This is a genomic window from Nonomuraea sp. NPDC005730 (assembly GCF_040630865.1).
Taxonomy (GTDB): Bacteria; Actinomycetota; Actinomycetes; order Streptosporangiales; family Streptosporangiaceae; genus Nonomuraea.
In genome coordinates, this window is sequence record NZ_JBEXYK010000021.1 from 57672 (window position 1) to 113138 (window position 55467).

Here is a 55467-nt window from a genome sequence, read left to right on the forward strand (position 1 = left end):
CTCGGAGAGTGCCGCATGCGAACGGGTCCGTTGCGGCGGCCGCGCCGGGCGTTCTTAGCTGAATATCCAGGTTCGGAAACCGGGATCGACCTCCAGGGGTATTCATGCAGACGCCCATCGCCCCCATCGGCGCGCACGGCATGCTCGTGTTCCTGTTGCAGATCGGAGTGCTGCTCGCCCTCGCCCTGGGGCTCGGGGCGCTGGCGGCCCGGTTACGGCTGCCCGCCGTGGTGGGCGAGCTGTTCGCCGGAGTCGTGCTCGGGCCGTCGATCCTGGCGCACGTCGCGCCGGACCTCCAGCGCTGGCTCTTCCCCGCCGACCCCGGCCAGTTCCACCTCCTGGACGCCGTCGGGCAGGTCGGCGTGCTGCTGCTGGTCGGGTTGACCGGCATCCACATGGACCTCAACCTGGTGCGCCGGCGGGCGGCCACCGCGGCCGGGATCAGCGCGGGCGGTCTGATCATCCCGCTCGGGCTCGGCATCGCCACCGGGTTCCTGCTGCCCCGGATGATCGTGCCCGACGGCACCGACGAGACGGTGTTCGCGCTGTTCATGGGCGTGGCGATGTGCGTGAGCGCGATCCCCGTGCTGGCCAAGACGTTGATGGACATGCGGCTGCTGCACCGCAACATCGGCCAGCTCACGCTCACCGCCGGGATGATCGACGACGCGTTCGGCTGGTTCATGCTCTCGATCGTCAGCGCCATGGCCGTCAACGCGGTCAGCACCGGCACCGTGCTCACCTCGCTGCTCTACCTGGTGGCCATCGTCGTGGTGGCCCTGACCGTCGGGCGTCCGCTGGTGCGCGGCGCGATGCGGCTGGCGGCGCGGTCGCCCGAGGCGGGCCCGACGGTCGGCGTGGCGATCGTGCTCCTCGTCCTGGCCTCGGCCGGGACGCACGCGCTCGGCCTGGAGTCGGTCTTCGGCGCGTTCGTGATGGGCATGCTCATCGGCGGCGCGGGACGGGTGGACCCGGCCCGGCTGGCGCCGCTGCGCACGGTGACGCTGTACGGCTTCGCCCCCGTCTTCTTCGCCACCGCCGGACTGCGGATGGACCTGACCGCGCTGACCCGCCCGCCGGTGCTGCTGGCCGGGCTCGCGGTGCTGGCCGTCGCGATCGTCGGCAAGTTCGTCGGCGCGTACGCCGGCGCCCGGCTGAGCAGGCTGAACCGCTGGGAGGCCCTGGCCCTGGGCGCCGGGCTCAACGCGCGCGGCGTGATCGAGGTCGTGGTCGCCATGGTCGGCCTGCGGCTGGGCATCCTCAGCGTCGAGGCGTACACGCTGGTGGTGCTGGTCGCGATCGTCACCTCGCTGATGACGCCGCCCATCCTGCGCGCGGCGATGGCCAGGGTGGAGCAGACCGCCGACGAGGAGATCCGCGAGACGGCCCACCGGGCCTGGACCACCACGGGGAGCTGACAGGGACGACGCTTCGCGCGACACATTTAGAGTTGCCCCATGTCCGAAATGCCGTCACGGGTGGAACTGCACCCGCTCACCCTGTCCGACCAGGACGAGTTCTGCTCGCTCGTCCGGGCCAGCGCCGAACTGCACGGGCCGTGGATGCAACTGCCCTCGACCGCCGAGGAGTTCCGGACCTGGATGCGCCGCTTCGACGACGGCCTCAACCTGGGCTTCCTGATCCGCGTCAGGGAGACCGGCGCCGCCGCGGGCACGGTCAACATCAACTCGATCATCCGGGGCCGCTACCAGGGCGCCTCCCTCGGCTACGCGGCCTTCGCCCCGTCCGCCGGGCGCGGCTACATGACCGACGGGCTCACCCTCGCCCTGCGGCACGCGTTCGGCGACCTGCGGCTCCACCGCCTGGAGGCCAACATCCAGCCGGCGAACGAGGCGTCCCTGGCCCTGGCCCGGCGTCTGGGCTTCCGTTACGAGGGGCTGTCGCCCGACTACCTCTACATCGACGGCGCCTGGCGCGACCACGAGCGCTGGTCCATCACCGCGCCGAGCCCGTGGCAGCCCGATCCGTCCCTGCCGGAGGTGTGATCGGCGGCCGGGGCGTCAGGGCGACGGCACCACCCGCGTGGCCGTCACGAGGTCGTGCAGGGCGGCCCGGTCGCGGCGGGTCAGCACCAGCACGATGGAGGCCCCGGCCAGGGCGTACGCCGCGACCAGAAGGGGCATGGCGACGGCCGATTCCGGGTCGCGGACCAGCCGGGAGACCGCCATGTGAGCGCACTGCCACGGAAGCAGCTTCACCAGGGCGCGCGCCACGATCCGCGCCGCGCCGGGCGGCCCCCCGCCGTCCAGCGCCACGACGAGCCCGGCCCGCCGCTTGCCCCACGTGGCCTGCCGCCGCCCCGCCTCCCCCACGACCAGGTACGCCCCGACGGGCAGCACGCTCAGCGCGGTGATCAGCAGGTCGGTGCCGAGGGTGCCGAGCCCGGCGAACCCCACACCCGCGCGACTCAGCGGGACGAACACCCCGGCCAGCAGGATCAGCCAGGCGGCGATCACGAGATAGTCCCAGCCGGCCGCCACCAGCCTCGGACGTAACGCCGTCCGGCCACCTCGCGTCCGCTCCCGCTCGTTCAGCACGGCCTGATCCTCGCACGGCGGCGACCAGGCGGCGGACGAGGGGGGCACCCGCGGCGGCCGGCCTGTTCCGGCGCGCGATCGCGCAGAGCGTGCCGGGCCTGTTCCTCACGCCCGAGCGGGCCGCCCGCGTCACCGCGGCCGTCGTCGAGCGGCTGGGCGGTGCGTCGCCGGCCGAGAGCGCGCCGGAGGAGCTGCTCGCGGCGGGGAGCGCGGTGGCCGCCGAGGACTTCACGGCCTTCCCCGGACGATGGGGACGGCTGGCGTTCGCGTCGGTCCCGTTCATGCCGGTCGTGGACGGCGAGGTCCTGCCCTCCCTGCCGTGGCCGGCCCTGGCCGGGGGCGCCGCCCGGGACGTCGACCTGGTCGTGGGGTTCACCAGGGACGAGTTCGACCTCTTCCTCTCGATGGACGCGGCCACGGGCGACCCCGGCCGGCCCGGCCACGAACCGGAGAAGGCCGTCACCCACGTGTTCGACGTGCACTCCTCGGACGTGGCCGACCCCGAGGCGTCGTCCAGGGCGCTGTGGTCCGCCGCCGGCATCGGCGTCATCGACTGAACGGCGCCCCGGCCCGGCGCCTCGGGGGTTCCCGCCGCGTCCTGGGTCAGCCGGAGGCGTACGTGATGGAGCCGGTCCAGCGGTTGGCCGCGTCCCGGTAGACCTGGAACAGCCCGGTGTCGAAGTACGGGGAGACGCCGGTGTCGTACCGTCCGTCGGCGTCGGTGTCGGCGACGCTGATCGTCAGGCCGGTCAGGTAGCCGGCCCGGGTCTCGGCGTCGTACCCGGTCACCCACGCCGACCCCGGCGAGACCGTGAACGGCGAGTCCACGCCGACGGGCCGGTCCGCGCGCAGGCCGGAGGGCTTCACCGCGAACGTCGGCCCGGTCGAGCGTTCGAGGCTCTGGCCGGTGTACGGGCCGGTGCCGTCGGGGTGGAGCCCGGAGGGGTGGCCGAAGACGTCGGCCGCGGGCGGGAGCGGCTGGTTGGCCGCGATCCCGAGGCCGCCGACGTTGTCGCCGAGGCGGCCGACGGTGGTCAGTGTGTCCGGGGCGGACCGGACGACGCCGCTGTAGACGGTGGCGAAGGCGTAGTCCCGGTCGAAGTCGTGCAGGTCCTCGAAGTCGTAGTGGGTGATGCCCTGCTTGCCGACGTACAGGCCGTAGGGGGTGGCGCCGTCGGAGTAGGCCGGGACGAAGACCCACTTGCCGAGCGCGCCCATCGGGGCCTCGATGTCGAACACGCAGTGGCCCGCGGTGGCGACCAGGTTGCGGTAGTTCGACTGCACCGAGGTGCCGGTGCACCAGTGGGGCAGGCCGTCGCTGCCGATGAAGAACACCTTGCCGGACGTCACGACCTCGTCGCCGGGCGGCGGGTTCTCGGCCCCGATGGGCGGGATGCCGACCGCGGGCCCGTCCGGGACGACGCCGGTGGACAGGCGTTCGCCCCCCGCCGTGGCCAGCACGGTGTACGGCGTGGCGGCCCGCAGGCTGGCGGCGTCGCCGTCGAGCCAGAACCTGGCCACCTCCCGGGCCTTGTCGACGACGGTGGCCAGCGGGACCGTCGCGACGGTGGCGGCCCCCGCGGGACCGGCCACGACGAGGGGCACCAGCAGGCTCAGCGCGGCGGCTGACGCGATCATTGCACGCCTCAAGGACATCTCTCCGTCCGGTAGAGCCGGCCGGAGGACCCGGCCGGCGAACACCAAGATCGTAAGCGCGCCCGGCGGCAGAAGCCCACAAGTTTTAGATCACATGTTCGAAACGGCGCCGAGCCCGGAAACACGTATGGCCCATCACCTGGAGGTGATGGGCCATACGGGAGGGGAGCCGCGCGGGTCAGGAGCGCTTGCGGCCCACCGCGCACAGGTGGTAGTCGCCGTCGATCGGGGACGGGTCGGTGTCGGGGTCGGGGCGCCACTCGCGGGTGTTGACGATGCCCGGCTCCAGGACGTCGAAGCCGTCCAGCATGGAGGCGAACACCGACCGCCTGCGGGCCGTGAACGGCGAGGTCGCGTTGCGGTAGACGGCGCTGACGTCGTCGGCCTTGCTCGGCATGGTGTCGGGGGCGACGTGCGTCAGCACGAGGTGGCTGCCCGGCGGCAGCAGGTCGCGGTAGCGGTGGATGACGCCGACCGGGTCCTCGTCGTCGGTGACGAAGTGCAGCAGCGAGACCACCAGCAGCGCGATCGGCCGGGAGAAGTCCAGCACCTCCGCCGCCCGCTCCATGACGGCCTCCGGCCGCCGCAGGTCACCCTCCTGGACGGTGACGTCGGGCGAGTGGCCGAGCAGGGCGCGGGAGTGGGTGAGCACGACCGAGTCGTTGTCCACGTAGACGATCTTCGCGCCCTCGATCACCTCGTGGACGTGGCCCGCGGTCGGCAGCCCCGACCCGATGTCGAGGAACTGGTCGACGCCCGCCTGCCGCAGGTGACGCACGGCGCGCTGCAGGAAGGCCCGGCTGTTGCGGGCGTCGCCCCTGATCTCGGGGATGATCGACAGCACCTTCTCCGCGGCGGCCCGGTCGGACGCGAAGTTGTCCTTCCCGCCGAGGTAGTAGTCGTACATCCGCGCCACGTTGGGCACCGCGGCGCTGACGCCCGGCGGGACTCGGTCACTCATCATGTGCCAAACCTAGACGATCTAGGGCTGACGTTGGGATGATCTCTGCCATGTTAGGTCTCGACGCCGCGACGGGCATCAGCAGGACCAACCTCTGGGCATGCATGGGGCTCGGGCTCCTCGGCACGGCGGTCATCACGTTCCTGCCGGCCGCCCAGCCGTACCTGCTCACCGACGCGCTGGGGCTGTCCGGCGACGACCTGGGCCGCACGACCGGCTACCTCCAGGTCGCCGCGGAGGCGGCGCTCATCCTGAGCCTGGCCTGGTACGGCGCGCTCGCCGACCGGATCGGCCGGCGGCCGGTCGCCGTGGCGGGGCTGCTGCTGTGCGCCCTCGGCGCGGCGCTCTACCCGTTCGCGGGCAACGTCGCCGTCCTGGTCGCCCTGCGGGTCGTGTTCGCCCTCGGGATCGCCGCCCTGAACGTCACCATGTCCGCGATCACCGCCGACTACGTGCGCGACCGCGCGCGCGGCAAGGCCTACGGCTGGCTCGGCCTGTTCAGCGGCATCGGCGCGGTGATCGCGGTGCTGGTGCTGGTACGCCTGCCGAACATGCTGGAGGACGGCGGCATGGCCCCGGCCACGGCGGCCAGGGTGGGCTTCCTGGTGGTCGCCGGGCTGGTGCTGCTGGGCGCACTGGCCCTGCGCGGCACGCTGGCCCCCGGCCTGGCCACGTCCGTCGAGCCGCCCGCCGGGCGACAGGCCGGGGAGCGGGCCGGGCTGGCGCGGCTGGTCGTCGAGGGCGTGCGGCTGGCCCGCGACCCCGGCGTGGCGCTGTCGTACGCGGCGTCCTTCGTGGCCAGGGCCGACCTGGCGCTGGTGGCGAGCTTCCTGTCGTTGTGGATCGTGGACCACGCCAAGGCCGTGCGCGGCATGTCGGCCACCGAGGCCCTGGCCAAGAGCGGCGCGATCGTGGGCATCGCGTACATGGTGATCGTGGTGGGCGCGCCGCTGTTCGGCTGGCTCGGCGACCGGATGCGGCGGCAGGACGTGGTGATCCTGGCCCAGGCGCTGGCCGGGGCCGCGTACCTGTCGACGCTGCTGGTCAGCGACCCGCTCGGGCCGGGGATGATGCTGGTGGCGGCGGCCGTCGGGCTGGGCGAGATCGGCGTCATCACCACGGCGGGCCCGCTGCTGGCCCAGCAGGTGCCGGCCCGCTACCGGGGCTCCAGCTTCGGCGTCCAGACGCTCTGCGGCGCGATCGGCATCTTCGTCATCTCCGGCGTCGGCGGCTGGCTCTACGACCTGTGGCGGCCGGCGGCCCCGTTCGCGCTGGCGGGCGCGTGCGGCCTGCTGGTCGCCCTGTTCGGCCTGGCCGTCCGCCGCCGGGTGACCCCGGTCCCCGAGTCCGTCCCGGGGGCCGTGCCCGCGGCCTGACGAAGGACGAGGGCGCCCCGAACGAAGCAGGCGCCCTCGTCACTGTCAGGCGACCAGCCGGCGGTCGGCCGCCCGCACCGTCTCCCGGACGACGCGGCAGATGCCGGCGATGTGCCCCGCGTCCACCGTGGGCCCGGTCGGCAGGGACAGGACGCGGGCGGCCAGGCCCTCGGCCCGGGGCAGCGGCAGCGGGAAGTGCCGGGCCGGGTCCGACCGGTACGGTTCCACCTGGTGACAGATGGGCGAGAAGTACCGGCGCGCGTGCACGTTCTCCACGAGCAGCGCTTCCAGCACCACGTCCCGCGAGACGCCGGCGACGGCCTCGTCCACCTCGATGACCAGGTACTGGAAGTTGGCCCGTTCGCCGGGCGCCTGGCCGCGCACCACGACGCCCGGCAGCCCGGCGAGCAGTTCCTCGTAGACCCGCTGGTTGCGCCGGTTGGCCTCGACGATCGTGTCGATGGCCTCCAGCGAGGTCAGCCCCATGGCCGCGTGGAACTCGCTCATCCGGGCCACCGTGCCGGCCCCGGAGATCTGCCCGGCCGCGTCGATGCCCTGGTTGCGCAGCTCCCTGACCCGCGCGGCCAGGTCGTCGTCGTCGGTGACGATCGCGCCGCCCTCGACGCTGTTGACGAACTTGGTGGCGTGGAAGCTGAAGATCTCGGCGTCCCCGGACGTCCCGATCGGCCTGCCCCGGTAGGTGCAGCCGAGCGCGTGCGCCGCGTCGAACAGCAGGACGAGCCCGTGCTCGCCGGCCAGGCGCTCCAGCGCGTCCACGTCGCACGGGTAGCCGAAGACGTGCACGCCGAGGATGCCGCGGGTGCGCGGGCCGATCAGGCGCTCGACGTGGTCGGGGTCGGCGTTGCCGGTGATCTCGTCGGAGTCGCAGAAGACCGGGACGATGCCGATCCACTCCAGCGCGTGGGCGGTGGCCACCCACGTGAAGGAGGGGACGATCACCTCGTCCCCCGGCCGCAGCCCGGCGGCCCTGGCCGCGATCTGGATGCCGGTGGTGGCGTTGCAGGTCGCCACGGCGTGCCGGGCGCCGGTCAGGTCGGCCAGGCGCGCCTCGAACTCGCGCACCAGCGGGCCGTTGTTGGTCAGCCAGAGCCGGTCGAGCACGCCGCCGAGCCGTTCCAGCAGGCGCGCCCGCTCCCCCGCGTTCGGCCGGCCGACGACGAGGGGCTCACCGGAGGCCATCGCCGGCCCCCTCCTCGCGCACGCCGACGAACAGCCCGGGGCTGTTGGGCCGGCCGTCGGCCAGCTTGAACGCGGGCCGGAACTCGGCCCGGCAGCCCGCCTCGGCGAACGCCTCCAGGTACTGGTCGCAGGTGAACAGGCTGGAGTACAGGACCTCGGCGAACTCCTTGAAGCCCGAGGCGTCGGCGACCCTGAACCGCACCTCCAGCCGGCTCTTGCCGCCCTCCCTGCGCGAGTGCGTCATGCGGGAGATGACGAGCCCGTCCTCCACCAGCGTGTGGCCGCCGACGTGCCCGTCGAGGAAGTTCTCCGGGAAGTACCAGGGCTCGACGACGAGGACGCCGCCGGGCGCCAGGTGGGCCGCCATCCGGCCGACGGCCTCCACCAGCTCGTCGTAGGAGCCCAGCTCGCCGACGGCGTTGCCCATGCAGGTCACGGCGTCGAAGGTGCGTCCGAGGTCGAAGCTGCGCATGTCGCCGGCGTGCAGCGGCACGCCGGGCAGCCGCCGTCCGGCGACCTCCCGCATGTCCGGCGACAGCTCGACCCCTTCGACGTGGTCGAAGAGCTTGGCGAAGGTCTCCAGGTGCGCGCCGGTGCCGCAGGCGACGTCGAGCAGCGAGGCCGCGTGCGGCGACCGTTCCCTGATGATCCTGTCGAGCTCCCGGGCCTCGCCCTCGAAGCTCTTGCCGCGGCTGCGGAAGACGCGGTCGTAGTACTCGGCGTGGTCGGATCCGTATTCCATGCAGATCTCCTTCAGGCCACCGCCGGGACGGGCTCGGCCGTCACGACCCTCGGCTGCGGGATGGGGATGATGAACTTGCCGCCGCGGCGCAGGAAGTCCCGCTCCTTGGAGATGATCTCGTCGGCGTAGTTCCAGGCGAGCAGCAGGTAGTAGTCGGGCTGCTGGTCGCGGGCCTGCTCGGGCGAGCGGCACGGGATGCGGGTGCCAGGCAGCAGCCTGCCGTGCTTGAGGCTGGTGGTGTCGCTGCAGAAGCGCACCTCGGCGGGGCCGAGCCGGCAGAACTGCAGCAGGGTGGTGCCCTTGGAGGGCGCGCCGTACCCGGCGACGGTCAGGCCGCGGCCGGCCAGGTCGCGCACGAGGTCGCCGATCTCCTTGATCACCTGGTGGGCGCGCTCGGCGAAGGCCAGGTAGGCGTCGTCGGAGTCGAGGCCGCTCTGCCGCTCCAGCGACAGCAGCCGGTCGACGGAGGGGCGGGTGGGGTGGGCCGAGCCCTCCCTGGCGGCGAAGACGACGATCGAGCCGCCGTGCACGGCCGCCCGCTCGACGTCCACGATGCGCAGGCCGTGCCGCCGGAACAGGTGGCCGAGGGTGGTGACCGAGTAGTACGACAGGTGCTCGTGGTAGATCGTGTCGAACTGGTTCTCCTCCAGCAGGTCCAGCAGGTACGGGACCTCGATCGCGACCAGCCCGTCGGGGGCCAGCACGGCGGTGGCGCCGTCCAGCACGTTGTGCACGTCGTCGATGTGGGCGAAGCACTGGCGGCCGAGCACCAGCTTGGCCTCGCCCTGCTCGGCGTGGATGCGGCGGCCCTGGTCGGCGCCGAAGAACTCGGGCAGCGTGCGCACGCCGCGGGCGTTGGCGATCTCGGCCAGGTTCTCGGCCGGGTCCACGCCGACGACGCGCTGCCCCTGCTCCTGGAAGAGCGCGAGCTGCAGGCCGACGTTGCTGCCCAGCTCGACGACCAGCTCGCCCGGCGCGAGCCCGGCCCGGCGGGTGCACCAGCCGGCGATGCGCCGCATGTGGCCGGTCATCTGGTCGGACTCGGAGGTGACGTACACATAGTGCCGGAACAGCACGTCGGGCCTGATCACGTGCCGGATGGCCATCAGCCGGCAGTTGCGGCACACGATGACGTCCACGGGGTAGGCGGGCTCCTCGGCCGGAAGGTCGGCGGGGTCGAGGAAGCCGTTGGCCAGCGGCACGGACCCGAAGGAGGTGACCTCCAGCCAGTCGTCGCGCCCGCAGACCCGGCACGTGTCAAGACGTCGGACAATGTCCTGCATGGCTTCTCCTCATGATCTTCAGTGGGCGGCCACGGCGAGCTCGCGGTGCTTGAGCGGTTCCCACCAGGACCGGTTGTCCCGGTACCACGCGACGGTCGCGGCCAGCCCGGTCTCGAAGTCGACCGACGGCGCGTAGCCCAGCTCCCGCTCGATCTTGGAGATGTCGAGGGAGTAGCGCAGGTCGTGCCCCGGCCGGTCGGGGACGTGCTCGACCATGTCCCAGCCCGCCCCGCACGCCTCCAGCAGGCGGGCGGTCAGCTCCAGGTTGCTCAGCTCGCTGCCGCCGCCGATGTGGTAGACCTCGCCGGCCCGGCCGCGGTCGAGGACCATGCGGATGGCCCGGCAGTGGTCGGAGACGTGCAGCCAGTCGCGCCGGTTGCCGCCGTCGCCGTACAGGGGCACCCGGCGGCCTTCGAGCAGGTTGGTGACGAACAGCGGGATGACCTTCTCGGGGAACTGGTAGTGGCCGTAGTTGTTGGTGCAGCGGGTGATCACGACGTCCAGGCCGAGCGTGCGGTGGAAGGCCAGCGCGAGCAGGTCCGAGCCGGCCTTGGAGGCCGCGTACGGCACGTTCGGCGCGAGCGGCGTCTCCTCGGTCCACGAGCCCTCGGCGATGGAGCCGTACACCTCGTCGGTGGAGACGTGCACGAAGCGGCCGACGCCGTGCCGCAGGGCCGCCTCCAGCAGGGTCTGGGTGCCCAGCACGTTGGAGCGCACGAAGCCGGTCGCGCTGACGATCGACCGGTCGACGTGCGTCTCGGCGGCGAAGTGCACGATCGCGTCCTGCCCGGCCACCACCTCGTCGGCCACGAGCGGGTCGGCGGTGTCGCCCTGCACGAAGCGCAGCCCCGGGTGGCCGGCCACCGGGTCGAGGTTCTCCAGGTTGCCGGAATAGGTGAGCTTGTCCAGGACGGTGACCCGCGTGCCCGGCGAGTCGCGCAACGTGGCTCTGACGAACTCCGAGCCGATGAAACCGGCGCCGCCGGTGACCAGGATCCGCAACTGTCCGCCTCCTGTCTGAGGGGTCGACGGCTACCGGGCGGCGGCGGTCAGCCGCTCCAGCTCCGCGACGATGTCGGTCGGGCTCGGCGTGGCCAGCCAGTCCTCGTGGATGGCGGCCGCGCCCTTGGTGAACGAGGGGTCATTCAGCACGCGCAGCAGCTCGTCGCGGATCTCGGCCGCGGACTGCGTCTGGTGGTTGATCCGCACGCCGGCGCCGCGCGTGGTGACGTACCGGGAGGTTCGGGTCGAGGTGAGCTGCTTCTGGCACTGGAGCTGCCAGTCGATGCCGTTCTCGACGGGGGTGCCGACGAGCCGGTTGTGCTCGTCGGTGTCGCAGACGACCTGCGGGACGTTCATGGCCGAGGCGGCCGCGAAGGTGCCGATCGAGCCGTGGTGGATGATCGCCGAGCAGGTCGGCAGGAGCTGGTCGAGCGGCACGTAGTCGAACACGCGCACGTTGGCGGGCAGCGGGCGGTCCAGGTCGAGCAGCTGGTTGGCGTCCAGGGTGGCGACGACCTCGGCGTCCAGGCCGTCCACGGCCTCCATCAGCTTGGCGGTGCGGCCCCAGTCGCCCTTGAAGAACGTGCGCATCGACACGCCCAGCGAGATCGCCACCCGCGGCCGGTCCGGCGGTCGCCGCAGCCACTCGGGGACGACGCTCGCCCCGGTATAGGGGACGTACCGGACGGGCAGGCGGTGCACACCGGGGGTGGGCAGGCTCATCCCGGGCGGGAACGGGTCCACCGTCCAGTCGCCGAGCAGCAGGTTGTCGTCGACGGTCACGCCGTACCTGTCGGCCAGCGGGCCGATCACCCCGGTCATGGGGTTCCGCTCGCCGCTGCCGGCGAACTTCTCCGTGGCCCAGGCGGTGTAGTCGGGGGCCAGCAGCGTACGGGCGTGGGCGGCGCCGCAGACCCGGGCCGCCACCGCGCCGCACGGGAACCACGGGTCCCACAGGACGAGGTCGGGCCGCCACTCGCGGGCGAACTCGACGACGGCCCGCACGTCCTGGCGGGGCTCCGGCGGATGGTAGTTGCGCATGGTCAGCAGCGCGAAGTGGTAGAAGACATCCCAGGGCGGGCGTTCCGCCTCGGTGATGCCGAGCGCGGCGACCAGGCGCTCCGACTCCTCGATCGTCGGGATCAGGCCGGCGAACCCGGGGTAGCCGCGGTCGTGCACCGACAGCGGCTCCGGCGCGCCGCAGGAGACCGCGGTCAGCCCGGCCGCGTTCACCGACCGGTGGAAGTCGGGCACCGAGACCCCGGTGTCGACGCCCGGCGGGGCCGCCACCACCACCTGGTGCCCGGCCGCCTGCAAGGCCCAGGCGTAGGGCACGATCGGCAGGAAGTGCGCCGTCGCGGGGAAGACGGTGAACATCACGCGCATGGCGATCACTCCAGAGGCGAGTCGGGGGCGGCCAGGCCGGCGCGCAGGATCTCGCCGAAGTCGGCCACCATCGTCGCGATCGTGCTCTCGGTGAACAGGTTGCTGTTGTAGGCGAAGTTGCCGAAGATCTCGCCGGAGGGGGCGATGTCGAAGGTGAGCAGCGCGCCGTCGGGGATGTCGGTGCCGTTGGGCTGGTCCAGCAGGCGTTCGCGGACCTCGGCGATCTCCAGGTCGCCGACGCGCTCGCCGTCCATGCCGGTGGCGAACTGCCAGACCTGCAGGGCGCACAGCGCCTTGCTCTCCAGCGCGGCGTCGGCCATCAGCTCGGGCGCCTCGGCCACGATCTGCAGGAACGGGATCTCGTTGGCGTAGGAGTCCATGCAGGTGCGCCGGGAGCGCTCGACGACCTGCCGGAAGGTGGCGCAGCCGTCGAGGCCGGTGCGCAGCGGCAGGAAGTTGAAGAACGGCCCCACGGTCTCCTGGAACTCCGGCTGCCCGCGTCCGGAGCTGATCACCGGGACGACCAGGTCGGTGGCCCCGGTGATCCGGCTGAGCAGCACGTTGTAGGCCGCCAGCAGCACCATGAACGGCGAGCTGCGCATCGTCCTGGCGTAGCTGATCACCCGGGCGGAGACGTCCTTGGGCAGGGAGAACCGGTGGACCGGGCAGACCTTGGCCAGCCCGGCCGACCTGGCGTGGTCGGTGGGGACGGCCAGCATGCGCGCGCCGCGCAGCCGCTCGGCCCAGAAGTCGCGGGCGGCCTGGGTCTCGGCGCTGCCGGCCTGCTCCTGCTGCCGTCCGGCGTACTCGTGGTAGGGCCGGGGCTCCGGCAGCGGCGGCACGGCGTGGCCGCGGCGCTCGGCGTAGCGGGTGACGATGTCGCGGATGAGCAGCTGCATGGACCAGCCGTCGCCCGCGGTGTGGTGCACGATCAGCGCGAGCACCGCGTCCTCGTCGTCGAACCGGCCGAGGATGCCGCGCAGGTGCGGCAGCTCCTGAAGGCTGTAGGAGCCGGCCTCGACCTCGGTGAGCAGTTCCTCGGCCCGCAGCGTGCGCTCCTCGGGGGCGGCGGCCGGCAGGTCGACCACGAGCAGCCGGGCCGGCGCGGACGGCTGCCGCACCTGGTACGCCTCCCCCTCCCCCCGGGTGATCGTCATGTTGAGCGCGTCGTGCCGGTCGGCGACGTCGTCCATGGCGAGCTGGAGGGTGTCGACGTCGATGCGGCCGCGCAGGCGCCAGCCGACCACGATGTTGTAGCGGGCGCTGAAGGGCCCCTGGGCGTCGCCCTGGTCGAACAGGCGCAGGAAGTGCTGGGTGTAGGACAGGGGGTACCGGATCGCCGGCGGGGAAATGGTCATGCTGCCGCCTCCGTGCGGGCATCGCGTCGGCCGCTGCGCTGGAGCTCCACGGCCCGGTAGAGGGCGCTGATGTTGCCGCTGCCGAAGCTGCGGGCGCCCAGTCGCTCGATGAGTTCGAAGAAGAAGGTGTCGCGGGGGTGGGTGGAGCGGGCGAAGATCTGGTAGAGCTGCCCGTCGTGGTCCTCGTCGACGAGGATGTCGAGCCGGGCCAGGTCCTCCAGCCGGTACTTCACCGGCCGGACCCGTTCGGCGAGCAGGCTGTAGTAGACGTCGGGGGCGGTCAGGAACTCCACCCCGCGAGCCGCGGTGCCCTCGACCGCGGCCACGATGTCGGCGGCGGCCAGCGCCAGGTGCTGCACGCCCGCGCCGCCGTGGTCGCGCAGGAACTCGTCGATGTGGCCGGGCGTCCTGGTCACGTCCGGCTCGATCAGCGTGAACGTCACCTCGCCGCCGCGGCTGCGGACGACCTTGGTGGTCATGGCCTGCGAGCCGACGGCGATGCGCTCGGCGAAGGTGAGGTCGAAGCCGAGCACCCGCCGGTACCAGCCGACGGTGGCGTCGAGCTCCCCGGCCGGGACGCACACGGCCAGGTGGTCCACCTCCTGCAGCCCGAGTGCGGAGCCGCCCGGCCGCGGCCCGGTGTCGCGGAAGCCGGGCAGCGCGCGTTCCTCCGCTCCGGCCGGGCGCTGCACGAACGTGTGCAGCACGTCGCCGAAGCCGTGGATGGCGGCCGTGACGAAGCCGTCGCGGCCGACGGGGGCCGAGACCGGACGGGCGCCGCGCCGCACCGCCTCGTGGTAGGCGGCCGCGGCGTCGGGCACGCCCAGCGCGATGTCGGACACGCCGTCGCCGTGCCGGTCGAGGTAGCCGGCGCCGGGGTGGTCGGCGGCCAGCGGCTGGGTGAGCACGAACCTGATCCGGTTCGCGCCCAGGGCGGCCGCGCGGGCCCGGTCGTCCTGGGCCGTGGCGTAGGCCGCCAGGCCCAGGGAGCCGGTCAGCCGGGCGGTCTCGCTCTCCAGGTCGCCGACGTAGAAGCCGATGTGGTCCAGGCGCAGGTCGTCGAAGATCGTCGTGGTGGTCATGGGCTATCCGGCGTCCGTCCGGACGGCGATACCGCGCGGGCGCAGGTCCGTCCAGTGGGTGGTGACGTACTCGGTGCAGGCGTCGCGGACGGCGGGGCCGAAGGCGACCTCCCACCCCGCGGGCACGTCGGCGAAGGCGGGCCACAGGCAGTGCCGGCCCTCGTGGTTCACCAGCACGCGGAAGGCCGCGTCCCGGTCGTCGAATGGGTTGCTCATCTCGTCCCTCTCACTGGGTGCGTGCGCCGGCCTCTAGCCACTCGTCCAGGCCGGCCACGCTCGCCGCGTCGAACAGGTCGCCGATGGACAGGTTCACGCCCAGCGCCGCGCGGATCCGGCTGACCAGCCGCATCGCCAGCAGCGACTGGACGTCCAGGTCGAAGATGCTGTCGTCCACGCCGACCCGTTCGACGCCGAACACCTCGGCGAACACGGTGCACAGGACCTCCTGGCGGGGGTTCTGCGGCGCGCGGTAGGCCGAGCCGGGCTCGGTGTCGGGGTCGGGCAGGGCCGCGCGGTCCACCTTGCCGTTGGCGGTCAGGGGCAGCGCGTCCAGCACGACGAACGCCGTGGGCACCATGTAGTCCGGCAGCGACGTGCGCACGTGGGCGCGCAGCGCGGCGGGGTCGGGGGCCGCGGCGGCCGGCACGACGTAGGCGACCAGGCGTTTGTCGCCCTGCCGGGACTGCCCGGCCACGACGGCGACGTGCGCCAGCCCGGGATAGGCGGCCAGCACGGCCTCCACCTCGGCCAGCTCCACCCGGAAGCCCAGGATCTTGACCTGGTCGCCGGCCCGCCCGATGAACTCGATCTGCCCGTCGTCGTTCCGCCGGACCAGGTCACCGGTGCGGTACATGCGCTCGCCGGGCCCGCCGAACGGGTCGGCGACGAAGCGCTCGGCGGTCAGGTCGGGACGGCCGTAGTAGCCCCGGGCCACTCCCCTGCCGGCGATGTACAGCTCGCCCTCCAGGTCGCCGGGGACCGGGCTGAGGCGGTCGTCGAGCACGTAGAGCCGCACGTCCCGCATCGGCCCGCCGACCGGCACGCTCGTGCCCAGCTCGGTCCCGGCGGTCAGGGGCGCGTGGGTGGAGAACAGGGTCACCTCGGTCGCGCCGTACATGGCCCGCACGGTCGTCCCCGGGCAGGCGGCCAGCACCTGGCGGACGGCGGCCGGGACGATCACGTCGCCGCCGGTGAGCACCTCGCGCACGCCGGCCAGGCAGTCCGCCCCTTCCTCGGCCACGACGCGGAACAGCCCGGCGGTCAGGTGCAGCCCGGTGATCCGCTCCTCGCGGATCAGCCGGCGCAGGGTGTCGAGGTCCGGCTCGCCGGGCGGAGCCACGACGATCGTGCCGCCGTGCAGCAGCGGCACCCACAGCTCGTACGTCGAGACGTTGAAGGCGTACGGCGCGACCATCAGGACGCGCTCGTGGGCGCCGGTGTCCCAGCAGGGGTCGAGGGCCAGGCCGAGCACGTCCCAGTGGGTGACCGCGACACCCTTGGGGTGCCCGGTCGAGCCCGAGGTGTAGATGACGTAGGCCAGGTCGTCCGGGCCGGTGGCCACGCCGGGGTCCGTGGCCGGCTGCGTGGCGGTGGCGGGGTCGTCGTCGGCGAGCAGGGTCGCGGGGGCGGCCGGCAGGCCCGCGGCGGCCTTGGCGCGGTCGGCGACCAGGACGGGCGTCCCGGACGAGTCGACGATCCACTGCCGGCGGTCGGCCGGGTAGGCGCTGTGGACGGGCAGGTAGCAGCCGCCCGTCTTGAGGATCGCGAGGAGCGTGACGACCAGCTCGGCCGAGCGCTCCATCAGCACCGCGACCGGCGTCTCGGGGCCGGCGCCGAGCCCGCGCAGGCGGTGGGCGAGGCGGTTGGCGCGCTCGTCGAGCTCCCGGTAGGTCAGCCGCACCGGGCCCGCCGACACCGCGACCGCGTCGGGCGTGCGCCTGGCCTGCTCGGCGACGTGTCCGTGCACAGTTGTAGGCGACATCAGCGGGTTCCTCAGTCGTCGTGGAAGATGGCGTGGATGCCGGAGACGCCCGAGAGCATCGTGGCGAAGTCGATCTTGCGGGGGCGGAGCTTGCTGGGGTCGAGGGTCTTCTGCGCCCTGTCCCAGTACTCCTCCTTGTGCTTGGTGCGGTCGTAGAAGAAGCGCACGAAGTCCAGCAGGGAGTCCAGGAACTCGCGGTAGTCCTTCTCGTAGCGGGCCAGCACGGCCTCCTCCGAGGCCGGGTCGTTCAGGATCTCGTCCACCGCGCCGGCCAGTCCGTGGGCGCCGCGCAGCGCCAGGCCGACGCCGGTGGACAGCAGCGGGTCGATGAAGGCCGCCGCGTCGCCCACCAGGGCCCAGCCGGGGCCGTGGAAGCTGGTGCAGGTGTAGGACCAGTCGCGGATGCTGCGGAAGCCGCTGACCCGGGTGGCGCCCTCGGTCAGGGCCCGCACCTCCTCGGCGGCGGCCAGCTCCGAGGCGTACAGGTCCTCCAGGCTCTTGCCGGACTTCTTGTACTCGTCGATGGGGGTGACGTAGCCGACGCTCACCGTGCCGTCGTGCAGGGGGATGAACCAGAACCAGCCCGCGGGGCGGTTCTCGGTGACGGTGTCGCCGAAGCGCGTGCCGCCGTAGCGCTTGCAGCCCTGCCAGTACGACCAGACCGCGATGTTGCGCAGGTCGTCGTGGTACTCGATGAGGTCGAAGCGGCGGGCCAGCAGGTGCTGCTGCCCGGTGGCGTCGATCAGCAGGCGGCAGCGGGCGGTGCGCTGCTCGGCGTCACCCTTCACCGTGTACGTGACGCCGGTGACGCGGTCGCCGTCGAACACCAGGTCCTTGACCGTGGCCTCCTCGAACACCGTCGCGCCCAGCTCCCTGGCCCTGGCCAGCAGGAGGGAGTCGAAGTCGGCGCGGCGCACCTGGTAGGCGTACTCGTAGTTGGACGCCTCGGCGAAGCGGAAGTCCCAGGTGCCCTGGTTCCTGCCCCACAACAGGGTGCCGCCGTACTTCTTGACGAACCCCATCTGGTCGAGCCTGTCCTTCAGTCCCAGCTCCTCCAGCGTGGGCATGGACCCCGTGATCAGCGACTCGCCGATGTGGTAGCGCGGGAACTTCTCCCGCTCCAGCACCAGAACCCGGTGGCCGCGCTGGGCCAGCAGTCCCGCCGTACCCGAGCCGCCAGGGCCTCCGCCGATCACGACAACGTCGAACTCGTCATGAGTATTGATCACCGTGCTCCTCCGTTTCGCCGCTCTGCGACTCGCAGTCAGGGTCACATTCACGTCGCGGGGCCCACATCCTTTGAATTGCTGTCTGAGCTGACGAAACACCGCATTTCACAAGATGTGCGGCGGGGTGGCCGCGTTCACCATGAGGCGAATGAGAACGGTCATCAGCGTCTGGATCGCCGAGCATCCCCTGCCGGACTACCTGGGCCCGATCAGGAGGATGGCCGCCGACTTCGAGGCCGCGCACCCGGACCTCCGGATCGAGATCACCGGGCACGGCTTCCGCGAGCTGCCCGCCGAGGTGGCCCGCGCGGCCGGCCGGGGCGAGCCGCCGGACCTGGCGGAGTACTACGCCACGGCCACCCGGCTCGCGCTGGACACCCGGTCGCGGTCCGGCGCGCCGCTGTTCACGCCGATCGAGCGCGCCGTCGGGGGGCGCGCGGAGATCCTCGGCGAGCCGGTCGTGCTCGCCGACCTCGAACCCGCCGTACGCGGCCACTACACCTACCGCGGCGAGCTCGTCGCCGCGCCCGCGACGGCGACCACGGCGGTGCTGCTCACCAACGCCACCCTGCTCCGCGCGGCCGGGATCGACGCGCCGCCGCGGACCTGGGAGGAGCTGGAGCACGCCTGCGCCGCCGTACGGGCGCTGCCCGGCGGCCCGCCGCACGGCGTCTCCTGGGCCAACCACGGCTGGCTGTTCCAGCAGGCCCTGGCCGGGCAGGGCGGCCTGCTGGCCGACCACGACAACGGCCGCGCCGGCCGCGCCGGACGGGTGGACCTGGCCTCCAAGGAGCTGCTGGCCTACGCCGCCTGGTGGCGGCGGCTGCACGCCGAGGGCCACTACCTGCGCGCGGGCGAGCCCGGTGACTGGGGCCCGGCGCTGGGGGCGTTCCTGGGGCGGCGGGTGGCGTTCACCATCGCGTCCTCGGTGGTGGCCGGCATGATCGCCGAGCGCGGGCGGGAGTCCGGCTTCGAGGTGACGGCGAGCCCGCTGCCGCACAACGAGACCCTGCCGCGCGCCGGGCACCTGGTCTCCGGCCAGGCGCTCTGGCTGACCGACGGGCTGCCGCCGGAGCGGCGGGACGGCGCGCTGGCGTTCGTCCAGCACCTGCTGAGCGCGGGCAACGCGGCGCGGTGGCACCGGGAGGCCGGTTTCCTGCCGGTCACCCGGGCCGCGGCCGGCCTGCTGGAGGAGGAGGGCTGGTTCGAGCGGCACCCGGTGCACCGGGCCGCGACCGCCCAGCTCCGCGCGGCCGACGGCTCCCCCGCCGCGCTGGGCGCGGTGCTCGGGGACTTCGCCGGGATCCAGGACCTGATGACGGAGGCCATGGCCCGGGTGCTGGACGGCGCCGACCCCGACGACTGCTTCGCCGAGGCGTCGGAGCGGGCTCAGGGCCTGCTCGACGCCTACAACGCCGACTGCCTGGACGGGCGCACCCCGCGGCGCCTGTCCGTGGGCTGAACCACCGCCGCCTTCCGGGCGGCGGCACCGCTCCCACGGCATCCGCCCGTGAAGTGAGCACTTCAGAAGAAGACCGTGCCGGCTGGCGATGCCACGCTCGGACATGGCGATGGGAGTTCCCGTATGTTAAGCCGACGGCGCTTGATCGTTCTCGGTGGCCTGGCAGGAGGCGCCGCGCTGACCCCGGTGTCCCGCGGGCTGTTCGGCGAGCCGGAACAGCAGGCGCAGCAGCAGCACATGATGCGCATGCACGACCACGGGGGCCGGGTCCCCGCGGTCCGCACCGGCGCCACCGCGGCGCCCTTCAGCGTCGCGATGCCGGTGCCCCCGGTGCTGGCCCCCGTGGCCACCCTGCCGGGCATCGACTTCTACCGGCTGTCCATCCAGCAGGCGGCCACCGAGATCCTGCCGGGCGTGAGCACGCCCGTGCTGACGTACGGCGGCCAGTTCACCGCTCCGACCATCCGCGCCCGGCAGGGCCGCAGGGCGCTGGTCACCTTCGACAACAGGCTCGGCCACGAGGCGAACGTGCACCTGCACGGCGGCCGCGTGCCGGCGGCCAGCGACGGGTACCCGATGGACCTGATCGCCGACGGCAAGTCCAAGACCTACGACTACCCGAACGCCCAGGCCGGCGCCACGCTGTGGTACCACGACCACACCCACCACATGGAGGCCGAGCACGTCTACCGCGGCATGCACGGCTTCTACCTGGTCGAGGGCGCCGACGAGCAGCAGCTCGGCCTGCCGTCCGGTGCCTACGACGTGCCCATCCTGCTGCGCGACGCGCTCTTCGACGACCAGGGCGGGCTGGTCTTCGACCCGGCCGACCCCTACAACCGGCCGACGCTGATCGCCAACGGCAAGGCCCAGCCGTACTTCAAGGTCGCGGCCCGCAAGTACCGGCTGCGCCTGCTCAACGGCTCCACGCACCGGATCTTCGAGCTGTCGCTGAGCAACGGCGCCCAGATGACGCAGATCGCCACCGACTGCGGGCTGCTGGCGGCGCCGGTGCCGACGTCCAAGCTGGTGCTCTCCTCGGGCGAGCGGGCCGAGGTCGTGATCGACTTCGGCGCGTTCCCGCTGGGCACGCAGGTGACGCTGGAGGACGTCAGCGGATCCGTGCTCCGCTTCGACGTCGTACGGCGGGCCATCGACCGCAGCCGCGTGCCCAACCAGTTGCGCGCGATGGTCCCGCTGGCCGCCGCCACGCAGACCCGGCAGCTCACCCTCAGCCTGGACCCGGTCAACATCCAGGCCCTGATCAACAACAGGGCGTTCGACGCCAATCGGGTGGACATGCAGGTCAAGCGGGGAACCAGCGAGGTCTGGGAGGTCACCAACTCCGACACCAACGTCGGGGGCTCGGGCTTCGGCGTCCCGCACAACTTCCACACCCACCTCGCCCAGTTCCGGATCCTGGACCGCGACGGCACGCCGCCGCAGCCGGGCGAGGCGGGATGGAAGGACACGGTGCTCATCCAGCCGGGCGAGACCGTGCGCTTCCAGGCCAGCTTCGGCGACTACCTGGGGCGATACGTCTACCACTGTCACATGTTGGAGCACTCGGCCATCGGGATGATGGGCCAGATGGAGATCGTCAACTAGTTCCTCAAGGAGGACTGCATGAGCACCACGAACAGCACGACCGCCGTCGGCCGGTCCACCGGCCGCGGCGTCAACATCGCCCTCTGGGTCGCCCAGGTCCTTCTGGCGTTCCAGGTCGGCTTGGGCGGCGTGCTCAAGCTCGCCGGCGACCCGACCATGGTCGCCATGTTCGAGGACATCGGCGCCGGCCAGTGGTTCCGCTACGCGGTCGGCGTGCTGGAGATCGCCGGCGCGATCGGGCTGCTGATCCCGCGTCTGAGCGGCGTGGCCGCGCTGGCGCTGATCGGCCTGATGATCGGGGCGGCCGGCACCAACGCGATCGTGCTGGGCGGCGTCCCCGTGATCGAGGCCGTCCTGCTGGTCGTCCTGGCGCTGGTCGTCTGGGGCCGCTGGTCCCGGGTCAAGGCGTTCTTCGGCGCCAAGTGAGCTCACCCTCGCCCGGTACGCGATCGGCGTACCGGGCATCGACCTGTCCCGTGGAGGGAACATGACAGAGACAGCCAACCCGCAGAACCAGCTCCCCACCCCCGACCCCTCGCTGCAGACCCTGCAACCGCTGGTCGGCACGTGGGAGATGACGGGCAAGGACTTCGGCACCGGCGAGGCGACCGGCGGCCGGCTCGTCTTCGAGTGGATGGACGGCGGCTTCTTCCTCGTCCAGCGCGTCGAGATGAGCCACGGCGGCGGCACGATGACCGGCGTGGAGTACATCGGCCACGACCCCGAGAGCGGCGCGCTGCGCTCGCACTACTTCGACAGCACCGGCAACAGCTTCGTCTACGTGTGGAAGCTCGACGGGCGCGACCTCGACATCTGGTTCGGCGCGGAGGGCTCGCCGGCCGGGTTCAGCGGCGCCTTCAGCGAGGACGGCCGGACCATCAGCGGCCGGTGGGAGTGGCCGGGCGGCGGCTACGAGGCCACCATGACCCGGGCCGGCTGACCGTACCGATCTCGTGACGGCCGGGGCCGGTCCTCGCCGTCCTGCTCGGTCTCCGCCACCCGCCACCCGACCTGGCTGACGCCGGTCGCCTGCTCACTCCAGGTCGCCGTCAGGCCCGGCGGCGGGGCGGGTGAGGCGGACCATGGCCCGGTACAGGGCGGTGGGCGCGGGGGTCGGCTCCAGCGGGGGCAGGTCGGCGCCGGGGGCGGCGTAGGCGCGCAGCATCTGGCCGACGAGGCGGCGCCAGGTGTCCGGAGCGGCGTCCCCGGTGGCGGCGATGACACCGGCGTTGGCCATCAGCAGGATGACCATGTCCTGGTCGGTGAAGTCGGCCCGAAGCCGGCCGGTGGCCTTGGCGCGGGCGATGAGGTCGAGGAAGCCGTGATAGGCCGCGGCCCGGCGCTTCTCCAGCGCCTTGGCCGCGGGGAAGGTCATGGCCAGCACGTCGGCGAAGCCGCGGTCGGCGGCCTGCATGGCGCAGACGGCCCGGACGTAGCCGACGAAGCCGTGCCAGGGGTCGGGGTCGGCCAGCGCCTCGGCGACGGCGGCGGCGTAGGCGTCCATGCGGTCGGCGAAGACGGCGTTGATGAGCTCTTCGCGGGTGGCGAAGCGGCGCGACAGGGTGGCCTTGCCGACGCCGGCGGCACGGGCGATGCAGGCCATGGAGACGCCGAGGCCGTGGCTGGCGTACAGGCGGCGGGCGGTGGCCACGATGCGTTCGCGGTTGCGCTCGGCGTCGGCGCGCAGGCCCGGCCCGGGCTGCTCGCCGGAAGGTTCGGAGGCGTCGGCGGGATGATCCATGCCTCCATCCTACCCAAGTGGAACGACCTACCCATTTTTCTTGTTACGCTGGGCAGCACGAAACGGGTAGCCCGTTCCACTTTTCTGAGAGGTGCAGCTCATGCGTGCTGTCATGCTGAACTCCGTCCCCGCCGACCCGGCTCCGGCCGACCTTCCCGTCCCGCGACCGGCGGCCGGCGAGGTGCTGGTGAAGGTCACCGGCTCCTCGGTCAACGGCTTCGACCTGGCCGTGGCCGCCGGTTACCTGCAGCAGATGATGGAGCACCGTTTCCCGCTGGTGGTGGGCAAGGACTTCGCCGGCACCGTCGAGGCGCTCGGCGAAGGCGCCGAGGGCTTCACCGTCGGGCAGCCGGTCTTCGGCGTGGTGATGAAGCCGTTCCTCGGCCCCGGCTCGATGGCCGAGTACGTGACCGTGCCCGCCGGCTACGGCATCGCCCCTCTTCCCGAGGGGCTGGCCGCCGCGGAGGCGGGTGCGCTGGGTCTGGCCGGCACCGCGGCGCTGGACAGCCTCGACGCCGTGGCCCCGGCCGAGGGCGAGACGGTGCTGATCTCCGGCGCCACCGGCGGCGTGGGTGCGCTGGCCGTGCAGCTGGCCGCCGCCCGCGGCGCCCGGGTGATCGCCACCGCCCGTCCCGGCGCCGAGGCCGACTTCGTCACCGGGCTCACCGCCACCAAGGTCGAGCTCGTCGACCACGGCGGCGACCTGCCCGCCCAGGTCCGCGCGCTGGCCCCGGCGGGCGTGGACGCCGTGCTGCACCTGGCGGGTGACGGCGCCGAGCTGGCGGGACTGCTGCGCAGCGGCGGCCGGCTCGCCTCGACCCTCGGCCTGACCCCGGACGCCGTCCAGAACTCCACGGTCACCGTGCACACCGTCATGGCCGATCCGAACCCGCGGACCCTGAGCGAACTGGCCGCCCGGGCAGCGGCCGGTGCGCTGCGCGTCCCGGTCACCGCCACCTATCCGCTGGAGCAGGCCCCCGAGGCGTTCGCCGCCTTCCGCGCGGGCACGCTCGGCAAGATCGCCGTCACCTGCTCCTGACGTCCTCGGCCGGAAGGCGCTGGGGCTGATCCTGCCGGCGGTCACCGGCGTCGCGCCCGCCCTGACCCCGCTGGCCGCGGCCGGCCTGGCCGTGGTGATGGTGCTGGCCGCGCTCGCCCACGTCCGCCGGGAGGAGCCCGGCGCGATCGCCGTCAACGCGATCCTGTTCCTGCTGGCGGCGTTCGTCGCCTGGGGCCGCTTCGGCCCTCATCCTCTCTGAGCGTTCCTAGACCGGGACGCGCGGGCTCTCGGCCGGCCGGCGCGGCTCGGTCTCGGTCCGCCGGGCCACCAGGCGCTCGCGCAGCCGCATCGCGGGCAGCTCGACCAGGTAGTAGCTGACCGTCGCGACGGCGACCGTGCCCACGAGCACGACCGCCAGGAGCTCCCAGAAGCCGGACTTGCCCATCACCGCCGGCATCGGCACCGGAGGCGCGCCGAAGACGCTGCCGTTCTGCAGCCAGAGGTACTGCAGGATGAAGTGCCACAGGTAGACGCCGTAGGAGATGCGGCCGAAGAAGCGCATCGGGCGGTTGGTGAGCACGGCGTCGATGACCTTCGAGTGCACGCCGGGCACCACCACCGGGGCGATGATCAGCAGCGCGAAGATCAGGAACAGCACCATCTCGGCCATCGCCTCGGGCACCGTGGCGTAGTCGGCCATGCCGGGCTTGCCGAACGGCCGGATGCAGTTGATCACGTAGACGACGGCCGCGCCCAGCCAGAACAGCAGCGGCCGGCGGGCCACCAGGCGGTAGAAGGCGGGCGTGGTGTCCTTGGCCTCCGCGTACGCCGACAGGATCGCCAGGCCCATGCCGATGGCCAGGAAGCCGGTGAAGCCGATCACCCAGAAGTACTCGTACGGGAAGGGGCCCATCGACTCCAGATGCGTGTACGCGGTCCAGGCCAGGCCGACGAGCACGAAGACGCCCAGCGGGACCAGCAGGCGGCGGGCCTTGGCGCCGGGGTCGGCGGCCTTCCTGGCGTACCGGTCGAAGATCCAGGCCAGGATGGGCAGCGCCAGGTAGAAGGTGACCTCGGCGGGCACGGTCCAGGTGGGCTCCAGCCCGGCGTAGCCCGCCTCGGGGCCCGGCACGTAGTAGTGCATGAGCAGCAGGGGGCTGAGCACGTACCAGAGGCCGTCGACGCTCTTGAGGTTGAGCAGCAGCAGCGCCGCCACGGCCACCAGCCAGTACGCGGGCAGGATCCGCAGCATGCGCTTGATCAGGTAGCCCTTGAGCTCAGGACGCGGCGTGCCGACGATCGTCGCCCTGGCGAACGGCCGGTACAACAGCAGGCCGGACATCACGAAGAAGGGCGGCAGCAGCACGTTGAGCCCCTGGATCAGCACGGGCCAGATGCCGACGGACGGTTTGTCGTAGAAGCCGATGACGCCGGCGGCGAAGGCGACGTGCACCACGATCACGCCCAGTGCCAGATATCCGCGCAGCCCGTCGAGCCGAGGGGCACGTTTGCCGGGGCCGCCCCTCTTGATGATCTCCGGTGAGGTCATGGCATGTTTCCTCGCAGTTCGCTCGCTGATGGGGCTCGGCGCCCCCTCGGCGCCATCGTCACGCGGGGCCGCGGGTGGCCGCATCTCGTGTCGTGCTGAATTCCCCGTGCCGCCGGACGGCCATTTCCACATCTTCCGAAATGCGTTTCCGGCGAATTGCAGGAAGCGGCCCCGGCGGGGCAGGTAGCTGCCCGGGAACGGCCTGTTCCCCGTTCCCGGTGGCGCGCATCGTTGAGGCCATGAGAGAAGACACCGTCCTGACGTACTCGTCCTACCTGGCGCTGGAGGAGATCCTCACGGCGCAGCGACCGGTTTCGGAGAGCCATGACGAGACCCTGTTCATCATCGTCCACCAGGTGTACGAGCTGTGGTTCAAACAATTGCTGCACGAATTCGCCGAGCTGCAACTCGAACTCGCCGGCGGATTCACCGCGCACGCCATGCGGACTTTGCACCGGTCCTTGAAGCTGATGCGGCTCGCGGTCTCCCAGATGGACGTCATGGAGACGATGACGCCCTTCCAGTTCGCCGCCTTCCGCGGCAAGCTGGGCACCAGCAGCGGCTTCCAGTCGGCGCAGTTCCGCGAGATCGAGGCGGTGCTGGGCCGGCGCGACGAGCGCATGCTGCTCGGCCAGGCCGAGGGCACCCCGGCCCGCGCCCGGATCGAGGCGGCGATGGCCCGGCCCACGCTGTACGACTCGCTGCTGACGTACCTGTACCTGCGCGGCTACGAGGTGCCGCAGGACCGGCTGCACCGCGACGTACGGCTGCCGCTGGAGCCGTCGGAGCCGGTGCAGGACCTGCTGCTGCGGGTCTACCGGGACGACACCGGCGCGGCCCAGCTCTGCGAGCGGCTGGTGGACCTGGACGAATGCCTCCAGGAGTGGCGCTACCGGCACCTGAAGATGGTCGAGCGCACCATCGGCGCCCGTCCGGGCACCGGCGGCTCCAGCGGCGGCGCGTACCTGCGTGCCTCGCTGACGCCGGCGTTCCCCGACCTGTGGGCGGTCAGGAGCATGGCATGAACGACATCTCGGGACGCCTGGCGCCGCACTACTCCGCCTTCCGGGCCCCGGACCGGCTGCTGCTGACCGGCCACTCCCACCAGGCCTGGCCGGACGTGGCGCTGGCCGGGCAGATCGAGGCGTTCGACGACGCCGCCAGGGACGTGGACGACAAGTGGGCCGCCGCGTTCAAGAAGGCCGACCGGGTCAGGGAGGGGTTCCGCCTCTTCCTCGGCGACCCGTACGCCGAGCTGGCCCTCGGGTCCAGCACGCACGAGCTGGTGCTGCGCTTCCTGTCGGCGCTGGACCTGCGCGGCCGGCCCCGGCTGGTCACCTCCGGCGGCGAGTTCCACACGCTGCGGCGCCAGCTCGCCCGCCTGGCCGAGGAGGACGTGGAGGTGGTCGTCGTCCCGCCGGAGCCGGTGGGCACGCTGGCCGCGCGGCTGGCGGACGCGGCCGACGGGCGGACGGCCGCCGTCCTGGTCTCGGCGGTGCTGTTCGAGACGGCCAGGATCGTGCCGGAGCTGGACGAGCTCGCCGCCGTCTGCCGTTCTCGGGGTGCCGAGCTGCTGGTGGACGCCTACCACGCGCTGGGCGTGGTGCCGTTCTCGACGGCGGGCCTGGACTCGGCCTGGGTGGTGGCGGGCGGGTACAAGTACCTCCAGCTCGGGGAGGGCAACTGCGTGCTGCGGCTGCCGGCGCACGCCGACCGGCTGCGCCCGGTGGTGACCGGGTGGTACTCGGAGTTCGCCGAACTGGCCGAGGACCCGCGGGCGGGCGGCCGGGTCGGCTACCCGTCGGGGGCGGCCCGGTTCGCGGGGGCGACCTACGACCCGGTGAGCCACTACCGGGCGGCCCGGGTGTTCGACTTCTTCGCCGCGCAGGGGCTGACGCCACAGGTGCTGCGGGCGGTGTCGCTGCGGCAGCGCGGGCTGCTGGCGGCGCGCTTCGACGAGATCGGCGCGCCCGCGCACGTGGTCAGCCGGGACCTGGACGCCGCGCCCGAGGAGTTCGGCGGCTTCCTGGCGCTGCGCTCGCCGTACGCGGGGCGGCTGCGGGCGGGGCTGGCGGCGCGGGGGGTGCAGGCCGACAGCCGGGGCGAGTACCTGCGGCTCGGGCCCGCGCCGTACCTGTCGGACGCGCGGCTGCACGCGGCCATGGACCGGCTCGCCGCGGAGGTCCGCTCACTGACGTCCGGCGGAGCGGCCGGCGGGGCGATCGGGGCGACCGGGGCGAGGCGGGCGGCGTGAACCGGAGGGGGCGGCCGTCAGGGGCGGAAGAGCGCCGGGTCCATGGGGACGAGCGACGGCGAGACGCGGACCGGGAAGCCGATCTGGTCGAGCACGTCGCGGCGCAGGTCCACGCCGGCCGCGAGCTCCACGAGCTCCAGGCCGCCGGCGGTGACGTCGAAGACGGCCCGCTCGGTGACCACGCGGGCCCACTGCCCGCGCCGCACGCCCTCGCCCAGCCGGTACGTGACGTGCCCGGCCCGCGGCACCAGCTTGCGCACCCGCCCCTCGGCCTGGATGCGCAGCCCGCCGTCGGCGCAGCTCACCTGGAGGCCGTCGGTGGTCAGCGTGCCGGCGAAGACCAGCCGCGTGGCGTTGTGCGCGATGTCCACGAACCCGCCGGCCCCGGGGTTGGCCGCGCCGAACCGGCTGACGTTCACGTTGCCCTCGGCGTCGATCTGGGCGAAGGCGAGCGCGGCGAACGGGCAGCCGCCGCCGTCGATGAAGTCGAACTGCGAGGGCCCGTCGAGCAGCGCCCGCGGCGAGTAGTTCGCCGAGAACTGCCAGCCGCTCATCACGATGCCGCCGAAGGAGCCGTGCTCGGTGGTGAACAGGTGCTCGTCCAGGCGGCCGTCGTCCAGCATGCCGTCCTCGGCCATGGCCAGGACGGCGTCGGAGGAGGCGCCGAACCCGAAGATCGAGGTCTCCCCCGGCCTGACCTCCCTGGCGACCCGGCGGGCGATCACCTTGTCCGGGCCGGACGGCAGCCGCGGCACCCGCGCGACGGCGTCGGGGACGTGCCGGAGATAGCCGGGATCGTGCCGTACGCCGGTGGTCATGGGCGCGTCCGGAACCACGACGACCCGGTCGACGAGCGCCCCCGGCACGCGCATCTCCCGCGCGGGCGCCGAGCCGGCGGGCACGATCCGCGACACCTGCGCGATCACGGTGCCGCCGCAGGCCTTCACCGCGAGGGCGATCGCCAGCGCGCTGGAGAACAGCGGCTGGTCCTCGAAGGACAGGTTGCCGTCGGGGTCGGCGGCGCTCGCCCGGACCAGTCCGGCGTGCAGCGGCCAGGACGGGTAGAACAGGTACTCCTCGCCGCCCAGCTCGACCAGCTGCACCAGATCCTCCTGGGCCAGGCCGGTGAACCTGCCGCCGCCGTGCCGGGGGTCGGCGTACGTGCCGAGGCCGACGCGGGTCAGGTAGCCGGGGCCTCGCCGGGCCACCTCGCGCAGCCAGTGCATGGCGGCGCCCATCGGCCAGCTGTAGGCCTCGACGAGGTCGTTCTGGATCAGCTCGGTCAGGGCCGGGCGGGCGCCGGTCACCGGGTGGCGGGGGTTGATGAACGAGGCGGACACGATGCGGCGCATCAGGCCCTTCCTGGCCACGTGGTCCATGCCGCCGATGCCGACGGCGTCCCCGGTGGCGCAGGGGAAGTAGAAGGTCAGCTCGCGCGGGGCGCCGGTGGCGGCGAAGCGCTCGCCGAGCGCGGCCAGCAGGGCGTCGGGGGTGAGCCAGCCGATGACGCCGGTGCTGGCGACGGCCTGGTGGTCCGCGATGAGCGCGACGGCCTCGGCCGCCCCGCACACCTTGCCCGTCCGGCCGCCCGCGACCGCCCCCGGGACCTGGTCCGGGGCCTGGTCCGGGGCCTGGTCCGGGGCCTGGTCCGGGGCCTGGTCCGGGGCGGTCATGGGCGGGCTCCGAAGCGGGCCAGGCTCTCGCGGGCCGCGGCGGAGGCGCAGTCGGCGCCGAACATCCAGGCCGTACGCGCGTCGAGCGTCTCGGCGGGCCCGCTCACCGCGTCGGTCAGCGCCCGCTTGGCGGAGGCGACCGCGTGCGGGGGCAGCGCGGCCAGCCCCGCCGCCACCTCCAGCGCGCACGCCAGGGCCTGGCCCGGCGCGGTCAGCTCGTCGGCGCCGCCGATCCCGTGCAGCTCGCGGCCGGTCAGCGGGCGGTCGCCCCAGACCAGCCGCCGCGCCGCGACGGGCCCGACCCGGGCGGCCAGGCTCTGGATGCCCCAGGGCGGCACCCAGCCGAGCCGCACCTCCGGCAGGTGCCAGCGGGCGTCCTCGGCGGTGACCACCACGTCGCAGCCGGTGGCCAGCAGGAAGCCGCCGCCGAGCGCGAAGCCCTCGACGGCGGCCACCACGGGGATGCCGAGATGCTGCACGGCCCTGGCCACGCGCCCGGTGTCGGCCTCGTGCCGCACCATGCCCTCACGCGTCATCCCGGACAGCTCCTTCAGGTCCGAACCCGCGCAGAACCCCGGCGGCGCGCCCGTCAGCACGGCGGCGCGCACCCCGGGATCGTCGTCCAGCTCGGCCAGCGCGGAGCCGAGCGCCGCGACCAGCCCGGACCCGAGCGCGTTGCGCACGCGGGGCCGGTCGAGCCGCAGGACGGCCACCGCCCCGCGGCGCTCGCACGCCAGGCCCCCGTCCGACGGCCGGTCCATCAGAACGGCGTGGGCCAGGGGGCCAGCCAGGCGACGTCCACGACGCCGGGACGCAGGTGCGGCCAGGCGGCCACCTCCCGCCAGCCGTGCGCCGTCATGTGCTCGGCGATGCTGTCGAGGGTCGAGCCGCCGCTGTAGCGGGCCGTCACGCTGCCCTCGACGACGGCGAGCCGCAACCGGCTCAGGTCGGTCCCGGCCAGCACCTCCAGCTCGGCGCCCTGGGCGTCCACCACCAGCACGTTACAGCCGTGCTGCACCTCGCTGACGGGGATCACCGGGACGACGTCCTGCCGGACGACGGCCATGGGCAGCAGCGGCGGCAGCATGCTGGACTGCTTGTCGTAGGGGGTGACGTTGAGGGTGGCCTGGCCGCGTTCCCGGCCGGCGCACGCCGCCACGACCTCGCGGGCCGGGTGGCCGTGCTCGGGCTCGGGCAGCCCGGCGGCCAGGTGGTGCAGCCGGAGCTGCTCGCGCAGCGCGGGCAGGTGGTCGCCGTTGGGCTCCATCATGACCAGGCGGCGGAACCCGCACCTGGTGAGTGCCTCCACCTCCTGGCCCCGGTGCGCGCCCACCTGGATCGCCCCTTCGGCCGGCAATCCCAGCTTGTCCAGCAGGTCGGGCAGGTGATCCTCCCATCGGGCGCTCACCCGCTCCGGTGCGACAGTCTGGTTGCGCATCTGGTCGTCTCCTCCCGGTGAACCGCTCAGGGCAGCGTCATCGTGGTCATCGTCGGTCGCGGCCGCGCGCCGCCGCATCTCGTGGATTGCGCGGTACGGCCACCCGCCGCCCCGCGTCGTCGTCCGCTTCGTCGCCGGGCGAGCAATCCGCGAGGTGCGGACCGGCCGCGCGGCGGACCACGATGGACGCGGCGACCGAAGGGAGGGCCCATGCGGCGAACTCGTGACCGTGACCTGAACGCCTACCTCGACCGGCTGGACGTCGGCGACCCCGGCGAGCCGTCGCTCCCGGCGCTGCGCGCGCTGCACCGCGCGCACGTGGAGCGGGTGCCGTACGAGACCTTGGAGGTCCAGCTGGGCCGGCGGATCACCGTGGACCCGCGCGAGTCGGTCGAGCGGGTGCTGCGCGGGCGCGGCGGCTACTGCGTGCAGCTCAACGGGGCGTTCGCCACGCTGCTGACCGCGCTCGGCTATGACGTCACCTGGCATCGGGCCGGGGTGCAGGCCGCCGTCCGGGCGCCCGCCTCGCCCGCGTCGTTCGCGCCGCACCTCGCGCTCACCGTCGCCCTCGACGGGCAGGACTGGCTGGTGGACATCGGGCTCGGCGACGGGCTGCACGAGCCGCTGCCGCTGCGGGCGGGGACGTACCGGCAGGAGCCGTTCGAGTTCCGGCTGTCCGCCTCGGACGTGGAGCCCGGCGGCTGGCGGTTCGACCACGACCCGCGCGGGTCGATCGCCGGGCTGGACGTCGAGCGGGCGCCCGCCGAGCCCGGGGACTTCGTGGAGTGGCATCCGTACCTGTGCACGTCCCCCGAGTCCCGCCTGGTGCGGGCCGCCGTCGTGCTGCGGCGCGACGCGACGGGGGCCGACTGCCTGGTGGGCTGCATGTTGCGCCGGGTCGGCGCGGACGGCAGGACCGAGCGGGAGCTGTCCACCCGGCGGGAGTGGTTCGGGGCCCTGGAGGAGGTGTTCGGGCTGCGCCTCGACGACGTCAACGGCGCCGAACGCGAGGCCCTGTGGACCAAGGTCCGCGACGCCCACCTGTCCTGGCAGTCCCGCCGCCGCACCCCCGCCGCCTGAACCCCGCCGCCTGAACCCCGCCGCCTGAACCGCGCCGGTCAGCGGGCGGACCTGGCCGCGGCGGCCGGGGTGACCGGGGTGAAGAAGTTGACGAGATTGCCGTCGGGGTCGCGGAACAGCAGCGACCGGTTGCCCCAGGGCATCGTGGTGGGCTCGTTGACGAAGTCGGTGACGAGGCCGGTCAGGTTCTCGTGCACGCGGTCCACGTCGTCCACCAGGAACTCGACGATCACGCTGTGGTTGTCGGCCGGACGAGCGGATCCCGGGGCGAACAGCGGGACGGTGCGGGTGCCCGCGATCGCCAGCGTGGCGGTGCCGGTCCTGATCTCGGCGAAGTCCTCGGTGGACCAGGTCGCCGGTGTCCCGGTGGCCTTCTCGTAGAACCCGGCGAGGCGGGCGACGTCACCGGTGATGATGCGGATCGATACGAAGTTCATGACGTTCCTCCAGTATTCGTGCAGCTCTTGGCACCCCGCACGTTACGCCGGATACTGGACACATTCGGTCCACTATTCGCCATAGGCTCGTCCTCATGTCGCCACCCACCGGTCGTGTGCTCACGCTCCTGGAGTTGCTGCAGTCGGGCGGCGTCCGGACGATGGCCGAACTGGCCGACCGGCTCGGCGTCGACGGCCGTACCGTGCGGCGGTACGTCGGTCAGCTCATCGATCTCGGGCTGCCGGTCGAGTCGGTGCGCGGCCGCTACGGCGGCTATCGCCTGGCCCGCGGCTACCGCCTGCCGCCGCTCATGCTCGACGACGACGAGGCGCTGGCCGTGCTGCTCGGCCTGATCGCCAACCGGCGTGCGGCCGGCGACGCGGGCGACACGGCGAGCGAGACGGCGGCCGCGAAGATCCGCCGGGTGCTGCCCGAACGGCTCGTCCGCAGACTCGACGCGCTCGTGGAATCCCTCGCCTTCACCAGCCCGCCCGGGGGGCCCGCCGGCCCGGACGCCGCCACCCTGCTCACGATCGCCGACGCCGTACGCCACCGCCGGCCCGTCTCGATCCGGTACGCCGACCGCGCCGGCCGGCGCAGCGACCGCACGCTGCACCCGTACGGGATCGTCAGCCACGCGGGCCGCTGGTACGTCACCGGCGAGGACCCCGGCCTCGGCGAGAACCGCACCTTCCGCCTCGACCGCGTGGCGGACGCCCGGACCCTGCCCGGCTCGTTCGAGGCGCCGGCCGGGCCGGATCCGGCGCAGCGCGTCCTGTCGGGGTTCGCCACCGCGCCCTACCGGCACGAGGTGACCCTGCGGATCCACGGGACGGCCGAGCAGATCCGCACCCGCCTGCCCGCCGCCGTCGCCACCGTGGAGGAGATCGCCGACGAGCCCGCCGAGGAGCCCGCCGCCGACACCCCTGCCGACACCCCTGCCGACACCGCTGTCGAGCCCGCCGGGGAGGCGGGTCCGGCGGGCGAGCGCTGGTTGCGCGTCGAGCTGCGGGCCGAACGGCTCGACTGGCTGCCCGCCGTGCTCGCCGCGCTCGACCGGCCGTTCGTCATCGAGCGTCCCGACGAACTGCGCGACCTCGTCCTCGCCGTCGCCGACCGCCTCGCGTCCCGCGCCCGCCGAGCCTGACCGCCGGCGTCACACCCCGACGAAGCTCACCGTCTCCGCCAGGTCCGCCCGCCCGGTACGCAGCCGCGGCACGCCCTCCCTCTCGAAGCCCACCGCGACACCACAGAACAGGACAAGCCCGTCATGGGCGCCGACGGTCCGGCTGACGGTCTCGCGGTACATCGTCCACATCACCTGGGGGCAGCTGTGCAGCCCTTCCGCCCTCAGCAACAACATGACCGTCTGCAGGTACATCCCCGCGTCCCCCCACTGCCCGGGGCCCATCGCCCGGTCGAGGTAGCAGAACAGGACGACCGGCGCCCCGAACGCCTCCGAGTTCAGGGCGGCGATCTTCCTGGGCCGGTCGGGGTCGTCACGCTCGATGCCCAGCGCCTGGTACCGCTGGGCGGCCGCGGCGGCGAAACGGTCCAGGTACGGCGAGGTCAGCTCGGCCGGGTACATCGGGTACTCCCGTTCGTCACCCGGGTCTCCCGCCCGCGCCCTGGCCGTCGCCCGCCGTTTCAGCTCGGCCAGCGGCTGCCCGGCCACGACGTACAGCCGCCACGGCTGGAGGTTCCCGCTCGACGGAGCCCGCGTCGCGGCGGTCAGCACCCGTTCGAGCACCTCCTTGGGGACCGGCTCGTCGCTGAACGTTCGCACCGCCCGGCGGCTGTCCACGGCTTCGTACACGTCCATGCCTTCTCGCCCTCTCACTCAGCTGCCCGTGCGGGCCGCGGCGTAGAGCCGTGCGGCCGTCACCGCCGTGCCCGCGACCGCGGCCGTCACCAACCAGATCATGAACGTCGGATAGAGATAGACCACCTGGATCCACATGATGTCGCCACCCCGGAGGAGCACCCGCATGATCGGGACGATCGTGACGCACAGCGCGAGCGGGGCCAGATACGGCAGCAGCCGCCACCGCCGCCACCCCCCGCACACGACGGCCCAGCGCCGGGAGCGGGCCACGCCCCGTACGGCCAGCCCGGCGGTCGCCAGGGTCAGCAGGACGAACAGGATGTCGGTGACGAGGTAGGGCGGCGCGGAGGGGATCTCGGGTGTGCCGCCCTCGATCAGGGCGACCAGGCCGTCCATGAGGGCGCCGGCGTCGCCGAAGGCCGTCCCGGTGTTCGCCATGACCGCGACGCCGTACCCCGACTCCGGCATCAGCAGCTGGGCGGCCGTGGAGGTGAACAGGTCGCCGTCGTGCCGGACGACGGGGGTGCCGCGGGCGGTTTCGCCGATCTCCCAGCCGAGGGCGTACTCCCCGTCCTGCTCGGACGGCGTGCGCATCTCCTTGACGCTGCGAGGGGAGAGGATGCCGTTGTTCTGCGCGATCAGCCACCGGGCCAGGTCGTCGGCGGTGCTGAGGATCCCGCCCGAGCCGTTGCCGAACCCGGGCGGCTCCGGCACGGCGACGGCCCGGCCGAGGACGACCAGATGGCCGCGGGCGCTGCCGGGCAGGTCGCGGTCGGTGTCGACCGTCCTGCTGTCGCGCATGCCGAGGGGCGTGAAGACGTGCGCGTGCAGGTACGCCGCGAACGGCTGCCCGCTCACCACCTCGACCAGCCGCGCGGCGACCTGGTAGTTGGTGTTGTGGTAGCTGAAGGCGGTGCCGGGCTCCGTGGCGAGCCTCGCCGTCCTCAGCCGTGCCACGGCGCCTTCGAGCGTGCGGGGCTGGGGCAGGCTCTTCTCGTGGAAGGCCGAGTCGGCCATGCCGGACGTCTGGTTGAGCAGCTGCCGCACGGTGATCCGGGCGGCCCTGGGATCGGCCATGGTGAACTCGGGCAGGTGACCGCGCACCGGCCTGTCCAGCTCGACCTGGCCTTTCTCGACCAGTTGCAGGACGGCGAGCGAGGTGAAGGACTTGCTGACCGACGCCACGGCCATGGGCGTGTCCGTGGTCACCGGCTCGCCGGCGGCGGTCCGGCCGTACCCGGCGGCGTGCACGACCCGCCTGCCCTTGGTGATCGCGACCGCGACCCCGGGGAGCCCGGTCGCCTCGCGGTACCTCGTGACGAAGGCGTCCACCGACGAGGGGGCGAGGTCCTGGGGCGGGGCCGGGCCGGACCCGAGCGGCAGGGCGAGGCAGAGCACGGCGACGATGTTTCTGAGCACCCGCCCAACGCTATGGATCACCCGCGTTCCGCGACCATGGCGAAGACCCTCCGCTTTTCCTGCGGAAAACCGCCATTCCTTCGCGGAAGCCGTGGGACCCGTAGGGCCGTCGTCCCGTCGCTCGGCGGGATGACGGCCCGGGTGCGGCGGTCAGGAGTGGTCGGTGATCTGCTGGAACCTGGTCAGCACAGCGCGCGGGTCGCTGCCGGGCGCCCGCGCCGAGGCGGTGCGCGGGGCCGCGCGCGGCGTCGACGACGCGGTGTTCCTGCACGTCGGCCGCCGGATGGGCGCGGCGCTCATCATCGACGGCAAGGTGCACCGCGGGTTCGGCGCGGCGTCCGGCGAGATCGCCATGCTGCCGCAGGCGCGCTGGTTCGACGCGTCCGAGCACCTGCAGCGCTGCGCGATCATCCCCGAGGGCGTCCCGCCCGCGGACGCCGCCGGCTACACCCTGGCCGCCGCCCGCGCGGGCGACCCGGTGGCGCTGGCGGCGGTCGACCGGTACGTCGACGACCTGGCCGTCGGCACCAGCGCGATGGTGCTCCTGCTCGACCCGCAGGTCGTCGTGCTGGGCGGCGGGTTCTCCCGGTCGGCCGACGTGCTGCTGCCGCGGTTGCGCGACCGCCTGGAACGCGCCTGCATGCGCCTGCCCGACCTGCGCGCCTCGGCCCTGGGCGACGAGTGCGTGGTCACCGGCGCCATCGACCATGCCGTCGCGCACCTCGACGACCAGCACTTCACCCCGGACGCCCCCTTGCCCGCCCCCCGCTGACCCGGGACGTTTCCGCCCCGGCTGGCGATTGGTCTGTTTAGCCGGGAATGAAACCACTGATGCCTGGGTGTCGCTGATGGCTACCGTGGCGGAGTGCACACAGTGATCACGCGGGACGGCCGCACCCTTGCCGTGGAGCAGTGGGGCGTCCCCGACGGGACGCCCGTCTTCTACCTGCACGGCAGCCCCATGGGACGCCTGGCCCGCCACCCCGACGACTCCTTGTTCACCAGGCTCGGCATCCGGCTGATCACCTTCGACCGCCCCGGTTTCGGGAGCTCGACGCCGCTGCCGGGGCGGCGCGTGGTGGACGGCGCGGACGACGTCGCCGCCGTGGCCGACGCGCTCGGCCTCGACGAGGTCGCCGTCTACGGGGTCTCCGGCGGCGGGCCGCACGCGCTGGCGTTCGCCGCCCGCCACCCCGGCCGGGCCGTCCGGGTCGCCTCGCTGGCGGCGCTGGCCCCGCGCGACGCCGAAGGGCTGGACTGGACGGCCGGGATGATGGAGGGCAACCGGCGCAGCGCCGCCGTCGCCCTCCAGGATCGCGAGGCCATGATCGCCCACCTGGGGGCGGACTCGTCCGGGCCGCCGCAGTTGCCGCCGTTCGAGGCCGCCGTCCTGACGCGTCCCGAGGTCAGCGCCATGTTGTCGGCCGCGTACGCCGAGGCGGTGCGTCCCGGCCTCGGCGGCTGGGCCGACGACGTCATCGCCCTCTTCGGCAGCCCCTGGGGGCTGGACCCCGCCGCCATCACCGTCCCGATCCGGCTGTGGCACGGCGAGCTGGACGGGGTCGTGCCGGTCGCGCACGCCCGCTGGCTCGCCGCCCGCATCCCCACCGCCGCCCTCACCGTCCAGCCCGACGCCGGGCACGCCGGGCACTTCGACGCCACCCCCGCCACGCTGGAGTGGCTGCTGCACGGCGACGAACCCCTCGGCGACAAGGACGAGGTGGCGGCCGTCACGACGTAGGCGGCGCGCCGGCCGGCCTGCCGTCAGTGGGGGATGGTGTCGATCAGTTCCCGGGCGCCCTGGCGGAGCAGCGCGACCGCGACGGAGGTGCCGAGCGTCGCCGGGTCGAGCGGGCCGGCCCACTCGTGCGCGTCGAGCACGCGCTTGCCGTCGGGGGAGAAGACCCGGGCGCGCAACGACAACCGGCCGTCGCGCTCGGCGCGGGCGTGACCGGCGATGGGCGAGTTGCAGTGGCCCTGGAGCACGTGCAGCAGCATGCGCTCCGCCGTGATCTCCCGCCACGTGTCGGCATGCCCCAGACCGGCGACCGCGTCGACGGTCGCCGTGTCGTCCTCCCGGCACTGCAGGGCCAGCACGCCCGCGCCGATCGGCGGGCACATCGTCTCCAGCGACAGCGCCTCGGTGATCCGGTCCGGCCGGCCGATCCGCTCCAGCCCGGCCACCGCCAGCAGCAGCGCGTCGGCCTCGCCCGCGTCCAGCTTGTCCAGGCGCCGGTTGGCGTTGCCGCGCATCGGCACGCAGCGCAGATGCGGGTGGGACGCGGCCAGCTGGGCCACGCGCCGGACCGACGACGTGCCGATCCGGGTGCCCTCGGGCAGCGCGTCCAGCTTCAGGCCGCCGGGGTGCACGAGCGCGTCGCGCAGGTCGTCACGCTTGAGGAAGGCCGCGAACACCGTGCCGGCCGGCAGCGGGCGGTCGGCGGGCACGTCCTTCATGCAGTGGACCGCGAGGTCGGCCTGACCGGCCAGCAGCGCCTCGTCGACCTCCTTGGTGAAGGCGCCCTTGCCGCCCAGCGCCGACAGGGCCCCCTGCCACCGGTCGCCGGACGTGGTGACCGGGACGACCTCGGTGCGGATGCCGGGATGCCGGTCGGCCAGCTCCCGCCGGACCCGCTCGACCTGGGCGAGCGCCATGGGAGAGGAACGCGTCACGATGCGGATCAGCTCGGGGACGGCCATCCCCCGATCGTAGGGCGTCACCTCCGTCCCCCGCGGGCCAATCCCGGAGCTCGCCATGGATGCCCCGCCGAGGGGACGGCGGCTCAGGGTACGGATCATCGATCGCCACGGGGAAGAGGACGGGGACGTCCATGATGGCCAATGATCCGGCGCGGCCGACGCTGATGACGCGGATGGTCGCGGCGTACAAGGGCGAGGTGCGCGCGGACGAACTGGAGGCGTACCGGCGGGCCGGGCCGTGATTATCCACAGACATCCGGCCTCGGGGCTGCCTATATTTCAGGCAACGGAATCTCCCTGTTGGAGGGCCAGGTGTCCGATGTGTTCGCCAAGGATCTCAGCCGTCGGGTCGTGACGAGGATCGCTCCCGCCGAACTCCCGCTGTTCGACCAGACCTGGGACGCGCTCGGCGGCAGGACCAGGTCGAGGTCCCATCGGGATCCGCTCGGTTTCGGGTTGCCGGGAGTGGACGAGCTGCTGGTGACGGCGATCGTCTCCGGCGTCGTGACGACGGTGCTCGCGGACGTGGGAAAGGACGTCGGCTCGTGGACCGGCCGGCTGATCGGCCGGTTGCGCCGTCGTCCGCGGGAGCTGCCCGAGGGGCGGCCGCCGGGCCCGCCGCCGTTGCCGCCGGCCCGGCTGACGGAGATCCGTAAGGTCGCCTACCAGAAGGCGCGCCGGATGGGCATGTCGCAGGCGCAGGCCGACGCGCTGGCCGACGCGGTGGTGAGCGAGCTGGCCCGCAGCCCGTCATGAGAGGCCGTCTGCCGTCGGCCACCACGTCCGCGTTCGTCCTGCTGATCAGCCTGGCGTTCGCGACGACCGCGATCTACCGGCCAGGGATCTTCGACCTGCTGTCGACGCAGGGGGCGGAGGTCCCGGCGAAGGTCAGGGAGGCGTGTCAGCTCGCGGCGCTGAAGGGCCTGGACGATCCCGCCTGCGACGTGATGAGCCGCGGGGCTCACCAGGATCTCCGGCTCGGCGTGTTGCTCTGTTTCGCGACGCTCATCCTGCTCACCGGGCTGCAGTACTGGTTCGGCCCGGCCTGGCGGATCCGCCGCCGGCGGCTGCGTCCGGTCGGCGGCGAGGTCGGCGAGGAGTTGCGGCGGATGGCGGCGGAGGTGCTCGGCGGCCGCCGGGTCGTCTTCCTGCTCGACGTGCTCAACCCCGCGGTGGCCGGGCTGGCCTTCGGGCGGGCCGGGCGCAGGTACGTGGTGATCAGCCGGGGCACCTGGCTGTCGTTCGAGCGCGACCGGCCGCTGTTCCGGGCGGTCGTGCTGCACGAGCTGGCGCACGTGCGCAACAGGGACCTGAACATCACGGCGGTGACGCTGGCGATGTGGCGGTCCTACGCCGCGGTGATCCTGGTGCCGGGCCTGCTCCCCGCCGTGAACGGGGTGGTGTCGGGGCAGGCGCCGTTCCTGCGGTCCGAGCAGATGCCGTTCGGGGCGCGCGCGGCGCTGTCGTGGTTGTTCGCCGCCCAGATCGCCGGGCTGGCGGTGTTGTCGTGGCTGACCCGTTCGGTGGTGCTGCAGTCGCGTGAGCTGCTGGCCGACGCCCGCGTCCTGTCGTGGGAGCGGGACGCGACGCCGCTGCGCCGCGTGTTCGAGGAGGCGCCGGCGCCGCGCCGGTGGCCGGTGTCGCTGCGGGTGCGCACCCACCCGCATCTGGCCGTCCGCCGGGCCGCGCTGGAGGACCAGGAGCCGCTGGTACGCCAGGGCTTCGTCTTCCCGCTGGCCCTGGGCGGCTGTTTCTCCCTGACCATGGATCCGGCCACGTCGCTGACCGCGCAGGGACGCACCAACACCTTGCCGTGGCCGGCGGAGGTGTTCGCCCTGCTGCTGGCCGTCGCGCTGGGGCTGCGGGCGTTGCGTGCCGTGGAGGCGCGCGGCGACGCCGTGCACGTGCCGCTGGGCCTGGCCGTGGGGCTGGCGGGCGGCTGGGTCCTGGCCCCGAGCAGGATGACCGACCATGCGCTGGCGCCGTTCCCCGTGTCGGTGCAGCTCGCCGGGCTGGTGGTGCTGGCGGTGGCGGGCCTGCTGCTGGGGGTGTGGGTGCGGTGGGTGGCGCGGGTGTGGGCGCCGCGGGTGCACGGGCTGCGGTCGGCGCTCGGGCCGCTGTTGCTGATCGCGGTGGTCGTGACGCTGGGCGCGCGGGCGTTCTACGACCTCCAGGCCGACATCATCATCGCCCACGTCCAGAAATATCCCGCTGTTTCCGACCCGCTGGCGCAGGTCCTGATCAGCGCGCAGATCATGCTGGACACCCGCCTGACGGCGGGCATCCTCCTGCTGCTCGCCGTGGCCCTGCTCATGCTGACCCCGATGGCGGTACGTTTCGTCACCCTCGGCGAACGCCGCCCGCCCGCGCCCCGGCGTACCGGCCGCATCGCCCTGGCGGTGGGCTGCGCAGCCGCCGCGGCGCTGGTCACGGCGATGGTGTCGGGCACGGTCAACGGCTACGTCTTCCAGAGCTCCGGCACCGCGTTGTCGGGCGTCATCGCGACCGGAGCCGCCGCCGGCGCCGCCCTCGCGGCCTGCGTGGCCGGGCTGTCCGGGACGTCGCCGGTCGCGAAGGGCATGGTGACGGGGCTGGCCGCGGCGGTGCTCTACGCCCTCGCGCTGGAGCTGGTGTGGCTGCCCCTGCGGACGGCGCTGCCATGGCTGATCCACATGATCATCCTGGAGCGCATGCTGGCGGCCGCGCTGATCGCCGCGCTGGCCACGGCCCTGCTGGCCCGCCTGCTGCCCGTCCGCGGAGAGCCGGCCCCGGTCGCCGGCGTGCCCGCGCGGGAGTGAGGCGGGGGCGCATCGGAAGCTACTGGGCTCTCATCAGGTCCCAGAAGGATCTGTGGCGGTCGGCGCCGGGCAGCCAGGGCGCGAGGAACCAGGCCCCCCACTCGCCGTCGGCGGTCCTGACGTGGGGGTTGAGGAGGAACTCGCCGTCGTCCCCGTAGCCGACCAGCAGGGTGTCGCGCACGTACTCCTCGGCCACATCTCGGCGACCTCGGGCTCAAGGTCACGGAACCAGCCGACCCTCGCGGCCGACATTCCGTCCGGCCCGGAGGTTGGGATGATGAATGCATGGACACCCCCACCCCGATCGACACCGATGCCTGGCCGCGCCGGCAGCACTTCGAGCACTACCGCCGGGCCGTCCCGTGCACCTACTCGATGACGGTGGAGATCGACGTCACCGCGTTCGCCGCGGCGCTCGGCCGGTCGCGGCGCAAGTCCTACCTGGCGCAGGTCTGGGCGATCGCCACGGTCGTCAACCGGCACGACGAGTTCAGGATGTGCCTCACCGCCTCGGGCGAGCCGGCCGTCTGGCCCGTCGTGCACCCGGCCTTCACGGTCTTCAACCCCGAACGCGAGACGTTCGCGTGCGTGTGGGCGCCCTACGACCCCGACTTCGGCGCCTTCCACGACGTCGCCGCTCCCCTGCTCACCGAGCACGCCCGCGCCACCGAGTTCTTCCCGCAGGGGCCGCCGCCGACCAACGCGTTCGACGTGTCGAGCCTGCCGTGGACGTCCTTCACCGGGTTCAACCTCAACATCGGCGGCGACTGGGACCACCTCGCCCCCATCTTCACCCTCGGCCGGTACACCGAGCGCGACGGCCGGGTGCTGCTCCCCCTCGCACTCCAGGTGCACCACGCCGCCGCGGACGGGTTCCACTCCGCCCGGCTCGTGAACGAGCTCCAGACCCTCGTCGCGGACCCGTCCTGGGTCGACCGGAGCCCGGCCTCCTGAACCCGCGCCGACCTCCATCGCCGCCACCGCCGTGGTCTCGGCCGTCCGGTTGCTCCTCATGCTGCTCAGGCGGTCGGAGCCGGGCAGGCACGTTCTGCCCCCGCTACCTGCGTTCCCGCTCACCGAGCCGGCGTCCGTCGGCTCGCGGCGAGGTGGGCGTCACCAGCCGACCTGGGCTCCCAGGCGGAGGCGCAGCCACAGCACCAGGCGTTCGTCCGGGTCGGCGAGGTCGAAGCCGAAGATCTCCTCCGCGCGCGCGAGCCGGTACCGGATCGTGTTCGGGTGCACGGACAGGCGATGGGAGGCGGCCGCGATGTCGCTGTTGGCGTCGAGGTAGGCGAGGATCGTGGCGGCGTACGTGGTGCCGTGGTCGAGGTCGTGGGCCCGCACCGCCGGCCCGAGCGCGCGCGGGAGCGCGTCGTGCGAGGCCAGGATCCGGGCCAGCGCCGACAGCGTCGCCCCCGCCCACACCTCGTCGATCGTGGCCACCTGGCACGGTCCCGGGGCGCCCGGCCGGTCGGCGAGCGCGCGGAGCACGAGGTCGGCGTCGGCGCGCGAGCTCGCCACCGACCGCAACCCCTGGACGAGCGAGCCCACCCCGGCCTGGACGGGCACGCGCAGCGCGCCGTGGGCCCGGCGGGCGATGTCGGCGACCAGTTCGCGGTGGGCGTTCGGCGACGGGCCGCTCGGGAGCAGGGCGTAGACCGTCCCGTCGATCAGCGCGCAGCCGTGCCGGCCGTAGTGGGTCTCGCAGTGCAGGCTCACCAGGTCGGCGAGCCGGGTGGCCGCGTGCGCGGCGAGCACCTCCTCGGCCTCGTCCGGGACGACGGCGAACGCGGCCACCGCGACGGGCAGGCCCGGATCGAGCCCGAGCTGGGGGGCCACCGCGGTGACGCTGCTCGGGTCGGCGAGCAGCCGCCGCAACAGGTCGGCCCGCCTGCGCCGCACGGCGTCGTCCGCGGTGCGGGCCGCGAGCAGGTGCAGCGAGACGATGTCGGCCACGTCGGAGAGCGCCTGCTCGGCGGCGGAGTCGAGGGAGTCGCCGGCGTCGACGACCCAGATCGAGCCCAGCTCCTCGCTCCCCGCGCGGACCGCGACGCCGAGCCGCGGCAGCCCGCCGGGGATGGCCGGGAACCGGCAGGTCCGCACCACCTGGGCGATGGTGCGGTACTGCGCGTCGTAGTCGGGGCCGTCCGGCACCTGGAGGCCGAGGATTCCCTGGCGGCGGCCCTCGTCGATGGCCTGGCCGGGCAGCGTCGAGTAGGCGAGGATGCGCCGGTTCCGGTCTTCGATCACGGTGGCGCCGCCCGCCATCGCGGCGATGGCGTTGGCCAGGGCGAACAGGTCGCCGAGCGCGGGGGCGCCGGTGGCGTGCGCGAACCGCGTGGTGGAGGCGAGGGCCGAGGAGATCATGGCGTCGAGGTGGTGCCAGGCGACGGCCTCGTCGGCGGCCAGCAGCACGACGCCCGACCGCTGGGCGGCCGCGGCCAGCTCCGCCACGGGCTCGCCGAAGCGCTTGACCACCAGGCAGGCGTACCCGGCCTCGGCCGCCGCGCCGACCAGCTCCCGCGCCCGCGGCTCGGACGTGCCCAGCCCGACGGCGAGCAGCACGGCGCCCCTGACGGGCGAGAGCGGGGCGCGCCGCTCGAAAACGAGCACGCCCGAGACCGGCACCGGTCGCTCCGGCAGCGCGGTCAGCGGCCGCAGCAGCGACGGCCCCAACGCGTCGAGGACCTGCCCGAGCTCGGACACGCCGGTTTCGAGCATCCTCACCTCTTTGGCCAGACGCACAAGACATTCGCGAGATCCCTGGAAGGACACCGCATGCACCCGCTCGGCACGGACGCGACGCTGTCTGCATGCGCACACCGGCAGGCGCGCCGCGGTCGGCCCCAGCGACTGTACCGGTCCCGGCCGGGGCGAGCGCAACCGCTGTTCACGTCCGGTCGGACCGTGGGCGAGACGAGTGTGAAGGGGACATCATGCGAGCTGGGACGAGTGCCGTCGCGGCCCTGGCGGTCACCGCCGCCCTGGTGACCGCACCCGCGGCGGCGGCCGCGCCGCAGTGCGACACCGGACCCATCCGGACGGCCCTGGAGTCGCTGAAGGACGTCGGCGCGCCGGGGATCGTCGTGACGGTCAAGAGCCCGGGCTGCGGCCTCTGGAGCGGAGGCATCGGCGTGGCCGACCGCAGGACGGGCCGCAAGGTCACCGGCGACGAGCACAGCCGGATCGGCAGCGACACCAAGGCGTGGACCGCCACCGTCGTGCTCCAGCTCGTCGGCGAGGGCCGGATCAGGCTGGACGACACCGTCGACCGCTACCTGCCGGGCCTCGTCCGCACCAAGCGCTACGACGGGCGCAGGATCACGATCAGGCAGCTCCTGCAGCACACCAGCGGCCTGCCCGAGTATCTGGAGGCGCCGTTCTGGGCCGACGAGGAGGCGCACCGCTGGGACCACATCGAGCCCCTGCGCACGGTCCGGCAGGCGCTCGCCCTGCCGCCGCCCGACAGGACCCCCGACGGCTTCGCCTACGCCAACACCAACTACAACCTGGCCGGGCTGATCGTCGCCAAGGTCACCGGCCGCGACATCGGCACCGAGATCGACCAGCGGATCATCAAACGCCTCGGGCTGCGCGGCACCTCCTGGCCCGGCGACCGCACCACGATCGCCAAGCCCGACCTGCGCAGCTACGTCAAGCGCGGCGGGTCCCTGGTGGACCGGACCGAATGGAACACCACCGAGGCCGACGCCTCCGGCGAGCTCATCTCCACCGGCGCCGACGCGACCGCCTTCTGGACCGCGCTGGTGACCGGCAGGCTGCTGGCCCCGGCCCAGCTCGCCGAGATGAAACGGACCATACCCGACGACGCCGGCCAGGGCTACGGCCTGGGCGTCGAGCGCTACCAGCTCGTTCCGGGACAGGACGCCTGGGGGCACGCGGGCAGCATGGCGGGCGGCCACACGTTCAGGAACGCCGTCACCGACGACGGCGAGCGCGCCGTGACCCTCCTGATCGGCACGGACGAGTTCGACTCCGACCGCGTCGACGCCGTCATCGGCACCCTCATCCGCGACCTCCGCTGACCTCTCCCGGACGGCCGGTCACGTTGATCGGATCACCGGGGCGGCAGACCGGTCTCCCCCAGGTGGGGGAGGCCGCTCACCCGCTCGGGTGATCTTCCGAGAGCACGGCGCGGACACAGTGGAGGCAGGCCGATCAAACTCCTGCACACGGCTCCCGCCGAGAGCGACACCGAGCGGCATGTCCCCCGCTGGGCGCTACGTGCCGCCTACGCGCTTCCGCTGCTGGTGCTGCCCTCCTGCCTCTGCGGCTGCCGTTCGTCCTCGATTTCGAGATGGGCCAGATCCACGCCACCGACATGCCGGCGCTGTGGATCAGAATTCCGTCCATCCTCGGGCTCAGTACGCTGTCAGAGCCGGCGGCGTTGCTGAGCATCGGCCTGGTACGCCGGTGGGGGGGATCGTCCCGGCCTGGGTCCCTCTTCTCGGGGGCCGGCTCATCCCGCCGATGGCTGCGCTGGTTCCCGCGGCGGCCGGGGTGTGATCCTGCCGGTGTTGCCGGTGCCGACGGTGCTCCAATGGGTGGGGGCCGTTGACGAGATCGCCTACGAGAACGTCTGGTGGGAGATTCCGGCCAAGGTGTGCATCAGCCCGCTCAACCTGTGGGGCCCCATGGTCCTCGCCCTGACCTGCGCGTACTACGTGCGCCGGTGCCGTCCTGGCCCGAAGGCCGCCGCCTGACAGCGTGGCGGCGACTGCCTCACAACCATCCCCGCTGAGGCTCCCCCGGCATCCGCCTCAGGCCGGGCGCGCCTCTCCCGCGGACGGACGGAGTCGTCCGCGGTGAGGGTTCTCCCGGGGACCTGTCGGGGGCATCCCTGATGCAGGGCGAGGGGAAGGCCGGACAGGATGGACGGCATGAAGATCACTGCGATCGCGGGCGGCCTGCTGGCCTCCGCGGTGCTCCTGACCGGGTGCGGCCTGGACGCCATCGGCAAACCGAAGAACGAGGAGACCAGCACGTACCAGGTCAAGGAGAAGGTGCAGCAGCTTCACCTCAGAAGCGGCAGCGGGAACGTGACCGTCACCGAGTCGGACGTGCCGTCCGTCCGCGTGACCGAGAGGCTCTACTGGAGCAACGACAAGCCGCAGGCCGCGCACAAGGTGGAGGGCGGCACGCTGTCCGTCTACTACGACTGCGAGAAGTCGTGGGGCACCTGCGGGGTCGAGTACCAGGTGGAGATCCCCAAGGGGCTGCCGGTCAACCTGGACACCGGCTCGGGCGATCTGACGCTGAGGTCGCTCACCGGCCCTCTGGACCTGGAGGCCGGCTCCGGCGACATCAAGGGTGAGGGCCTGGGCGGCAAGAAGCTCCTGGTCAAGGGGGGATCCAGCCAGGTCACCCTGAAGTACGCGGCCGCGCCGGAAAGCGTCGAGCTGTCGGTCGGCTCGGGCGACGTCGCGCTCACCGTCCCCGACGAGACCTTCGACGTGAAGGTCGGCACGACCTCCGGTGACGCCGACATCTCGGTCAGGAAGGACAGCTCCTCGCCGCGCAAGATGTCGCTGACCACGGGTTCCGGAGACGTCACTGTCTCCGCCGGGTGACCGGCTCCCCCACGCACGTCCCGGTCGCCCGCCGCGCGGGCGTTCCCCCTGTTCCGGCCCGCAGGACGCGCCCGGCACCGTCCCCGTCGGCCGGTGCCGAGGGGCGGACGCCGGGCGCGACGAGTCAGCCGGTGTAGTCGGTGGCGTGGGCGGTGCCGACCGGCCACAGGTATTTGGCGTTGTCGGCCGGAGTGTAGCTGCGGTTGCCGTCGCCGGTGCGCGCCTGGATGCGGTTGTCGCGCCATGTGGAACCGCGGGCCTTGCCGCCCCAGATGCCGCCGTACAGGAAGCCGTGCAGCTGGTCGAGCTCGGCCGAGAAGACGTTCCCTGACACGGTGATGTTCTTGGCGTTGTCGGCCGTGCCGATGCTGAGGGCGTAACCCCATCCGGAGATGTAGTTGTTCGTGACGGAGACGTCCTGGTAGACACCCTTGCCCTGCAGCGCCAGGCCGTTGGTGTTGCCCAGGGACGCCAGGGTGTTGTGGCTGACGATCATGTGGCCGCCGTTGCCCTCGCTCTGCGGGCCGATGCCGTCATGGTGGTAGACGTCGCGTCCGGTGTCGGCCATGTCATGGATGTAGTTGTTCGTCCATGTCGAGGGCCGGCCGGGGAATCCGGTCACCATGATCAGTCCGGCGTTGCCCCAGATGTCGTTGTGGTCCATGACGGCGACGGCTTCCTTCATCGTCGTCATCAGCTGCCACGACTTGTCGAACGGCGTGCCCGGCTTGGCGTGCGCGGACGACACCTTGCCGTCATTGCCGGGGGGCATGGTGTAGGAGCTGGGCTTGAACGTCGAGTACAGGAACTTGATGTTGGTGTCGGAGTAGATCTGCACCAAGTTGTCGTCGGGGTTCGTGCCCTCGAACAGGCAGCCCACGAACGTGAGATTGTCGCCGTAGATGTACACCTTCGAGGCGGTGAAGCGCTTGAAGGAGATGACGCTGTTGTCGGGGTACTCGACACGCAACGGCTTGTCGGGGCTCATGCCGGACGCATGGTCGGCGAGCTTGCCGGGATAGGCGCCCAGCCCGAGGCCGCCGGCGTTCGCGGGGGTGCGTGCGTAGCCGGTGTTGGAGAAGTCCGGCCAGTATCCCGAGCCGTCGTTGGGCCGCGCCGCGATGGCGGAGCCGGTCCCAGGGGGCGGCGACGCGGTCAGCGTCTTGGTGGGCGTCGGCGTCGCGGACTTGGTGGGCGTCGGCGTCGCGGACTTGGTGGGCGTCGGCGTCGCGGACTTGGTGGGCGTCGGCGTCGCGGACTTGGTCGGGGTCTTGGTCGGGGTGGGCGACGGCGCGGGCGTCTTCGTCGGCTTTTTGGTCGGGGTGGCGGTGGGCCTGTGGGTGGGCCTGCGCTTGCGGGTCGGCCTGGGTGACGCGGTCGGCGTGGCGAGACGGGTGTTCTCGCTGGTCATGGCCATCAGGCTGGCGTCCTGGACGGCGGTGGCCCGGCCGTTCTGCGCGTCCGCGCCGGCCACCATGACCGAGGCGACGAGCGCCGCAGCGGCTGACACGCTGCCCCATCTGATCAGGCGGTCGACCAGGAAGCGGCGCGGCCGGAATAAATGCTGAGGTGACATATGAGCGGTCCCCGTGGTATTTCGGCGATGAATCGAGTCTCTCCGGCCGGACCGAGCCTGTGGCACGCGCAGGACGAAGCCTCATACCGGCCCTCGCCTCGCCGTTTCCGCTATCGGCCCGTCCGCCGGACGCCGAACACCATAAGCCATGATGATCACTTGACACAAGGAACGGCAATTGACCGGCGAAGGTTCGCCTCGACTCGGCGCCAGGGCGGGGGCCGGCGGTCGCACTACCGGGGAAATCGGTCCGACAGGCACGGCTGCCGGGGCGGATTTCCGCAGCTGAAAGGCATCGCTCTGGGCACCTTCCGCATCCGGCTGACAGCGGGCAACGTGATGCGATAAAGTCTGCAAAATTCCAACCTGAACGGTTTGTCGTCACCGGTGACAGCACGAGCGTTCACGGATCGGTAACATTGCTTACCATCCGCGTGAACATCCGAAGCGGGTCGCCACTAATTCACCGACATGATGACGTCATTGACGGTGACCGACGATTACCTCTGCGGTTTTCCGTAAACCGTCTGGACATTGGCATCACGCTCGGCGAAGCGGCGGATCGTGACGTCCTCCCTGGCCAGAAGCACCCTGACGGGAATTGTCGCCCGCGGCTTGCGCCCCCGGGTCGTGGCCGTCTCGCAAAAGAGGTTGGCCACCGAACCGCAGACTCCCCCGTCGCGAGAACGTGATGGACGAGCTACGGACAGCGTCCAGGCCGAGGCCGGCGCGCCGGCCACGCCGGTTCTCCCTCCCGAGGCGTCGGCACTCCCTTGCCGATCCGCCGAGCCGGAGCTTGCGCCATCGGGACGACAAAAGTCCCGGACGTTGACTTTGTCGCAAGGCATGACGCACCATGTTGCTACAAAGCTTGCGACAAAAGGAGGGGGCATGACGAACGCTTCCATGTCCGACGCCGGACCGCCGCCGGCCGACATCCGGTGCGCCGAGACCTGGCTGCGGCGGCACGGCCTGGGCGACGGCCCGCCGACGCCGCTGCTGGCCACGCGCCTGGCGGTGCGGCGGCGGGTGCGGCTGCTGGGCAGCGTCCTTCTGGCCGTGCTGATCGTCGCGGCCTCCCTGGCGCAGGTCGCCGCCCTGCCAGGAGCCTCCAGCGGGTCCGGGTCGAACCGGCCGGTGCTGATGCTGGCGCTGAGCGGGTCGATCGTCGCACTGCTCTTGACCCAGGTGCTGCTGGACGCCTGGGTGCGGCGCGTCGACCGGCGCGCCGGGGCGGCCCTGCCGCGGCGGGTGACCCATCCGGTGCAGCTCGGCTGGGCCGCCCTGCTCGGACGGCCCTACGCCGTCATGGCGGGCGCCGCCTTCGCCTGCGCGTTCGCGCTGGGGGTGAGCGCGCTGGTCGTCACCGAGGGCACCGCGCGGCACGCCGCCGTCGTGCTGCTGGTCGCCGTGACCGGCGTCGCCCTCGGCGCCGTCCTGCAACTGCGGGAGATGCTGGCCCGGCCCGTCGTGGCCGAGGACGAGGTCTCGCTGACGGCCGACGTCGTCATGCGGATCGAGGACGCGCGCGAGAGCTCCGCGCCGGCTGTTCTGTGGTCGCTGCCGGTGGTGTTGCTGTCCGGGTTCGCGCCCGGGTGGTGGAGCGCCGCCTCGGTGGGCTTCCTGGTGCTGGGGATGCTCGCCCTGGTCGCCGTCCATGTCAGGGCGCCGTCGTACGCGGCCACGGCGCGGCGCGCGGTGGGCCTGCGGTGATCGTCATCGATGCGGGCTCTCCGGTCCCGCCGTTCGAGCAGTTGCGGGCCCAGCTCGCCCGGCAGATCCAGAACCGTACGCTGGCCGTGGGCGCCCGGCTGCCGACCATCCGCCACATGGCGGCCGACCTCGGCCTGGCCGTCAACACGGTCGGCCGGGCCTACCGGGAGCTGGAGGAGGCGGGGCTGATCGAGACGCGCGGGCGGGCGGGCTCGTTCGTGTCGGCCGCCGGTGAGGAGGGCCGGGAACGGGCCCGCCGGGCCGCCGCCGACTACGCCGCCGTGATCGCCAGCGTCGGCCTCGACGCGGCCGAAGCGCTCCGCATCGTGCAGGCGGCTCTGACGTCCGGCGCGGTGGCGCCGGCCTCGTCATGACCGCGCCCCGGCCGCGGGGTCACGTCACCGGGCGCCGTGGCCGGGGGCACATCACGGCGGTGCCAGGGACGCCGTCGGGCCCTCCCGCTACATCCGCGCGATGGTGTCGTTCATGGCCGACTCCGTCCTGCACGCCCCGCAGCTCATGCAACGGGTGGCGGCCGGGGCGCTGTCCTCGGGGCTGCTACGGTGATCAACCCCTTCTACCGAGCCCGCCGCCTGTACGCCGAACGCCTGCTCGCCGACCTCCTGCCCGAATCCGTCACCTGGCGCGTCATGAATCGACTCTAGGCGGGCGCGCGCGAGGACTTGCCGTCGGTTGGAGTGTCGTCTCCGGCCGTGGAGGCTTCTCCGGTGAAGCGGCGCAGCTCCGGGCTGAGCGCGGCGACAGCGGCGGTCAGGCCGAGCAGCCCGCCCAGCACGATGAGTGCCGCCGCGCCGCCCAGTGTCGCAGCCAGTGCCCCGCCGAGGACCGGCCCGAGCGGCTTGAGCGCCATCGCGCTCATGCTCAGGATCGCGCCCATCCGGCCGAGCATCGCTTCGGGCACCATTCGTGCGACCACCACGTTCATCACCACGTTCAGTGAGGGCGTCGACAAGGTGATGGACACCAGCGGGATCATCGGCCACCACGCCCCCCAGGGCAGTGCCGTGGCCGCCAGCGCGGCACCGAAGACCGTCACGACGGCCAGCAGGAGCCTGCCGGGAGGCAGGAGCTTGCTGATGCGGCCCGACAGCAGCGCACCGGTCAGTCCGCCGATTCCGAGGCCGGCCAGGACCATGCCGGTGATGCGAGCATCACCGCCGCGTTCGCCGACGAGCACGATCAGCGGGATGAGGAACGCTCCGCCGAGCAGGTTGAGGATCATCACCGCTGCGGTGACCTCCCGCAGGCCGTGCCGGCGCCACAGCCAGGTGATGGCCTCGGCCGCTTCCCGGCGCATGCTCGGCCGGATCGGCCGCCGCTCCTCGCCATGATCTTGGGCAGAGGGTCGCGGCTCGTCCGCCGGGCGGCGTGGCACCTTGGCGAGAGCGTAGAAGAGGGTGGCGGCAAGGAAGGTGATGGTGTCGACGACGAAGGGCACTGCCCGCCCCAGGCCGTACAGCAGGCCGCCGAGCGGAGGGCCGATCAGCCCGGCCGCGTGGGTACGGGCCTCCTCCTGCGCGTAGGCACTGTGCAGCTGGCCCAAGGGGACGATGCCGCGCAGCGCCGTCTCCTGGACGGGACCGATGAACGCGACGCACAGCCCGTCCAGCACTGCCAGCGTGACGAACTGCCAGACCTGTACGTGACCGGTGATGATCAGCGCCGTCAGCAGCGCGGAGACGACCGCCTGGAGGCCCTGGGCCGTGATGAGCGTACGGCGGCGGTCCCACCGGTCCACCCAGACGCCGGCCGGCATCTGGACCGCCAGGAAGGCGACGGTACGAGCTCCGGCGACGACGCCTGCCAGCCCAGGCGAGTCGGTGATCGCCAGCACCAGAAGCGGCATGGCGAGCGCGGTGAGCTGCGACCCCAGCTCAGAGACCGCGCTACCAACCCACAGTAGTTGAAAACGCACGTTCTTCCGCAGGGGCACGATGTCGGTCACGAAGCGTCTTCCTTGCATGCGGGGGGTGCGGTCACCTGGCCTGACGTGCACTTCGGAGGCGAAGGCCGCGCCGGTTCCGGCTTCGGACAGGCCGGGCGGGACCCGGAGAAGATACCTACCGGAGATGGCGCTGTCCACCGGACAGAACCGGTCGGGGGCACATGTGTTCTCCGAGTCGGAAGCGAACTCGTACGAGACGGCCGCCCGCGCGGAAGAAGTCGGTGATCCACCGCTGGAGCCCGCAGCAGGCGACGGTCACGCCCTGGCGCGCACCTGCCGGGCCGCCACCAAGGAGGCCACCACGAGAACGGTGAGCACACTCCAGTACAGGAAACCGCGCACGCTCGTCACCAGCAGGTTCTCAGCCAGGTAGACCAGGCCGGGAACCAGATGGACGGCGGCGGCCAGCGCCCAGCGGCCGTCCCGGACGGCCAGCGTGGCGGCCAGCACCAGCAGCAGGATCATCACCTCGACGCCGGCCCGTGCGGCGCCCAAGACCGGCTCGTCCGTCGGCACCTGCGTGAGCTGCAGTGCCCAGCCGGCCGGCGGGACGAGCAGCCACCACGGCGACCGGGCGGGCATCGTCGCGCCCCACCATCGAGCCTTCCCCGACGTGCGGCCCGCCCCGGTCCGCCGAACGGCCAGGACCGCCGACGCGGCCGCGACCACCCAGTAGGGCGCGACCGGCGCGAGGTCACCGTACAGCGGGCCGACGTCGACCACCGGGACGTAGGACCCTCCGCCGACGATGGGCCGGCTCGTCCACACCGCGGCGAACGCCGCGACAGGAGCCGCGACCCGCATCCATCCCCGCACGAGCGCCACCATCAGAACGACCCCGAGCGCCGTCCACACCCTGTAGTTGAAGTACGGCAGGACAGGAAGCTGCGCGAAGGTGAGCACCGCCACGACCAGCGCGCCGAGGTGCAGGCCGTCGGCCCACCCCGGCACGCCGGTCGCCCGGGCGGCCCGGACGCGCACGGTGAACCCGCCGGCCAGGAGAGGCAGCGTCTCGCGGAGCGACGGCCGCAGGGCCCCGGGCCGGGCCGCCTCCAGCAGCGTGCCGATCAGCTCCTCGCCGTGCTCGGCGCGGTAGTCCTCGGGGTAGGCGCGCAGAAGGCGGCGGTACCGCTTCTCGAGAACGTGGCTCATGCGCTCGTCACCCCACCCGGCCGCAGGACGAGTGCGGCGGCGCGCTGCAACCGGGCCGCCTGCGCACGGACGGCGCGCACGCCGTCGTCGGTGATCCGGTAGTAACGCCGCGGACGCCCGTTGACGGTCTCCTCGCGGTCCAGCCGCACCCAGCCGGTCTCCGAGAGCCGGTCGAGCGCGCCGTACAGGGTGCCGACAGCGAGATCGACCTCGCCGAGCGACTGGGTCCGGGCCTGCTTGATGATCCCGTATCCGTGGAGTGGCTCTTGCATCAGGGCGACGAGGATGAAGTACGTCGCCTCCGTCATGCCGGTCACGGCCCGACTATATATCGACCGTCGAAGTATGGGGAGGGTCGCTTGCCTTGGCCGTCGGGCAGGGAGAGGTCAGCTCCAGGAGCGCCCTTTGCCCGTGACCGCGGGTGGTGCGAGGGCGTCCGGCCTCGCGGCGGGACCGGCCGGCTCAGCGCGCGCCGCTCAGACGTGAGGCGGCAACGGCGTGCAGGACGCCCGCCGCCAGTCGACCCGCTGCACCCGGCCGACCTCGTCACCCACACGCGGGTTCCGCTGGTCCGCGACCTCGCGCGCCTTCGGTTACGGCGGCAGGCGCGGACCGGCTCGCGGCGAATCCGGATACCGATCAAGGGCCAGATCATGGCCCACGCGTCTGCCCAGCGGCAGGTGTGGGCTCCAGGTAGGTCGGCCGTAGTAAGGTCGACGCCTTGATCGACGGGAGGGCGGCGGCAGGACATGCGAGTGACGACGACGAGCGCTGCCAAACGGGCTGACCGTGCGAACGAGGATTTCACCGGCGCCGTACCAACGGCAGCGGTGCTGCTCGACGGCGCCGGCATCCCCGGCACCGAATCGATCTGCCGGCACGGCGTGGCCTGGTATGCCACTCGCTTGGGAGGCAGCCTCCTCAGCCTCTTGTCGCTCGTACCGGACCGCAGCCCTTCGGCGCTGCTCGCCGAGGCCATCGAGCAGGTCACGGACGATCACCGGGACACCTGCGACGTCGCCGACCCCATCAGCCCGTCCGCGACCGTAGCCGTCCTGCGCCTGTCCGGCGGCTTCATCGAGTACCTGGTGCTCGGTGACTCGTTCCTCGTGCTCGACAGAGCAGACGATGCGCCGCTCGTCATCTCCGATCCCCGGGAAGTGATCATCAGCCGGTCTTACCAGCCCGCGATCGAGGCCGCCGCCAAGGGTAGCGACGAGTACCACCGACTCCTGCGGGACCTACGCGCCAACCGCAACCAGCCGGGCGGCTTCTGGCTGGCCAAGGACGACCCCCGGGCGGCGGACGAGGCGATCACCGGAAGCTGCCCGATCTCCGAGCTGACCGGTGCCGTCCTGCTCAGCAACGGAGCCGGCCGCATCGTGGAGCAGTTCCAGCTCGCCGACTGGCCAGAGGTCATGGCCGTCATGGCGGCGAGCGGACCCGCCGAAATCATCCGCCGTGTCCGGCAGGCGGAGGCGCGCCACGCGGTGGCGGCGGACGATGCGACGATCACACACTGCACCGACCTCGGCGAGACCTGACCGTCACCGGCGGAGCCCGGCCGTTGGTCAGTTCTGCTGGGCTGCCACCGAGCAGGGCTCGGGTTCCCCCAATGGCGGCGGTCGAAGGCAACGAACCCCACGACCAGGCGTTACCGCGCGCCCTGTTCCTACGAGCCCGCGCAACGACACTTTCGGGCACGCAGAGTTACTTCGCCCCTGGTGGCGCCGACCCGAGTACCGGGCCCTACCCGGAGTGGAGGGGCTCGGGGTTTTCGTCGAGTGGGCCGCCGAGCTTGTTGGGCGGTCCGCATGATTGTGGTTTGACCCGTTTCTCTCCGAACCGGGTCGCTGAGTCCGTGCTGGCGGCGGCCCGGATCTGGTCTGGGCTCATCCCGTTCACGCCCCGCAGATCGGCGCCGCGCAGATCGGCTCCGGACAGGTTTGCTCCGGTCAGATCGGCTCCCGACAGTTCGGCAAGTCTCAGATTCGCCCTGCTCAGGTCCGCGCCACGCAGCCGTGCGTAGGTGAGGCACGCCTCCGGCGCGTTCAGACTGCTCAGGTCCGCGTCCCACAACCCGGCCCACGTCAGATCGGCCCCTTGCAGGTCCGTACGGCTCAGCCGGATGCCCTTGAGCGCCGCGCGAGGGAAGCGGACCTGGGAGAAATCGGTGAGCGGGTCTCCCGGAACAGTCAGGCCGGCGGCGATGGTGAGGGCCGCGTGGACATCTGGCGGCAGGTCCGCGATGGTCCGGACCACGGCGAGTTCGACGATCGAAGCGGTGCATTGTGGCGCGGGCCGTGGTGTGCACAGGTCGTGGTTGCGGACGAACGCCGCCAGCACGCTTCGTACGGTGAGGCGGTCCTCAGGGGAGTCGGCGGCGATCCGCTGCAAGGCATAGATCGCGCCGAACCGCACATCGGTCGCGGGTGAAGCGAGTTGTTCGACCGCTTTGGTGTACCGGTCGGTAATCTGTCCCTCACGCGCGGTTCGCAGCTCCTCCTGCCCGTTCCGCAACGTCACTGCGGTCGTGATCAGACTGCCGGCGGTGAAGAGGGCACCCAGCAGGATGCCTACGCTGTTGAACCACTGGTGGCGGTTCAGCCGTCGACGTTCGCGCGCCTGGTCATCGCGCTGTCGTTGAGCCTCCAGTAGTTCCAGGCGCTT

Annotated in this window: 53 protein-coding genes and 1 pseudogene (1 of these 54 cut by a window edge); 25 read left to right on the plus strand and 29 right to left on the minus strand. The window is 72.7% G+C overall.

All coding sequences use genetic code 11. The features are described 5' to 3' along the window. Nucleotides 1-104 precede the first annotated feature (104 nt). Complete coding sequence (locus tag ABZ444_RS24235; protein WP_358000858.1) at nucleotides 105-1418, plus strand: cation:proton antiporter; 1314 nt, start codon at nucleotides 105-107, stop codon at nucleotides 1416-1418. A gap of 39 nt (nucleotides 1419-1457) precedes the next feature. Then, nucleotides 1458-2006: a GNAT family N-acetyltransferase gene (locus tag ABZ444_RS24240; RefSeq protein WP_358000861.1), complete on the plus strand. Its 549-nt coding sequence runs from the start codon at nucleotides 1458-1460 to the stop codon at nucleotides 2004-2006. A 15-nt stretch (nucleotides 2007-2021) separates the two neighbouring features. Here ABZ444_RS24240 and ABZ444_RS24245 read toward each other — a convergent pair whose 3' ends face one another. Then, nucleotides 2022-2558, minus strand: a complete 537-nt coding sequence (locus ABZ444_RS24245) for an RDD family protein (RefSeq protein ID WP_358000864.1) — start codon at nucleotides 2556-2558, stop codon at nucleotides 2022-2024. A 59-nt stretch (nucleotides 2559-2617) separates the two neighbouring features. Here ABZ444_RS24245 and ABZ444_RS24250 point away from each other — a divergent pair. Continuing rightward, a pseudogene (locus ABZ444_RS24250) lies at nucleotides 2618-3115 on the plus strand (carboxylesterase family protein); the annotation flags it as partial. A gap of 46 nt (nucleotides 3116-3161) precedes the next feature. Here ABZ444_RS24250 and ABZ444_RS24255 read toward each other — a convergent pair. Continuing rightward, nucleotides 3162-4196: a hypothetical protein gene (locus ABZ444_RS24255; RefSeq protein WP_358000867.1), complete on the minus strand. Its 1035-nt coding sequence runs from the start codon at nucleotides 4194-4196 to the stop codon at nucleotides 3162-3164. 196 nt (nucleotides 4197-4392) lie between these two features. Then, on the minus strand, nucleotides 4393-5178 hold the full coding sequence (locus ABZ444_RS24260; protein ID WP_358000870.1) for an SAM-dependent methyltransferase: 786 nt from the start codon (nucleotides 5176-5178) through the stop codon (nucleotides 4393-4395). Between the two features lie 47 nt (nucleotides 5179-5225). Here ABZ444_RS24260 and ABZ444_RS24265 point away from each other — a divergent pair, with 47 nt between their 5' ends. Next, entirely contained in the window at nucleotides 5226-6551 is a 1326-nt protein-coding gene (locus tag ABZ444_RS24265) for an MFS transporter (RefSeq protein WP_358000873.1), read from the plus strand. A 45-nt stretch (nucleotides 6552-6596) separates the two neighbouring features. Here the strand turns inward: ABZ444_RS24265 and ABZ444_RS24270 are convergent, their stop codons facing one another. From ABZ444_RS24270 to ABZ444_RS24315, 10 genes are read right to left on the minus strand one after another with little or no spacing between them, the layout of a single operon-like run. Beyond that, nucleotides 6597-7751, minus strand: a complete 1155-nt coding sequence (locus ABZ444_RS24270; RefSeq protein WP_358000876.1) for an aminotransferase class I/II-fold pyridoxal phosphate-dependent enzyme — start codon at nucleotides 7749-7751, stop codon at nucleotides 6597-6599. After that, nucleotides 7738-8493, minus strand: coding sequence for a methyltransferase domain-containing protein (locus ABZ444_RS24275; RefSeq protein ID WP_358000878.1), 756 nt, complete (start codon nucleotides 8491-8493; stop codon nucleotides 7738-7740). The genes ABZ444_RS24270 and ABZ444_RS24275 overlap by 14 nt, the downstream gene beginning before the upstream one ends. 11 nt (nucleotides 8494-8504) lie before the next feature. Continuing rightward, nucleotides 8505-9776: a class I SAM-dependent methyltransferase gene (locus ABZ444_RS24280; protein WP_358000880.1), complete on the minus strand. Its 1272-nt coding sequence runs from the start codon at nucleotides 9774-9776 to the stop codon at nucleotides 8505-8507. A gap of 18 nt (nucleotides 9777-9794) precedes the next feature. Further along, nucleotides 9795-10778 carry a dTDP-glucose 4,6-dehydratase gene (rfbB, locus tag ABZ444_RS24285; protein ID WP_352327799.1) on the minus strand — a complete coding sequence of 328 codons (984 nt, stop codon included), beginning with the start codon at nucleotides 10776-10778 and terminating at the stop codon, nucleotides 9795-9797. A 30-nt stretch (nucleotides 10779-10808) separates the two neighbouring features. Continuing rightward, nucleotides 10809-12164: a nucleotide disphospho-sugar-binding domain-containing protein gene (locus ABZ444_RS24290; RefSeq protein WP_358000883.1), complete on the minus strand. Its 1356-nt coding sequence runs from the start codon at nucleotides 12162-12164 to the stop codon at nucleotides 10809-10811. A 5-nt stretch (nucleotides 12165-12169) separates the two neighbouring features. After that, nucleotides 12170-13522: a condensation domain-containing protein gene (locus ABZ444_RS24295; RefSeq protein WP_358000886.1), complete on the minus strand. Its 1353-nt coding sequence runs from the start codon at nucleotides 13520-13522 to the stop codon at nucleotides 12170-12172. Next, nucleotides 13519-14604, minus strand: coding sequence for a 4-hydroxyphenylpyruvate dioxygenase (gene hppD / locus ABZ444_RS24300; protein ID WP_358000889.1), 1086 nt, complete (start codon nucleotides 14602-14604; stop codon nucleotides 13519-13521). The genes ABZ444_RS24295 and hppD overlap by 4 nt, the downstream gene beginning before the upstream one ends. A gap of 3 nt (nucleotides 14605-14607) precedes the next feature. Then, nucleotides 14608-14820 (minus strand): MbtH family protein, encoded by a 213-nt coding sequence (locus ABZ444_RS24305; protein WP_358000892.1) that lies wholly within the window; start codon nucleotides 14818-14820, stop codon nucleotides 14608-14610. Nucleotides 14821-14830: 10 nt separating this feature from the next. Next, a complete protein-coding gene (locus ABZ444_RS24310) occupies nucleotides 14831-16585 on the minus strand; it encodes a non-ribosomal peptide synthetase (RefSeq protein WP_358000895.1) in 1755 nt (584 codons plus the stop codon). Between the two features lie 11 nt (nucleotides 16586-16596). Then, nucleotides 16597-17814 carry an NAD(P)/FAD-dependent oxidoreductase gene (locus ABZ444_RS24315; RefSeq protein WP_358000897.1) on the minus strand — a complete coding sequence of 406 codons (1218 nt, stop codon included), beginning with the start codon at nucleotides 17812-17814 and terminating at the stop codon, nucleotides 16597-16599. A 148-nt stretch (nucleotides 17815-17962) separates the two neighbouring features. Between ABZ444_RS24315 and ABZ444_RS24320 the strand changes: the two genes are divergently transcribed. From ABZ444_RS24320 to ABZ444_RS24335, 4 genes are all read left to right on the plus strand, one after another. After that, on the plus strand, nucleotides 17963-19276 hold the full coding sequence (locus tag ABZ444_RS24320) for an extracellular solute-binding protein (protein ID WP_358000900.1): 1314 nt from the start codon (nucleotides 17963-17965) through the stop codon (nucleotides 19274-19276). A gap of 141 nt (nucleotides 19277-19417) precedes the next feature. Further along, complete coding sequence (locus tag ABZ444_RS24325) at nucleotides 19418-20884, plus strand: multicopper oxidase domain-containing protein (protein WP_358000903.1); 1467 nt, start codon at nucleotides 19418-19420, stop codon at nucleotides 20882-20884. 18 nt (nucleotides 20885-20902) lie between these two features. Then, entirely contained in the window at nucleotides 20903-21310 is a 408-nt protein-coding gene (locus tag ABZ444_RS24330; RefSeq protein WP_357982305.1) for a DoxX family protein, read from the plus strand. Between the two features lie 61 nt (nucleotides 21311-21371). Beyond that, a complete protein-coding gene (locus ABZ444_RS24335) occupies nucleotides 21372-21824 on the plus strand; it encodes a DUF1579 family protein (protein WP_358000906.1) in 453 nt (150 codons plus the stop codon). A 93-nt stretch (nucleotides 21825-21917) separates the two neighbouring features. Here ABZ444_RS24335 and ABZ444_RS24340 read toward each other — a convergent pair whose 3' ends face one another. Continuing rightward, nucleotides 21918-22625 carry a helix-turn-helix domain-containing protein gene (locus tag ABZ444_RS24340; RefSeq protein WP_358000910.1) on the minus strand — a complete coding sequence of 236 codons (708 nt, stop codon included), beginning with the start codon at nucleotides 22623-22625 and terminating at the stop codon, nucleotides 21918-21920. A 100-nt stretch (nucleotides 22626-22725) separates the two neighbouring features. Between ABZ444_RS24340 and ABZ444_RS24345 the strand changes: the two genes are divergently transcribed. Both ABZ444_RS24345 and ABZ444_RS24350 read left to right on the plus strand, forming a co-directional pair. Then, nucleotides 22726-23664, plus strand: coding sequence for an NADP-dependent oxidoreductase (locus ABZ444_RS24345; protein WP_358000913.1), 939 nt, complete (start codon nucleotides 22726-22728; stop codon nucleotides 23662-23664). Next, nucleotides 23555-23884 carry a DoxX family protein gene (locus ABZ444_RS24350; protein ID WP_358000916.1) on the plus strand — a complete coding sequence of 110 codons (330 nt, stop codon included), beginning with the start codon at nucleotides 23555-23557 and terminating at the stop codon, nucleotides 23882-23884. Before ABZ444_RS24345 ends, ABZ444_RS24350 begins: the two co-directional genes overlap by 110 nt. 6 nt (nucleotides 23885-23890) lie before the next feature. Here the strand turns inward: ABZ444_RS24350 and ABZ444_RS24355 are convergent, their stop codons facing one another. Next, nucleotides 23891-25174, minus strand: a complete 1284-nt coding sequence (locus ABZ444_RS24355; protein ID WP_358000919.1) for an acyltransferase — start codon at nucleotides 25172-25174, stop codon at nucleotides 23891-23893. A gap of 239 nt (nucleotides 25175-25413) precedes the next feature. Here ABZ444_RS24355 and ABZ444_RS24360 point away from each other — a divergent pair, with 239 nt between their 5' ends. Further along, a complete protein-coding gene (locus tag ABZ444_RS24360) occupies nucleotides 25414-26199 on the plus strand; it encodes a tryptophan 2,3-dioxygenase family protein (RefSeq protein WP_358000922.1) in 786 nt (261 codons plus the stop codon). Further along, nucleotides 26196-27428, plus strand: a complete 1233-nt coding sequence (locus tag ABZ444_RS24365) for a kynureninase (RefSeq protein ID WP_358000925.1) — start codon at nucleotides 26196-26198, stop codon at nucleotides 27426-27428. Before ABZ444_RS24360 ends, ABZ444_RS24365 begins: the two co-directional genes overlap by 4 nt. Before the next feature lie 17 nt (nucleotides 27429-27445). Here the strand turns inward: ABZ444_RS24365 and ABZ444_RS24370 are convergent, their stop codons facing one another. Genes ABZ444_RS24370 through ABZ444_RS24380 form a run of 3 tightly spaced genes read right to left on the minus strand, consistent with a single transcriptional unit; the run spans nucleotide 27446 to nucleotide 30539 of the window. Further along, nucleotides 27446-29101: a CoA-transferase gene (locus ABZ444_RS24370; protein ID WP_358000928.1), complete on the minus strand. Its 1656-nt coding sequence runs from the start codon at nucleotides 29099-29101 to the stop codon at nucleotides 27446-27448. Beyond that, nucleotides 29098-29862 (minus strand): enoyl-CoA hydratase/isomerase family protein, encoded by a 765-nt coding sequence (locus ABZ444_RS24375; protein WP_358000931.1) that lies wholly within the window; start codon nucleotides 29860-29862, stop codon nucleotides 29098-29100. The genes ABZ444_RS24370 and ABZ444_RS24375 overlap by 4 nt, the downstream gene beginning before the upstream one ends. Continuing rightward, complete coding sequence (locus ABZ444_RS24380; RefSeq protein ID WP_352359882.1) at nucleotides 29862-30539, minus strand: FkbM family methyltransferase; 678 nt, start codon at nucleotides 30537-30539, stop codon at nucleotides 29862-29864. Before ABZ444_RS24380 ends, ABZ444_RS24375 begins: the two co-directional genes overlap by 1 nt. Nucleotides 30540-30749: 210 nt before the next feature. On the opposite strand from ABZ444_RS24380, the gene ABZ444_RS24385 reads away from it, so the two are divergent. Further along, nucleotides 30750-31619 carry an arylamine N-acetyltransferase gene (locus tag ABZ444_RS24385; protein WP_358000935.1) on the plus strand — a complete coding sequence of 290 codons (870 nt, stop codon included), beginning with the start codon at nucleotides 30750-30752 and terminating at the stop codon, nucleotides 31617-31619. A gap of 38 nt (nucleotides 31620-31657) precedes the next feature. On the opposite strand, the gene ABZ444_RS24390 is transcribed toward ABZ444_RS24385, so the two are convergent. After that, the gene (locus ABZ444_RS24390) at nucleotides 31658-32056 is read right to left on the minus strand and encodes a VOC family protein (protein WP_358000938.1); all 399 of its coding nucleotides are present in this window, start codon (nucleotides 32054-32056) and stop codon (nucleotides 31658-31660) included. 95 nt (nucleotides 32057-32151) lie between these two features. Here ABZ444_RS24390 and ABZ444_RS24395 point away from each other — a divergent pair, with 95 nt between their 5' ends. After that, a complete protein-coding gene (locus ABZ444_RS24395; protein ID WP_358000941.1) occupies nucleotides 32152-33204 on the plus strand; it encodes a YafY family protein in 1053 nt (350 codons plus the stop codon). Between the two features lie 9 nt (nucleotides 33205-33213). On the opposite strand, the gene ABZ444_RS24400 is transcribed toward ABZ444_RS24395, so the two are convergent. Continuing rightward, entirely contained in the window at nucleotides 33214-33879 is a 666-nt protein-coding gene (locus tag ABZ444_RS24400) for a nitroreductase (protein WP_358000944.1), read from the minus strand. 18 nt (nucleotides 33880-33897) lie between these two features. Beyond that, nucleotides 33898-35301 carry a serine hydrolase domain-containing protein gene (locus ABZ444_RS24405; protein ID WP_358000947.1) on the minus strand — a complete coding sequence of 468 codons (1404 nt, stop codon included), beginning with the start codon at nucleotides 35299-35301 and terminating at the stop codon, nucleotides 33898-33900. 163 nt (nucleotides 35302-35464) lie between these two features. Here ABZ444_RS24405 and ABZ444_RS24410 point away from each other — a divergent pair, with 163 nt between their 5' ends. Next, the gene (locus ABZ444_RS24410) at nucleotides 35465-36073 is read left to right on the plus strand and encodes an ROK family protein (protein WP_358000950.1); all 609 of its coding nucleotides are present in this window, start codon (nucleotides 35465-35467) and stop codon (nucleotides 36071-36073) included. Nucleotides 36074-36166: 93 nt separating this feature from the next. After that, nucleotides 36167-37042 (plus strand): alpha/beta hydrolase, encoded by an 876-nt coding sequence (locus ABZ444_RS24415; protein WP_358000953.1) that lies wholly within the window; start codon nucleotides 36167-36169, stop codon nucleotides 37040-37042. Nucleotides 37043-37065: 23 nt separating this feature from the next. Here the strand turns inward: ABZ444_RS24415 and hemC are convergent, their stop codons facing one another. Then, nucleotides 37066-38001 carry a hydroxymethylbilane synthase gene (gene hemC / locus ABZ444_RS24420; protein WP_358000956.1) on the minus strand — a complete coding sequence of 312 codons (936 nt, stop codon included), beginning with the start codon at nucleotides 37999-38001 and terminating at the stop codon, nucleotides 37066-37068. Between the two features lie 312 nt (nucleotides 38002-38313). Here hemC and ABZ444_RS24425 point away from each other — a divergent pair, with 312 nt between their 5' ends. Then, nucleotides 38314-38757, plus strand: coding sequence for a hypothetical protein (locus ABZ444_RS24425; protein WP_358000959.1), 444 nt, complete (start codon nucleotides 38314-38316; stop codon nucleotides 38755-38757). Beyond that, nucleotides 38754-40799, plus strand: coding sequence for a M48 family metalloprotease (locus ABZ444_RS24430; RefSeq protein WP_358000962.1), 2046 nt, complete (start codon nucleotides 38754-38756; stop codon nucleotides 40797-40799). The genes ABZ444_RS24425 and ABZ444_RS24430 overlap by 4 nt, the downstream gene beginning before the upstream one ends. Nucleotides 40800-40818: 19 nt before the next feature. On the opposite strand, the gene ABZ444_RS24435 is transcribed toward ABZ444_RS24430, so the two are convergent. Further along, the gene (locus ABZ444_RS24435) at nucleotides 40819-40995 is read right to left on the minus strand and encodes a hypothetical protein (protein WP_358000965.1); all 177 of its coding nucleotides are present in this window, start codon (nucleotides 40993-40995) and stop codon (nucleotides 40819-40821) included. Between the two features lie 89 nt (nucleotides 40996-41084). On the opposite strand from ABZ444_RS24435, the gene catA reads away from it, so the two are divergent. Next, complete coding sequence (gene catA / locus ABZ444_RS24440; RefSeq protein WP_358000968.1) at nucleotides 41085-41753, plus strand: type A chloramphenicol O-acetyltransferase; 669 nt, start codon at nucleotides 41085-41087, stop codon at nucleotides 41751-41753. A 159-nt stretch (nucleotides 41754-41912) separates the two neighbouring features. On the opposite strand, the gene ABZ444_RS24445 is transcribed toward catA, so the two are convergent. Beyond that, nucleotides 41913-43520: a helix-turn-helix domain-containing protein gene (locus tag ABZ444_RS24445; protein ID WP_358000971.1), complete on the minus strand. Its 1608-nt coding sequence runs from the start codon at nucleotides 43518-43520 to the stop codon at nucleotides 41913-41915. Between the two features lie 215 nt (nucleotides 43521-43735). Here ABZ444_RS24445 and ABZ444_RS24450 point away from each other — a divergent pair, with 215 nt between their 5' ends. From ABZ444_RS24450 to ABZ444_RS24460, 3 genes are all read left to right on the plus strand, one after another. Further along, complete coding sequence (locus tag ABZ444_RS24450) at nucleotides 43736-44845, plus strand: serine hydrolase domain-containing protein (RefSeq protein WP_358000974.1); 1110 nt, start codon at nucleotides 43736-43738, stop codon at nucleotides 44843-44845. A 489-nt stretch (nucleotides 44846-45334) separates the two neighbouring features. Continuing rightward, entirely contained in the window at nucleotides 45335-45523 is a 189-nt protein-coding gene (locus tag ABZ444_RS24455; protein WP_358000977.1) for a hypothetical protein, read from the plus strand. A gap of 177 nt (nucleotides 45524-45700) precedes the next feature. Continuing rightward, nucleotides 45701-46390, plus strand: a complete 690-nt coding sequence (locus ABZ444_RS24460; protein ID WP_358000980.1) for a DUF4097 family beta strand repeat-containing protein — start codon at nucleotides 45701-45703, stop codon at nucleotides 46388-46390. A 124-nt stretch (nucleotides 46391-46514) separates the two neighbouring features. On the opposite strand, the gene ABZ444_RS24465 is transcribed toward ABZ444_RS24460, so the two are convergent. Continuing rightward, on the minus strand, nucleotides 46515-47900 hold the full coding sequence (locus ABZ444_RS24465; RefSeq protein WP_358000983.1) for a hypothetical protein: 1386 nt from the start codon (nucleotides 47898-47900) through the stop codon (nucleotides 46515-46517). Between the two features lie 957 nt (nucleotides 47901-48857). On the opposite strand from ABZ444_RS24465, the gene ABZ444_RS24470 reads away from it, so the two are divergent. Continuing rightward, nucleotides 48858-49679 carry a hypothetical protein gene (locus tag ABZ444_RS24470; protein ID WP_358000986.1) on the plus strand — a complete coding sequence of 274 codons (822 nt, stop codon included), beginning with the start codon at nucleotides 48858-48860 and terminating at the stop codon, nucleotides 49677-49679. Continuing rightward, the gene (locus ABZ444_RS24475; RefSeq protein WP_358000989.1) at nucleotides 49676-50053 is read left to right on the plus strand and encodes a GntR family transcriptional regulator; all 378 of its coding nucleotides are present in this window, start codon (nucleotides 49676-49678) and stop codon (nucleotides 50051-50053) included. Before ABZ444_RS24470 ends, ABZ444_RS24475 begins: the two co-directional genes overlap by 4 nt. Before the next feature lie 287 nt (nucleotides 50054-50340). Here the strand turns inward: ABZ444_RS24475 and ABZ444_RS24480 are convergent, their stop codons facing one another. The 3 genes from ABZ444_RS24480 to ABZ444_RS24490 form a co-directional block, all read right to left on the minus strand. Then, a complete protein-coding gene (locus ABZ444_RS24480; RefSeq protein ID WP_358000992.1) occupies nucleotides 50341-51645 on the minus strand; it encodes an MFS transporter in 1305 nt (434 codons plus the stop codon). A gap of 255 nt (nucleotides 51646-51900) precedes the next feature. Beyond that, nucleotides 51901-52797 carry a hypothetical protein gene (locus ABZ444_RS24485; protein WP_358000995.1) on the minus strand — a complete coding sequence of 299 codons (897 nt, stop codon included), beginning with the start codon at nucleotides 52795-52797 and terminating at the stop codon, nucleotides 51901-51903. Continuing rightward, on the minus strand, nucleotides 52794-53105 hold the full coding sequence (locus tag ABZ444_RS24490) for a PadR family transcriptional regulator (RefSeq protein WP_358001042.1): 312 nt from the start codon (nucleotides 53103-53105) through the stop codon (nucleotides 52794-52796). The genes ABZ444_RS24485 and ABZ444_RS24490 overlap by 4 nt, the downstream gene beginning before the upstream one ends. Before the next feature lie 447 nt (nucleotides 53106-53552). On the opposite strand from ABZ444_RS24490, the gene ABZ444_RS24495 reads away from it, so the two are divergent. Then, complete coding sequence (locus ABZ444_RS24495; protein ID WP_358000998.1) at nucleotides 53553-54341, plus strand: integrase; 789 nt, start codon at nucleotides 53553-53555, stop codon at nucleotides 54339-54341. 205 nt (nucleotides 54342-54546) lie between these two features. Here ABZ444_RS24495 and ABZ444_RS24500 read toward each other — a convergent pair whose 3' ends face one another. Continuing rightward, on the minus strand, nucleotides 54547-55467 hold the 3' portion of the coding sequence (locus ABZ444_RS24500; protein WP_358001001.1) for a pentapeptide repeat-containing protein. It continues 12 nt past the right edge of the window; 921 of the gene's 933 nt are visible here — the last part of the coding sequence; its start codon lies off the right edge, out of view — the gene reads right to left on this strand; it ends in the stop codon at nucleotides 54547-54549.

Bases quoted from the DNA above. Each gene is read 5' to 3' on its own strand.
- ABZ444_RS24235 (WP_358000858.1), top strand. From the start codon at position 105: ATGCAGACGCCCATCGCCCCCATCGGCGCGCACGGCATGCTCGTGTTC.
- ABZ444_RS24240 (WP_358000861.1), top strand. From the start codon at position 1,458: ATGTCCGAAATGCCGTCACGGGTGGAACTGCACCCGCTCACCCTGTCC.
- ABZ444_RS24255 (WP_358000867.1), bottom strand. From the start codon at position 4,196: ATGATCGCGTCAGCCGCCGCGCTGAGCCTGCTGGTGCCCCTCGTCGTG.
- ABZ444_RS24260 (WP_358000870.1), bottom strand. From the start codon at position 5,178: ATGATGAGTGACCGAGTCCCGCCGGGCGTCAGCGCCGCGGTGCCCAAC.
- ABZ444_RS24265 (WP_358000873.1), top strand. From the start codon at position 5,226: ATGTTAGGTCTCGACGCCGCGACGGGCATCAGCAGGACCAACCTCTGG.
- ABZ444_RS24270 (WP_358000876.1), bottom strand. From the start codon at position 7,751: ATGGCCTCCGGTGAGCCCCTCGTCGTCGGCCGGCCGAACGCGGGGGAG.
- ABZ444_RS24275 (WP_358000878.1), bottom strand. From the start codon at position 8,493: ATGGAATACGGATCCGACCACGCCGAGTACTACGACCGCGTCTTCCGC.
- ABZ444_RS24280 (WP_358000880.1), bottom strand. From the start codon at position 9,776: ATGCAGGACATTGTCCGACGTCTTGACACGTGCCGGGTCTGCGGGCGC.
- ABZ444_RS24290 (WP_358000883.1), bottom strand. From the start codon at position 12,164: ATGCGCGTGATGTTCACCGTCTTCCCCGCGACGGCGCACTTCCTGCCG.
- ABZ444_RS24295 (WP_358000886.1), bottom strand. From the start codon at position 13,522: ATGACCATTTCCCCGCCGGCGATCCGGTACCCCCTGTCCTACACCCAG.
- hppD (WP_358000889.1), bottom strand. From the start codon at position 14,604: ATGACCACCACGACGATCTTCGACGACCTGCGCCTGGACCACATCGGC.
- ABZ444_RS24305 (WP_358000892.1), bottom strand. From the start codon at position 14,820: ATGAGCAACCCATTCGACGACCGGGACGCGGCCTTCCGCGTGCTGGTG.
- ABZ444_RS24310 (WP_358000895.1), bottom strand. From the start codon at position 16,585: ATGTCGCCTACAACTGTGCACGGACACGTCGCCGAGCAGGCCAGGCGC.
- ABZ444_RS24320 (WP_358000900.1), top strand. From the start codon at position 17,963: ATGAGAACGGTCATCAGCGTCTGGATCGCCGAGCATCCCCTGCCGGAC.
- ABZ444_RS24330 (WP_357982305.1), top strand. From the start codon at position 20,903: ATGAGCACCACGAACAGCACGACCGCCGTCGGCCGGTCCACCGGCCGC.
- ABZ444_RS24335 (WP_358000906.1), top strand. From the start codon at position 21,372: ATGACAGAGACAGCCAACCCGCAGAACCAGCTCCCCACCCCCGACCCC.
- ABZ444_RS24340 (WP_358000910.1), bottom strand. From the start codon at position 22,625: ATGGATCATCCCGCCGACGCCTCCGAACCTTCCGGCGAGCAGCCCGGG.
- ABZ444_RS24345 (WP_358000913.1), top strand. From the start codon at position 22,726: ATGCGTGCTGTCATGCTGAACTCCGTCCCCGCCGACCCGGCTCCGGCC.
- ABZ444_RS24355 (WP_358000919.1), bottom strand. From the start codon at position 25,174: ATGACCTCACCGGAGATCATCAAGAGGGGCGGCCCCGGCAAACGTGCC.
- ABZ444_RS24360 (WP_358000922.1), top strand. From the start codon at position 25,414: ATGAGAGAAGACACCGTCCTGACGTACTCGTCCTACCTGGCGCTGGAG.
- ABZ444_RS24365 (WP_358000925.1), top strand. From the start codon at position 26,196: ATGAACGACATCTCGGGACGCCTGGCGCCGCACTACTCCGCCTTCCGG.
- ABZ444_RS24370 (WP_358000928.1), bottom strand. From the start codon at position 29,101: ATGACCGCCCCGGACCAGGCCCCGGACCAGGCCCCGGACCAGGCCCCG.
- ABZ444_RS24375 (WP_358000931.1), bottom strand. From the start codon at position 29,862: ATGGACCGGCCGTCGGACGGGGGCCTGGCGTGCGAGCGCCGCGGGGCG.
- ABZ444_RS24380 (WP_352359882.1), bottom strand. From the start codon at position 30,539: ATGCGCAACCAGACTGTCGCACCGGAGCGGGTGAGCGCCCGATGGGAG.
- ABZ444_RS24385 (WP_358000935.1), top strand. From the start codon at position 30,750: ATGCGGCGAACTCGTGACCGTGACCTGAACGCCTACCTCGACCGGCTG.
- ABZ444_RS24390 (WP_358000938.1), bottom strand. From the start codon at position 32,056: ATGAACTTCGTATCGATCCGCATCATCACCGGTGACGTCGCCCGCCTC.
- ABZ444_RS24395 (WP_358000941.1), top strand. From the start codon at position 32,152: ATGTCGCCACCCACCGGTCGTGTGCTCACGCTCCTGGAGTTGCTGCAG.
- ABZ444_RS24400 (WP_358000944.1), bottom strand. From the start codon at position 33,879: ATGGACGTGTACGAAGCCGTGGACAGCCGCCGGGCGGTGCGAACGTTC.
- hemC (WP_358000956.1), bottom strand. From the start codon at position 38,001: ATGGCCGTCCCCGAGCTGATCCGCATCGTGACGCGTTCCTCTCCCATG.
- ABZ444_RS24430 (WP_358000962.1), top strand. From the start codon at position 38,754: ATGAGAGGCCGTCTGCCGTCGGCCACCACGTCCGCGTTCGTCCTGCTG.
- catA (WP_358000968.1), top strand. From the start codon at position 41,085: ATGGACACCCCCACCCCGATCGACACCGATGCCTGGCCGCGCCGGCAG.
- ABZ444_RS24445 (WP_358000971.1), bottom strand. From the start codon at position 43,520: ATGCTCGAAACCGGCGTGTCCGAGCTCGGGCAGGTCCTCGACGCGTTG.
- ABZ444_RS24450 (WP_358000974.1), top strand. From the start codon at position 43,736: ATGCGAGCTGGGACGAGTGCCGTCGCGGCCCTGGCGGTCACCGCCGCC.
- ABZ444_RS24460 (WP_358000980.1), top strand. From the start codon at position 45,701: ATGAAGATCACTGCGATCGCGGGCGGCCTGCTGGCCTCCGCGGTGCTC.
- ABZ444_RS24470 (WP_358000986.1), top strand. From the start codon at position 48,858: ATGACGAACGCTTCCATGTCCGACGCCGGACCGCCGCCGGCCGACATC.
- ABZ444_RS24485 (WP_358000995.1), bottom strand. From the start codon at position 52,797: ATGAGCCACGTTCTCGAGAAGCGGTACCGCCGCCTTCTGCGCGCCTAC.
- ABZ444_RS24490 (WP_358001042.1), bottom strand. From the start codon at position 53,105: ATGACGGAGGCGACGTACTTCATCCTCGTCGCCCTGATGCAAGAGCCA.